At 53.3% G+C, this 57671-nt stretch carries 50 protein-coding genes (2 of these 50 only partly in view); 19 read left to right on the top strand and 31 right to left on the bottom strand.

Annotation, left to right across the window (positions count from 1 at the left end; genetic code table 11):
* The 4 genes from pglZ to DYU11_RS03350 form a co-directional block, all read right to left on the bottom strand.
* Positions 1 to 976 carry the 5' end (the start) of a BREX-1 system phosphatase PglZ type B gene (pglZ, locus tag DYU11_RS03365; protein ID WP_119666216.1) on the bottom strand. It extends 1340 nt beyond the left edge of the window, so 976 of the gene's 2316 nt are visible here — the first part of the coding sequence; its start codon is at positions 974 to 976; the stop codon falls past the left edge of the window.
* A 105-nt stretch (positions 977 to 1081) separates the two neighbouring features.
* Entirely contained in the window at positions 1082 to 1354 is a 273-nt protein-coding gene (locus DYU11_RS03360; protein WP_119666215.1) for a hypothetical protein, read from the bottom strand.
* Positions 1355 to 1369: 15 nt separating this feature from the next.
* On the bottom strand, positions 1370 to 2767 hold the full coding sequence (locus DYU11_RS03355) for a hypothetical protein (protein ID WP_119666214.1): 1398 nt from the start codon (positions 2765 to 2767) through the stop codon (positions 1370 to 1372).
* Between the two features lie 234 nt (positions 2768 to 3001).
* Positions 3002 to 5236, bottom strand: coding sequence for a hypothetical protein (locus DYU11_RS03350; protein WP_119666213.1), 2235 nt, complete (start codon positions 5234 to 5236; stop codon positions 3002 to 3004).
* Between the two features lie 236 nt (positions 5237 to 5472).
* Between DYU11_RS03350 and DYU11_RS03345 the strand changes: the two genes are divergently transcribed.
* Positions 5473 to 5982: a hypothetical protein gene (locus DYU11_RS03345; protein ID WP_119666212.1), complete on the top strand. Its 510-nt coding sequence runs from the start codon at positions 5473 to 5475 to the stop codon at positions 5980 to 5982.
* Between the two features lie 58 nt (positions 5983 to 6040).
* Here the strand turns inward: DYU11_RS03345 and DYU11_RS03340 are convergent, their stop codons facing one another.
* Together DYU11_RS03340 and DYU11_RS03335 are read right to left on the bottom strand one after the other, a co-directional pair.
* On the bottom strand, positions 6041 to 9331 hold the full coding sequence (locus tag DYU11_RS03340; RefSeq protein ID WP_119666211.1) for an Eco57I restriction-modification methylase domain-containing protein: 3291 nt from the start codon (positions 9329 to 9331) through the stop codon (positions 6041 to 6043).
* A gap of 282 nt (positions 9332 to 9613) precedes the next feature.
* Positions 9614 to 9982, bottom strand: coding sequence for an endonuclease domain-containing protein (locus tag DYU11_RS03335; RefSeq protein WP_119666210.1), 369 nt, complete (start codon positions 9980 to 9982; stop codon positions 9614 to 9616).
* Positions 9983 to 10166: 184 nt separating this feature from the next.
* On the opposite strand from DYU11_RS03335, the gene DYU11_RS03330 reads away from it, so the two are divergent.
* Together DYU11_RS03330 and DYU11_RS03325 are read left to right on the top strand one after the other, a co-directional pair.
* Entirely contained in the window at positions 10167 to 10814 is a 648-nt protein-coding gene (locus DYU11_RS03330) for a type IV toxin-antitoxin system AbiEi family antitoxin domain-containing protein (protein ID WP_119666209.1), read from the top strand.
* Positions 10807 to 11586, top strand: coding sequence for a nucleotidyl transferase AbiEii/AbiGii toxin family protein (locus tag DYU11_RS03325; protein WP_119666208.1), 780 nt, complete (start codon positions 10807 to 10809; stop codon positions 11584 to 11586). Before DYU11_RS03330 ends, DYU11_RS03325 begins: the two co-directional genes overlap by 8 nt.
* 82 nt (positions 11587 to 11668) lie before the next feature.
* Here the strand turns inward: DYU11_RS03325 and brxC are convergent, their stop codons facing one another.
* The 5 genes from brxC to rsmH all read right to left on the bottom strand — a co-directional run bounded on the left by brxC (position 11669) and on the right by rsmH (position 19042).
* Positions 11669 to 15100 carry a BREX system P-loop protein BrxC gene (gene brxC, locus DYU11_RS03320; protein WP_119666207.1) on the bottom strand — a complete coding sequence of 1144 codons (3432 nt, stop codon included), beginning with the start codon at positions 15098 to 15100 and terminating at the stop codon, positions 11669 to 11671.
* A 32-nt stretch (positions 15101 to 15132) separates the two neighbouring features.
* Complete coding sequence (locus tag DYU11_RS03315) at positions 15133 to 15675, bottom strand: BREX protein BrxB domain-containing protein (RefSeq protein ID WP_119666206.1); 543 nt, start codon at positions 15673 to 15675, stop codon at positions 15133 to 15135.
* Positions 15659 to 16357, bottom strand: a complete 699-nt coding sequence (locus DYU11_RS03310; protein WP_119666205.1) for a hypothetical protein — start codon at positions 16355 to 16357, stop codon at positions 15659 to 15661. Before DYU11_RS03310 ends, DYU11_RS03315 begins: the two co-directional genes overlap by 17 nt.
* 136 nt (positions 16358 to 16493) lie before the next feature.
* The gene (locus DYU11_RS03305; protein WP_119666204.1) at positions 16494 to 18035 is read right to left on the bottom strand and encodes a YifB family Mg chelatase-like AAA ATPase; all 1542 of its coding nucleotides are present in this window, start codon (positions 18033 to 18035) and stop codon (positions 16494 to 16496) included.
* Positions 18036 to 18136: 101 nt separating this feature from the next.
* Positions 18137 to 19042, bottom strand: coding sequence for a 16S rRNA (cytosine(1402)-N(4))-methyltransferase RsmH (rsmH, locus tag DYU11_RS03300; protein WP_119666203.1), 906 nt, complete (start codon positions 19040 to 19042; stop codon positions 18137 to 18139).
* Between the two features lie 53 nt (positions 19043 to 19095).
* Between rsmH and DYU11_RS03295 the strand changes: the two genes are divergently transcribed.
* From DYU11_RS03295 to DYU11_RS03275, 5 genes are all read left to right on the top strand, one after another.
* A complete protein-coding gene (locus tag DYU11_RS03295) occupies positions 19096 to 20340 on the top strand; it encodes a TlpA family protein disulfide reductase (RefSeq protein WP_119666202.1) in 1245 nt (414 codons plus the stop codon).
* Between the two features lie 146 nt (positions 20341 to 20486).
* Entirely contained in the window at positions 20487 to 20957 is a 471-nt protein-coding gene (locus DYU11_RS03290) for a MarR family winged helix-turn-helix transcriptional regulator (RefSeq protein WP_119666201.1), read from the top strand.
* Between the two features lie 12 nt (positions 20958 to 20969).
* On the top strand, positions 20970 to 21581 hold the full coding sequence (locus tag DYU11_RS03285; protein ID WP_229365679.1) for a DUF6036 family nucleotidyltransferase: 612 nt from the start codon (positions 20970 to 20972) through the stop codon (positions 21579 to 21581).
* Between the two features lie 69 nt (positions 21582 to 21650).
* On the top strand, positions 21651 to 24086 hold the full coding sequence (locus DYU11_RS03280) for a 3-hydroxyacyl-CoA dehydrogenase/enoyl-CoA hydratase family protein (RefSeq protein ID WP_119666200.1): 2436 nt from the start codon (positions 21651 to 21653) through the stop codon (positions 24084 to 24086).
* Positions 24087 to 24821: 735 nt separating this feature from the next.
* Positions 24822 to 25559, top strand: coding sequence for a T9SS type B sorting domain-containing protein (locus DYU11_RS03275; protein WP_158600208.1), 738 nt, complete (start codon positions 24822 to 24824; stop codon positions 25557 to 25559).
* 92 nt (positions 25560 to 25651) lie between these two features.
* Here DYU11_RS03275 and DYU11_RS03270 read toward each other — a convergent pair whose 3' ends face one another.
* The 6 genes from DYU11_RS03270 to DYU11_RS03245 all read right to left on the bottom strand — a co-directional run bounded on the left by DYU11_RS03270 (position 25652) and on the right by DYU11_RS03245 (position 32460).
* Complete coding sequence (locus DYU11_RS03270) at positions 25652 to 26305, bottom strand: DedA family protein (RefSeq protein WP_119666198.1); 654 nt, start codon at positions 26303 to 26305, stop codon at positions 25652 to 25654.
* An 87-nt stretch (positions 26306 to 26392) separates the two neighbouring features.
* Positions 26393 to 28276 (bottom strand): ABC-F family ATP-binding cassette domain-containing protein, encoded by a 1884-nt coding sequence (locus DYU11_RS03265; protein ID WP_119666197.1) that lies wholly within the window; start codon positions 28274 to 28276, stop codon positions 26393 to 26395.
* A 55-nt stretch (positions 28277 to 28331) separates the two neighbouring features.
* Positions 28332 to 29255, bottom strand: coding sequence for a hypothetical protein (locus DYU11_RS03260; protein ID WP_119666196.1), 924 nt, complete (start codon positions 29253 to 29255; stop codon positions 28332 to 28334).
* A gap of 83 nt (positions 29256 to 29338) precedes the next feature.
* Entirely contained in the window at positions 29339 to 30778 is a 1440-nt protein-coding gene (locus tag DYU11_RS03255) for a S41 family peptidase (protein WP_119666195.1), read from the bottom strand.
* Positions 30779 to 30910: 132 nt separating this feature from the next.
* Positions 30911 to 31726, bottom strand: coding sequence for a PepSY-like domain-containing protein (locus tag DYU11_RS03250; protein WP_119666194.1), 816 nt, complete (start codon positions 31724 to 31726; stop codon positions 30911 to 30913).
* Positions 31727 to 31764: 38 nt separating this feature from the next.
* A complete protein-coding gene (locus tag DYU11_RS03245; protein ID WP_119666193.1) occupies positions 31765 to 32460 on the bottom strand; it encodes a hypothetical protein in 696 nt (231 codons plus the stop codon).
* Positions 32461 to 32656: 196 nt separating this feature from the next.
* Between DYU11_RS03245 and DYU11_RS03240 the strand changes: the two genes are divergently transcribed.
* The 5 genes from DYU11_RS03240 to DYU11_RS03220 all read left to right on the top strand — a co-directional run bounded on the left by DYU11_RS03240 (position 32657) and on the right by DYU11_RS03220 (position 38048).
* Positions 32657 to 33253 carry an RNA polymerase sigma factor gene (locus DYU11_RS03240; RefSeq protein ID WP_119666192.1) on the top strand — a complete coding sequence of 199 codons (597 nt, stop codon included), beginning with the start codon at positions 32657 to 32659 and terminating at the stop codon, positions 33251 to 33253.
* Complete coding sequence (locus tag DYU11_RS03235; RefSeq protein ID WP_119666191.1) at positions 33243 to 35099, top strand: hypothetical protein; 1857 nt, start codon at positions 33243 to 33245, stop codon at positions 35097 to 35099. Before DYU11_RS03240 ends, DYU11_RS03235 begins: the two co-directional genes overlap by 11 nt.
* 65 nt (positions 35100 to 35164) lie before the next feature.
* Positions 35165 to 36160: a formylglycine-generating enzyme family protein gene (locus DYU11_RS03230; RefSeq protein ID WP_119666190.1), complete on the top strand. Its 996-nt coding sequence runs from the start codon at positions 35165 to 35167 to the stop codon at positions 36158 to 36160.
* Between the two features lie 61 nt (positions 36161 to 36221).
* Positions 36222 to 36719 carry a 2-amino-4-hydroxy-6-hydroxymethyldihydropteridine diphosphokinase gene (gene folK / locus DYU11_RS03225; RefSeq protein ID WP_119666189.1) on the top strand — a complete coding sequence of 166 codons (498 nt, stop codon included), beginning with the start codon at positions 36222 to 36224 and terminating at the stop codon, positions 36717 to 36719.
* Between the two features lie 111 nt (positions 36720 to 36830).
* Positions 36831 to 38048: a pyridoxal phosphate-dependent aminotransferase gene (locus DYU11_RS03220; RefSeq protein WP_119666188.1), complete on the top strand. Its 1218-nt coding sequence runs from the start codon at positions 36831 to 36833 to the stop codon at positions 38046 to 38048.
* Positions 38049 to 38131: 83 nt separating this feature from the next.
* Here DYU11_RS03220 and DYU11_RS03215 read toward each other — a convergent pair whose 3' ends face one another.
* From DYU11_RS03215 to DYU11_RS33150, 11 genes are all read right to left on the bottom strand, one after another.
* Entirely contained in the window at positions 38132 to 40549 is a 2418-nt protein-coding gene (locus DYU11_RS03215; protein ID WP_119666187.1) for a TonB-dependent receptor, read from the bottom strand.
* A 129-nt stretch (positions 40550 to 40678) separates the two neighbouring features.
* Entirely contained in the window at positions 40679 to 41023 is a 345-nt protein-coding gene (locus tag DYU11_RS03210) for a DUF8478 family putative metalloprotein (protein ID WP_119666186.1), read from the bottom strand.
* Positions 41024 to 41654: 631 nt separating this feature from the next.
* Complete coding sequence (locus DYU11_RS03205) at positions 41655 to 42386, bottom strand: RluA family pseudouridine synthase (protein ID WP_119666185.1); 732 nt, start codon at positions 42384 to 42386, stop codon at positions 41655 to 41657.
* Positions 42387 to 42423: 37 nt separating this feature from the next.
* A complete protein-coding gene (gene panB / locus DYU11_RS03200) occupies positions 42424 to 43242 on the bottom strand; it encodes a 3-methyl-2-oxobutanoate hydroxymethyltransferase (RefSeq protein WP_119666184.1) in 819 nt (272 codons plus the stop codon).
* A 96-nt stretch (positions 43243 to 43338) separates the two neighbouring features.
* A complete protein-coding gene (locus tag DYU11_RS03195; RefSeq protein WP_119666183.1) occupies positions 43339 to 44760 on the bottom strand; it encodes a murein hydrolase activator EnvC family protein in 1422 nt (473 codons plus the stop codon).
* 24 nt (positions 44761 to 44784) lie between these two features.
* Positions 44785 to 45642 (bottom strand): lipoprotein insertase outer membrane protein LolB1, encoded by an 858-nt coding sequence (gene lolB1, locus DYU11_RS03190; RefSeq protein ID WP_119666182.1) that lies wholly within the window; start codon positions 45640 to 45642, stop codon positions 44785 to 44787.
* Between the two features lie 79 nt (positions 45643 to 45721).
* Complete coding sequence (locus DYU11_RS03185; RefSeq protein WP_119666181.1) at positions 45722 to 47506, bottom strand: tetratricopeptide repeat protein; 1785 nt, start codon at positions 47504 to 47506, stop codon at positions 45722 to 45724.
* A gap of 168 nt (positions 47507 to 47674) precedes the next feature.
* On the bottom strand, positions 47675 to 47974 hold the full coding sequence (locus tag DYU11_RS03180) for a Dabb family protein (RefSeq protein ID WP_119666180.1): 300 nt from the start codon (positions 47972 to 47974) through the stop codon (positions 47675 to 47677).
* A 94-nt stretch (positions 47975 to 48068) separates the two neighbouring features.
* Positions 48069 to 48788 (bottom strand): RluA family pseudouridine synthase, encoded by a 720-nt coding sequence (locus DYU11_RS03175; protein WP_119666693.1) that lies wholly within the window; start codon positions 48786 to 48788, stop codon positions 48069 to 48071.
* A gap of 162 nt (positions 48789 to 48950) precedes the next feature.
* Positions 48951 to 49190 carry a 50S ribosomal protein L28 gene (gene rpmB, locus DYU11_RS03170; RefSeq protein WP_119666179.1) on the bottom strand — a complete coding sequence of 80 codons (240 nt, stop codon included), beginning with the start codon at positions 49188 to 49190 and terminating at the stop codon, positions 48951 to 48953.
* A 60-nt stretch (positions 49191 to 49250) separates the two neighbouring features.
* Positions 49251 to 49421 (bottom strand): C1orf53 family protein, encoded by a 171-nt coding sequence (locus DYU11_RS33150; protein WP_158600207.1) that lies wholly within the window; start codon positions 49419 to 49421, stop codon positions 49251 to 49253.
* Between the two features lie 156 nt (positions 49422 to 49577).
* Between DYU11_RS33150 and rocD the strand changes: the two genes are divergently transcribed.
* Positions 49578 to 50825, top strand: coding sequence for an ornithine--oxo-acid transaminase (gene rocD, locus DYU11_RS03165; protein WP_119666178.1), 1248 nt, complete (start codon positions 49578 to 49580; stop codon positions 50823 to 50825).
* 75 nt (positions 50826 to 50900) lie between these two features.
* On the opposite strand, the gene DYU11_RS03160 is transcribed toward rocD, so the two are convergent.
* A complete protein-coding gene (locus DYU11_RS03160) occupies positions 50901 to 52028 on the bottom strand; it encodes a M48 family metalloprotease (RefSeq protein ID WP_119666177.1) in 1128 nt (375 codons plus the stop codon).
* A gap of 328 nt (positions 52029 to 52356) precedes the next feature.
* On the opposite strand from DYU11_RS03160, the gene DYU11_RS03155 reads away from it, so the two are divergent.
* The 3 genes from DYU11_RS03155 (at position 52357) to DYU11_RS03145 (ending at position 53938) form a co-directional block, all read left to right on the top strand.
* Complete coding sequence (locus DYU11_RS03155) at positions 52357 to 52707, top strand: nuclear transport factor 2 family protein (protein ID WP_119666176.1); 351 nt, start codon at positions 52357 to 52359, stop codon at positions 52705 to 52707.
* A 39-nt stretch (positions 52708 to 52746) separates the two neighbouring features.
* Positions 52747 to 53226: a DoxX family protein gene (locus DYU11_RS03150; RefSeq protein WP_119666175.1), complete on the top strand. Its 480-nt coding sequence runs from the start codon at positions 52747 to 52749 to the stop codon at positions 53224 to 53226.
* Positions 53227 to 53332: 106 nt separating this feature from the next.
* A complete protein-coding gene (locus DYU11_RS03145) occupies positions 53333 to 53938 on the top strand; it encodes a Crp/Fnr family transcriptional regulator (protein ID WP_119666174.1) in 606 nt (201 codons plus the stop codon).
* Here the strand turns inward: DYU11_RS03145 and DYU11_RS03140 are convergent, their stop codons facing one another.
* Both DYU11_RS03140 and DYU11_RS03135 read right to left on the bottom strand, forming a co-directional pair.
* Positions 53939 to 55000, bottom strand: a complete 1062-nt coding sequence (locus DYU11_RS03140; RefSeq protein WP_229365678.1) for a WD40/YVTN/BNR-like repeat-containing protein — start codon at positions 54998 to 55000, stop codon at positions 53939 to 53941.
* Between the two features lie 4 nt (positions 55001 to 55004).
* Positions 55005 to 55808 (bottom strand): Rossmann-like and DUF2520 domain-containing protein, encoded by an 804-nt coding sequence (locus DYU11_RS03135; protein ID WP_119666173.1) that lies wholly within the window; start codon positions 55806 to 55808, stop codon positions 55005 to 55007.
* A 150-nt stretch (positions 55809 to 55958) separates the two neighbouring features.
* On the opposite strand from DYU11_RS03135, the gene DYU11_RS03130 reads away from it, so the two are divergent.
* On the top strand, positions 55959 to 56642 hold the full coding sequence (locus DYU11_RS03130; RefSeq protein WP_119666172.1) for a glycosyltransferase family 2 protein: 684 nt from the start codon (positions 55959 to 55961) through the stop codon (positions 56640 to 56642).
* Between the two features lie 42 nt (positions 56643 to 56684).
* Positions 56685 to 57671 carry the 5' portion of a cellulose synthase family protein gene (locus DYU11_RS03125; protein ID WP_119666171.1) on the top strand. It continues 519 nt past the right edge of the window, so 987 of the gene's 1506 nt are visible here — the first part of the coding sequence; it begins with the start codon at positions 56685 to 56687; its stop codon lies off the right edge, out of view.

Raw genomic sequence — 57671 nt, 5'->3', positions numbered from 1 at the left:
CATGGTCGCGGGCGAGGGTGGCTAATTGATCAACCGCTGCCATGACAGGCTGACTGGGTAGGGTGAGGAGTTGAACACGAAGCTCGTCCTCGGCCAGTTTATTGACCACCGGCCAGCTTTCAGCGGTGCCGTTGGTGGGTTTGCCGTCGGGAAGAGCTTGTTGCAGGAGAAGAGCAATAGCCGGAAACTTACGGGGGGCGTTGGCATAGTACTGCCAGACTGCCGACCAGTTGCCCCGTTGTTCGCCTAACTGCCGGGCGACCTCGACCATCTGACCGTTCACCGGCTCGACTCCGTAGCGGCTTCGGCAGACTTTAGCGAACAAAATACGTTTGTCGGGCGGAAGTTGATTTAAATACGGCTCGCCTTCATTCAACCACGACAGTATGCCCGGCACAACATCGGGGAGAAGCCGGTCATATAGAAAATCAGCATCAATAATGGTTCGGTCGTAAGCCGAACGATCTTCCAGGAAGAGAGAAGGTAAGGCACTGGTGAGTGTTTCGCGCGTGGCATGGTCGGTAGCGACGCGCAGGCCCAGGCCGTTTTGAGCGTTGGTTAGCAGGGCCAGTACAGTCCACTCTTTACCGTTTTCCTGTAACCAGACAGTACCGGTGTACAGGTACTCAACCAGCGGACGCAGTTCAGGTGAAACTGGCTTTTGAGGCCGGAGCATCTGTCGTGATACGCCGGGTAAGTAAATCACTGGTATTTGCTCGGCTGGCCAATCAGCTTCAGGTAAGGTACGGCCGACTAAGCACTTGAGGTAGATGGCCGGGCCTTGTAGTTGCTGGGGGACGTAATGGCCCAGCCGTATCAGCCCGGGCCGGTGTTGCTGCACCTGGTCAATAACGGGCTCCCACTGCCGATCGGGGTCGGGCCAGAGAATGACCTCCGGCCGAACCATTACATTTACATTATGCTGTTCGGCCAGCCGAAGGCCGTTCAGAATACGTTGCAGTAGGGAATCGGGCATCAATCTATACGGTGTTGACAGATGCCAAAAATACGGAAAGGTGTTCAAACGAACCCCGAAGGCGTGGACATCACCGGCAAAAAAAAGTTTTTATGGGAAAGCGAATCAGGGTTTTGGTTTGGGCTTAATCGGGCAAACCGGACGTCCAAACTCATCTTTACTGCATTTCGCTTCCAGCAGTAAAAGTTCTGTACCTTCAAGTTCAGCTGTCATGGCAAAACTGCCGTCATTGAATTCTGCCATTGTTTTGGTTGTTATGGGGTACAACTCAAAGTCGATGTTGTGTACAACTACCTTATAGTCATCAATCGTCAAATCGCTGTATTTGGACAATATTTCTTTAGCGATTCCTTCCAATGCTTGTTGCAATTTATCCATACTTAAAACATGTGTTTAAAGTGTTTTTATTACCAGAGTTTTGTAGATAGCTAAATCGATTGGTAGACTATTTAGGGTGAAGTTCGGAATAGTTGTAGCACCAGCCGCGAAAAGGGCGCCTAAATAGTGAAAAAAAGCAAGAGCTTCTTGGGCAGTTTCAAATTGTAATTCCTCTGTATTAGCAACTATGTAATGCGTATTATCTCCAATTTTGTATTTCTTAGGTACGATATCTGACTTCCGAACCAAAATTTCCTGTGCTGGATGAGCTGAATCCGGTTTTACAATGCCATAAATATACCTCGCTTTATGACGTGCTTCGGGTAGGTGTTTGCTCCCTTTTTCTACTTGACGGTAAATAAAATTATAGGTTAAAGTCCCGGTGATATCTGCCTGAATATTAGGGTAAATTACTGTAAAATAGTCTATTTTGAGGTCTGCAATGGCCAATGGCTTACCTGTGTCGTCGAACAGAGACTTATATTTTGTGAATCGAACTGGCTGCGCCCAATCGTCACTCAAAGCATAATCAACTGATACTACAACGTTTCCGCTTAAATCAAAACCCTGTCCGCTTTCCTGACGTAATATTAGCTTATTTTCGGCGAGTGTACCTGACAGTTTAATAACCCGACTCGATAGATCTAAAGCCGTTTCTAGTTTATCTGTGAAGCCAACACTGCCACCTGCCCCTAGTTGAAGGTTACTTCCTGTAACTCTTGAATTGTTTGTTGTGCTTTTATCTAATGTTGACTGCTCGTTTGTGGCTGTAACTGTTTGAGTTTGTGGTGCAGTACCTTCCACCAGGTTAGCTACTCTAACGTCTTTACCAGTATCCGAGTCCTCGGTAGTGCCACCACCCGTTAAGGAAATAGTACTGCCTCCTCCTGCATTTACATTGAGGGTGGCATTCCATTGTTGGGACGACGTTACTTTACCTAAATTTAGGGTTAGGTAATCAGTTACAAATTTATCCCAAGAATCAAACGAAGCTTTGCTGTTTTGTGCCAAATCAACTTCCAATTCCAGGTAATCAACTCGATCACCTTTCTTGTTAAGGGTGACACTTAGCCCATTACTTGACGGAGTCGCATGCTGCCGATTGACGGTAAAAACAAGAGCCTTTTTTATTGTTTTAGGAATGATTTTAACATTTGGTTTGATCACATCTTTGGTAAAAGAAAAATTCTTATTCAATTGAGCTGTTAACGCTGTCAGGCTGGATGACTTGGTTTCTAGTGATTTGATGAGTTGGGCCTGCCCTTCCGGTGATAGGCTCAGAAGATTGTAAACCGTAGTTGGAGTGGAGGCTGGAATTTCACGGATAGTTGAACTGTTTAGTTCAGTTTCCACGAAGCTTCTGCTTTTTTGGGATACCTCATCAGTGTTAGCACCTTGAATAGCCTTGTACATTTTAATGTTGTCAGTATTCCGATAGCGTTTTGCCAGATTACGGCTACCGAAAAGGCCACAGGATGAAACAGTGGCTGACATTAAGATTAATAGAGCGAAGACTATCGGATTTTTCATCACTATGTAGCAATTTCGACAGGACCATCTAACACCCCCAAACCTACGCATCATATCTCAACTCGCGCACCGGGAAAAATCCCGTTTTTTTATCCTATAAGTACTGTTTTAGACATTTTACGCTCCATCGATAAGCCGGATGTATATCATCAATTCATCGGCTTTACGTTTGGTTATTTTGTTCCACCGGGCATAGTACGCACTATGTGATTCCAGGAAGGCTTTCTTCAGCTTAGCAAACAGGCCCTTGTCTTCCTCTACTTCGCCAAAACTGTGCAAGGCGGCCTGATGGAAGTAATCTACGAACTCTTTGTGGTTGCTGCCGTCCTGATGCGCTAAAGCGGCATACGCATATAGCTGGCGGAACGGCTTCTGCCGATTTTCAGGTAATTTCCGCCCCTCGTCATGAGGGACCAAAATCCTATTTATCCGACCAGCAAAATAGCGCGTAACATAACCCTCGTCGCTGCCGTGTAACGTGACCCAATCGGGCGAAAAAGATCGGTACGCCTTGTATTGAAGCGCTTCGCCGTTGTCATGCCTAACCATAATGACTGTGCGGGCTTCGGGCATAGTGCTGACGAAGCGGACCATGGTGCCAATGGAGTGCCCAATCTGTTGCCCATCATTAGTGTTTAGGCGCAGGCAATAGCACATAAATGTTGATTCCTGTTCGTCACTACCATCAAACAGTCGTTTGGTAAACTGTAATACCAACCGTTCGCCCTCCCGCTTCATCTGGCCGAAGTACTTTTTCTGATCACCCACCATTTCAAGTGTACTATTGGCGTAAATGGTCAAAGGCATCTGGACTATCTCGAACCATTCATCTTTTCCATCGGGAGTCGTTTCGCGGGCCAGTGAATACAGTAAGTAATTACCCTTAAGCAACCGAACATCATGTTGACCAGCTAAACCCACAACCGTTTCTTCGGGCCGGACTTCAGGAAGCAATCCAGCTTTCTGAAGGATAAAAGGCGTCTCGGAGAGCAGTTCGTTGTTCGTAATGTTGGCTGTATGTTCGCCCGAAAGATATTCCCGGAGCAGCGGATATTTACTGAAGAGCGCATTTAAATCGGTCGTATAGGCTGTATTTAGTGGGATAGGATTGTCGGCCGACACTGATTTGTGATCCCATGTATCCTGGGTCTCATACATGGCAACGCGGTTCATAAAGATTTGCATACCGGCTTTCTCAGAACCACTACCGACGCCCAGATACCAGTCAGACTGCGTTGGGTGTTTCCAGAAGATCATCCGATAGCGGTGGATGCCCCACTTTATATCGTAGTCGAAAGCAAGCCACATAAGCCGTTCGTGGTAAGACCTGAACTGCCCCAGGTGACTAATACCATTGTGGTAGACGATTACTACATGCCCATCCGGGAAGATTTTTAACCTGAAATGCTCCAGTGCTTTCTCTTGTGTATGGATGAAATATCCCGCAAAGGTTTTCTGGGATAATCGATGAATAAGGGTTTTATAAGCTCCTTTGACAAACTCAGGTAGCGTATGTTTATCTTTCAGTACATATGTCTGTTGAAACAAAGCCTGACGAATCATAAGGTCCGTTTCATCATGAGCAGACGGTTGGCTAGTAGACGAACTGGTAAGCGTAGCTTTTTCAGCAGTCTCTACCTGACGCAGATATAAGGTGCCATGCATAGGGCTATGCTGTTCGGCATCAGCCGTTGTAAACGCACCTACCAAAAGTGACAAGTCTCGATCGTCACGAATGTGAAGCGTCAGGAACAGGTCGGGTGCGCCGTCCCGCCTAAATCGGGCACTAAGGTCGTACTTTCCAGGCTGGTGTTCACGTACCCAAAGTTCTCCTTCTGTTTCGACGCCATCGTGCAGCACCAGCATCACTTCCTGAGTGAACTCCTTCTTTTTGCTTGGCCTTAACTGCTTTGTGCTATTTTGCCAATTTTTGGGCAGATAGAATAGGCCTGTCACCACCGAACCGTTGAAGTTGGAAGGAGCATCCGGCACGGCTATGTTCCAATCCCAATAGTATAGCTTAAATTCGAGGAAGCGATCATTGGGTGTTGCCAGTTTAGATTGGGCTGATGCCTGGTCGGGCAGGGGGAATGAAGGAGGCACAGACAATTGCAATAACTCTTTAAAACGCTGAATCAGGGCTTCTAAAAGAACTCGGTGTGTTTCGGGCAACTGGTCTTTGCCATGGGTCTCTGGGTAAAAGGCCCGATAGAGGGTTTGTCGGGAAAAACCTTTGCCTAATCTAGCGGACAATTGAGCCCAACTTAAGGGTTTGGGCTGCTGCTCCTGGTACGTTTTAAGAAGATCCTGTACTCGTTGATACTGTCCAGCGTTTTCTTCGGCTAATGCCATGGTTGTGGGTGGATTAAGTCATAATTTCATAAATGTATATAGTCCATTTGGACAGTCCAATTGATTTATTTCATGTTGGTTGGACAGAGAAGAGTATCCCATCTGGACAGATCTACTGCATGATATTTAGATAGTTACTTAATATTCTGCTAATATGGACTAATTCAAAATAATATTTGCCTAAATGGCGTTAAAGCCGTAATATTGTTTAGTTTTTCACCTAAACAAAGTGGGCAATGCAAGCCGATCCCAAGCGTGTGATTTTTGCAGTCTGCCTGTTCATTCAGGCCCTGCATGCCTACCTGGCTTTGAAAGCGGGTGGGTTGATTTTTGGCCCATTAACTGACGATACGTATGAGATGGCCACTCTACAGTTGATACCGGGAACATTGATGGATCTGTTTCATCGGAAGTCAATGGTGCCAGCGGGCAAACTACGGAGACTATTCCACGTGTCGTCGAAGTACATCATGGGGTACTTCTTCCTGCTGATCGTAGCGCAGGTTGCCTTAGTAGTGTACGGGTCGCCGTTTACGGCCGATACAACTGAGTTCATCGCTCGTATGAGTATGGTAATCAATAGTTTCATCGCTGTCTTTTTGCTACTTAACCTGAACTGGCGCAAGCCGACACCTCCCCGTTCTACACGGGGTGTGCGTCAACCGCGTCGACCCAAAACCCCGCTCAAGCCTCGCTCAAGCCGTCCTAAGCGTGGTACAGGTTCGGGGAGTCCAATGGGTGTTTGAACTGTAGTCTGATAGCCTGGCCAGCCGCGCATATGGTTATGACCGTATGCGCGGTTTTTTACCGCTTCTCGGCCAGCGTTAGGTGCCGGTCGTTGTCGCGGATTTCGCCCCAGGGAGCGCCGGGGGCGTTGCGGCCGCGGTCGATGCCCCACTTGATGTTGGGCTTTTTGCGCAATACGTCGGCCAGCATGAACGGGCGGATGTTCAGGCGGACGCCGTCGTTGAGGTCGGGGTTCCAGCCAACGGGTTGCTCGCTGAGCTTCTTCCAGCGAACGAAGATGTCGTAGGGGGCGTCGCCTTCCAGTATGAGCATAAGCTTCTGTTGCAACTGCTGAGCAGCCAGCAGTTGACCGTCGGCTCCGCTTTCGCCGGCTTGTCGGCGGGATTCGCACTGGCGTATGTAGTCGCCGAGGTAGGTGTAGATGAGCTTTTGCAGGTTGGCGCGGGTCAGGCGGTGGTAGTTGACCAATGCGCCGAAGCCATCGCGCCGACCGTCCCAGATGTGCCAGATGAAGGGCCGGTGACCAAACAGCTTGTTGTGGCTCTCCATGAACTCGTCGCGGAGCCATTCGCCCAGCGTGGCTTTTTTGCTACCGGCCTGTTTGAGTAGCTCGCCGATGGTGTGGGCGTCGTACTCGGGGCCCCATACGGCCCGCAGGTACTCGCGCAGGCGCTCTTCGGCGGCCAGTTCGCCGTTGACGGGCGGCAGACACAGGATGCCGTCTTCGTCGGTAAGGTGGTCGTGGGGGCGGATGGCCGCGATGTGCCGATGGGCCTCGCCCGATAGCTCCATGTCGGGGTCCGACTCGGCGGGCCAGCGGTAGCCCAGCAACCGGGCCACGGCCACCTGAAGCGGGGCCGTTGACGGTATGGGGTGACCGTGGAAAAGCCACTGCGTCGGGTCGTCGGAGTAGGGTTGGGGCAGGCCGCGCGGGTACTGCTCGGCGGCCACTTTCTGCCAGTGTTCGAGGTCGAAGGGAACTTTGACCAGCGTTGCGTTGGTGACGTTCAGTTTCTGGTCAATCTTGCGGACTTCGCGGTTAAAATCGGGCGAGGAGCAGAACGCCCAAATGGCGGGCAGATGGTCAGGGTCTTTGGGAACGATAGGTGAACAGCTAATATCAAATAGTTCACCTGTGTAACGTGTGCAAGGCAAATCACGCATCATCGAAATCGTGACTCCTTGCTTATTCCAAGCGTTATCTCCCTGGATACGAGCATTGGGATTCTCGTGATGAATTTTACCATTATCAGGCCAGTAAAAGATGTTTTCTCTGCCCGAAAAGTGATCAATAGTATCAGTAGTATTTTGCAAAAAGCGCCAGTTCTTATTGCCGCTATCAACTTCCCAAAAGAAGAATCGGAAGCGTTGCGAATCGCCCCCGTGCAAACCATTAGGGGATTCGGCATACTTCTCCAACAATTCGGTTCCCTCACTATTTTCCAGCACTACCCGTATATCCGGATTCTTCAACTGACCGGTCTGATTCAGCGTTTTAACCTCGGCGGTGAGCAGGGCCGCATCTTTTTCGGCGGGGTTAGGTTGTTCGGATACGTCGATACCCCAGAACTGGCTTTGCTCGTCGGGTTTCTGGTTCGAGAGGGAAACCAAAATGGCTTTTACAACTTCGCCTGAAATCTCTTTGAACGCACCCGGCCCCAGCCGCGCTACCCAATCCCACTGCTTCAGGAGCAGCAGGCGTTTCCGAAAGTCTTTGTAGGAGGTCAGGAATAGCCAGTTCTGCGGGATGACAGTAGCCACAGTGCCGCCCCGTTCGGCCATGCGCAGCATTCGCTCCAGAAACACCGTAGCGAGGTCGTTTTTAGCGTCGGCAAAGTGGCGGGCGCAGTAGTCGGCCAGTTCGGGGGCCTGCTTGCCCCGAGCCAGGTACGGCACGTTGGTTAGTTGGAGCGTGTACTTACGGGCCAGCAGCCGCCCGGCCTCCGCAATACCCAGCGCCATAACGCCCCGCTGCCGTTGTTCGTCGGCCGTTTCATGAGCCAGAGCCGCCTGCAGCGAGGGCAGCAGTTCGCTGAACGGAGCCGTAATGGCGTTCTCGACCAGCGTAGTGGGGTCGAGCAGGCTACCCAGCGTGGGGGCTTTCTGGAACAGGTCGTACAGGTCGGCCATACCGTTGCGCAGGTGATCGCGCCGGGTTTTGTCGGCTTCGTCTACGAGCCGTATCCAGTCGTCTTTTTTGCCTACGGGCGCCAGTCCGGCGCAGGCCAGGTTGAGCCGGGGCAGGGGCCGGTAGCGCCCGCCGAGCCGCCAGGCCGCCAGGGCGAGGTTGAAGGCCGCAATCTGCGTACATCGTGGGTCCAGTTCCAGCCCGTGGATGTTGTCGGTAAGCACGGCGTCAATGGCGGCTTCGGTGGGCAGGCCCTCTTCGTGGCTGCGCAGGGCCACCAGCACCCGAAACACCTCTACCACAATATGACCCGAACCCATCGATGGGTCGAGGAACGTAATATCGGCGGCACCACCCGCCGACCCGTTTTTACCCCCCGCCCTAAAGGGGGCCTGCTGGCGCTCATATAGCTGTGCACTCGGCTGTTCATGCGCCAGCAGGCCCCCTTTAGGGCGGGGGGTATCGGGGGTAAAACGCAAATAGCGGAACGGCACGGGGCTCGGCTCATCAGGGTGGCTTGCCGTCCACCAGGCACCGATGGTGTTGTCGATAAGAAACCGCACCATATACGGTTCGGTGAAAAGCTGCGTCACGGCGGGTAGGCGGCTCCCGTCAATCTTGTCGCCCGATGCGTTGATGCGGTCCTTGGCTTCGCTTTGCCAGAACTGATACACCCAGCCCAGGGCATCGTCGGCGGTAAAGTAAGCATTGTCGAGATTATCGAGCAGCGTTTCGAGCCGGATGCGGTCTTCGGTCGCAAAGTCAACCTGCATCAGCGGATCGTCGGGCCGAAAGATAGCGGGCAGCATCAGGCTGGCGTAGTGCGCGGCCGCGGCCCATTTATCGGCATGGCCTTCTTCGGGAGCCAGTTCGTCGCAGTCTTCGAGGGTCACGGCCACACCATCGGGGTGCATCAGCAGGTCGGAGCCAATCAGGAACCGGGCAAAGAGCATCCGGTGCCAGAACTCGTAGGCCAGTTCGGCCGCGAGGTGGTCAATGCTGTGCCGGCCATCGGGCATACGTTCGTCGCCGAGGAGCCGGGCGCGGTGGCGCAGGCGGTTGCGAAGGTTGCGGTCATCGGGAGTAAGGTGGGCGTAGGGTTCGGCTTCATCGACGGCCAGGGTGTGGAGGGCGTTGCGGGCACCCGTTTCGGCCCATTGGCGGGCTTTGATACACGTTTTTTCGAGTTGGCTACGCTGAGCAGCGGACAGGTATGGCATGAACAGACTGATAGGAAAATAAGATAGTTTGCAAGATAGCGAATGTTGGTTTACCCCCTGCCGACGCGTCGGACCGCCTAAAGGGAGCCAAAGTACCCCCCGCCCTGAAGGGAGCCTGCTGGCGCCCGAGTTGGGCCGACGCATCGTTGCCATCGTCATGGCACTATCTGCATCTATGTCGCTGGTAAGCTGTCCGTGCGCCAGCAGGCTCCCTTTAGGGCGGGGGGCCTTTGACCCCCTTCAGGCGGTCCGACGCGTCGGCGGGGTGGGCAGGTTATCGCGTTACAGTGGTAAATAATTGGTTATTGTGGCCAGTGCGGCTTCCATATTGTCAAATACATCTTCATTGCGAAAACGGATGACCCGGATACCCAATTCTTCGATGATAAAGGTTCGATTGGCGTCATACTCTTGCTGGTCGGGCGAGTCGTGCACACTGCCGTCCAGTTCAATCACCAACCGGGCTGCGTGGCAATAGAAGTCAGCCACAAAATTGCTGATTGGATGTTGAGCTTTGAAGCGAAAGCCGTGGAGCCGATTCAGCCGTAGCCGTTCCCACAGAGTAAGTTCGGCGGGTGTCATGGCTTCCCGTAGTTGCTTAGCGTAGACAAAGAGTTGGGGCGACGCACCATAAAACATATCGCTGGCCATAGGGGAGGAGATTGTAGGTTTTATGACGAAGCTAATTGGTTAACGTTACGAATCAATTCATGGGTTACCCCCCTTTAGGGCGGGGGGAGCGACGGGGAATTAAAAATACGCATTAAGCATCGGGGTGAATACCAGGCAAACATTATTCATTTCTTAGAATTGTTATTTTTAATTATTTTTAGAAATGAATTATGTATTATTTCAACAAAACGTAGGGCAGCAAGGGTTGTTTTCGGTGCAGGACGTGCGAAAACGGTTTCCCCGGTTTGACACCCGGCGGCTAGTTGAGTGGCAACAGAAAGGCTACATACAGCGCATAGTGAACCAATGGTATATGTTTCGAACGACTACTCTGGCGGAGGAAACACTGTGGTGGACGGCCAATCGAATCTATCAACCCTCTTATCTTTCGCTTGAGACAGCCTTATCGTTTTACGGCCTCATTCCCGAAGGCGTCTACGTATTCACGTCTATCAGTTCGCGCAAAACGCAGACCTTCACCACGCCGGTAGGTACTTTTCTGTACCGGCACGTAAAGCCAGCCTTTTTCTTTGGCTATCAGGTTATGCGAACAGCAGCAACCGCAGCAGCGGGTAGCCTGCCCGATCGGCCGGTGCTGATGGCCAACGTAGAGAAAACTATTCTTGACTACTGTTACCTGAATCCTCACCTGAGGACGGTCGATGATTTCGCGGCCACCCGGTTAAATACCAGTCAATTACGCCATCAGCTTAACCGCCAGCGCTTGCAGACATACACAGATCTGGTTGGAGGAAAGCAATTGTCGCACCGCATTGCTGTTTTTCGTCAGTACATTGACCACTATGCTTGACTTCAGCCAGATCATAACGCAATATCCGTTGTCGCTGCAACCGTTTAGCCGGTTTATCCTCCGCGAATACCTGCAGTACAAACTTCTGCAACTGATTTACGACAGTGACTATGCCGACCGGCTCGTATTTTTGGGCGGGACCTGCCTGCGGATTGTACACGGCAACCAGCGCTTTTCGGAAGACCTGGATTTTGACAATACGGGCATCAACGAAACTGATTTTACCGGACTGGCCAGCGTTATCGAAAATGGGCTGCGGCTGGAGGGGTACGAGGTAGAAATGCGCCTGGTAATGAAGGGGGCTTACCACTGCCACGTCAAATTTCCGGCTTTGCTGTTTCAGCAGGGACTAAGCGGCTACCGCGAGGAGAAGATTTTGATCCAGTTAGATACTGAACCACAGTACTTTGCGTTTACACCTGAGCCGTACCTGCTTAACCGTTTTGACGTGTTCACGCAAATCAATACGACACCGGTTGATCTGTTACTGGCGCAAAAATTTTACGCCATTCTGAACCGGGTTCGTAACAAAGGGCGGGACTTTTACGATGCTGTTTTCTTGCTGGGTAAGGGTATCAAGCCGAACTACGATTATCTGCAACAGAAACTCCAGATTGATAACGCTGAAGCCCTGCGTAGCCGGTTGCTCGATCACTGTCGAACGATTGACATGCAGGCTATGGCCGCCGATGTGCGCCCGTTCCTGTTCAACGCAGCCGACGAGCGCCGGGTAGCCTTGTTTGAACAGTACATACGGCAGGTTCGGTTGTGAACGTGTACAATCCAGCGTCCTCCGCCGAAGCCTCAGAGGGAAAGCCTACTGGTGCTTCAACGGAGGACGCTGAATGAAAATCTTACCGCAGAATGACGGCTGAGCTACCCGCCAGGGCGGCTTCCAGGTCAGCTTTCAGTTCTGTAAGATAGGCATCAATGTCGGCCTGGCTGCTAAGCGTCCGCTTGGGGAGCGTGTACGACCGAGCCTTGGGAGCTGCCAGTGCCACGGCGTCATCAACGGCTGACTGAAACTGATTAGGTAAAGCGGTTAGTTTAGTTTGCCACGCATCGAGCGACACTTTCTGCAACTGTCCTAACAAACTGGCCGTATCCAGCAGCTTGATCTCAGGCTTCGCCACAATGTTGTGCTTCACCAGAATCTGATGCTTTTGTTCGGGTGTAAGTCCTTTGAAATAGGAATTGTTTTGCAACGTATCCATCTCGGCGTCGAAGCGGTCGTTGAAGCGCTGCTTGGCGTTGTTGAGTGCTGTTTTAAGTATATCGCAGAGCCGGTTTAGTAGGGGGGTAACTAAATCGGGTTCGGCCAACAATAGCCGGTCGGTACGAATGGCATCAGCCTCCTGCCGAATGGGAGCATAGTCTGCCGACTGCGGAGCCACAGCCAGCAGATTGGTGAGCATCTGCCAGTGGGGGAGCCGATCGGCCACCATGGCAGCCTGCTTGGTCCAGGTGGTGAAGTTGGCCCTAAGTGTATCGGCTTGCTCCACCAGTTGAAGGAGCCGCTCATTGCCATCGAGGTTTTCAAGGGCTTTGAGGTCGTTCAGCGACAACGGTTCAGGCTGGGGCGAGTCACCGCCCACGCGGTCGGCCAACTGACGTAGCGCCTGGAAAAGCGCATTCGATCCGGCAAACTCCTCATTTGGCTTTATGGTCAAGCCGGCCTCCTGATAAAGCTTACGCAGTTTGATTTTCTGAGTCGCCGTGAGCGTATGCACTTCGCGCTTGAATACAGCTGCACCAAGTTTAGCTTGTGTGAGCGACTGTTCAGGGGTTGAAATCAGGTCAGCGTTTTCGAGGATCACCGTCATGGCATCAATGGCGTCGCGGCTCCAGCCGTAGGGAGCTTTTTCAAACTGATTCCGAATGTCGCGACCCGTTTGCGAACCGGTGCCTATGAAGTTCAGTAAATCCTTGGCCACGGGGTGATCTTTGGGGTCTTTATCGTAGCCGGTTTGCTTAAGCGCATCTGGGTCGCCACCTAGTGCTTTAGTGAGAGCCTTTCCCCAGTCTTTATAATCAGCTTTGGCTTTAAAGTCCGGAAACTGACGGTCTGCGAGCGCATTCAAGGCTTCTTCCACATTGTCACGTAGATTGCCCCGGTTTATTTCATTGCCCCCGGCCAGATAAACCAACGCGTCTCGTCCGATGGTGTTAACTAGTTCGGCTATAGCCTGGCTGGCCGTGGCTTTACGAGTCTCCATACTATGGCGAGCCTGTTCTCCCTCGGGCGTTGTTGGGATACCCTTGCTGTCAATGGTATCTTGTGCTGCTAAAAATTTTATGATTTCCGTACGGAGATCGGTATCACGCTGCTTCCGCACATAGACGTAAGCCAGTGGAGCCTCAGAACCCTCGGCTCGGATTTCATTCAGCACGGTTGCTTCATTCTCAAACCAGCCATCACGTACCCATACGTTCAGCTGAGTTGTGGTGGCAGGTCGGTCTGAGCCGGTGTGGATAGTGAAATCGCGTTTTTCCCGCGAAATACCCTGGAGAATGTTGATAGCTTTGGTACCTTCTTTGAAGAATTGGGTAAAGCGGTCGCGTCGGAACTGTTGAATACGATCGTCGCCAGAGTTGCCCAGCTTAGTGGCTTGCTTCGTAAACTCCTGTTCCCATTCGGCTCCAATCTTTGTCTGTAGTTTAAACTCTGACCCGATGGGCATCAGCACTTTCTCATCCACTAATTTGGCGATCAGTGCTTTTACCTGTTGGCGAAACTGGGCTGAAGGCTGTGTAATATCGGTCAGTAGCAGATCGGCAATGGTATTCTCGTCGGAGCGTACCCGCCCCCCTGTGCTATCCTGGGGTAGGCGATCAATTAGAAAGACGGTACTTAAAATGCGTCCCTCCAATAACGCATCGCCCCCTTTAGCCTTTCGTTCAAGAATGAGGTTATTGGTTTCGTTGAGGAGTAAGGCATTTTGGAGCAACTGCTGTTGTTTCTGTTCGAACACAAAGTCAGCAGGCACTACGCAACCCAGCGGCTGGTTAGCTACAGTCTTGACGCTCTCATCAATAATGCGAAGTTGCGAACGCAGTTGACCCGACGTACCGGCCGTATCAATCACCTGTAACACCCGTTTCCAAAACTTACGGGTTGACGGCAGAATTGGATAGTCGGCAGCCAGCGTAATTTGATCCTCCGTACGATACCCAAAGTCTGTACCTGATAGGTTTTGAGCAATCTCGCCAGAGGCTCCGTCGAGTACCTGATTCAATTCGGATAGTACTGATGGTTTCTTTTGTAAGACTGTTTTACGGGTTACCGTTTCAACGTCCTGGTCCGACAGGGACACCTTCACCGAAAAGCGATCCTGAAGGGGTTGTAGAAAAGGCGTTTCGGAAAGAGCATTCTGCCCGGTGCCGATCAATAGGAAACGCCCATCGAACTGGCTGCAAAGGTCCTGGGCGAGATTCTGCACGTCGATGGCTTTGCCGCCGTCGCGGTCAATAAACTGCTGCACTTCATCGAGTACAAGTATTGTACAGGGAATTTTATTGCCAAATTTTAGCGGTAATGCTTCGTCACGAATTGTTCGAAGTAATTCATCCCGGTTTACACTTTCGACCCTTTTGAAATTGAGCTTAAAGTATTCTTTTACCTGCGCTTCACTGGTTGCAAAGTCTGATTTGATCTCCAGAATAGCTTTAGCTAACACTGTTGAGACAAACAGGTTTTCGTACTCGCGCTGAAAGTTTTTCCCTTCAGCTTCCACTCGCGCTTTCAACGCATCATAAATTCCTTCCTGTTTGGCCCAATAAACAAATTTAAAAAGGTGGTATTGCGTAGGTAAGCCCAGGGCTCCAAGAAACAATTGTAGAAACGAGTAGCGGATGTCGGGTGACGGAAAATCCTTTAGCGTACCCGATACTGCCAGCCGACCATAGAGGGTTTGCTTTCGATCAAGTTCGGTGAGCAAATCGTTGATGTCGGTCGGTAAAGCTTTAATAGTACGGGCCGTATCCCCGTTATCGAAGCGGAAGTTTTCCCATAAAAACCCCAACATCTTCACTAGATGCGATTTACCACTACCGAAGAAACCACTTACCCATACAGCGGGTTGCTTGGGTTGGTCAAGGTATTTAAGGTACGTATCCAAAATGCGGTGGATACCCCGCTGGTATTCACCTTCACAGACAAACGTATGAAGTTCATGTCGGATCACGCGTTGACCGGCAGTATCACGACTGCTGCCAATTTCGACAACACCGTCATTTAATAAGTTATTGGTGGTGGGGTTCAGAACAAAAAGGTCCTGGTTTTGCATGAAAATGTGGTTTTGTAAAAAAGTAGTGTGGACTAAAGAATCGGTCTGGCCAGATAATTCCAGCCATCACGGGCGTCTAAGAGCCTATATTGATTGTGTTGATACTCGCCGGGAAAGAAGACGAGCATTCGTCCCTGTATCCCCGTTGTTACACTCCTCAGTACGTCAGATAACGGTATCAAACCAAACAGAGCCGACACATCCTGTAGGACTATGAGTGTATGATTGTCTGGCTGCGCTTGCTGAATAGCTTCAGTCAATCGTTGAACAACATAGGGTTTGAAATCGGCCTCTAATTGATCAATCAGATCCTCTGGTGATTCAAAATAGCCTTCACGGTATTCATGAGCGGTCATCCATTCCGGAAAAAAGGGCTTAAGTGATACAGGTATCCAACGGCGGTTAGCTCTACGAGCAGCCGCTTCAAAATCCCCCATACGTAACTCAACCCGTCTCAGTTCGGCTGGGTCAAACACCAAAAACCAGATTCGTTCGCTACCTGATAATAAGGTAGGCCATGGTTCGCAAAGCGCATTCTCAAATGTAGCCAACAATGCATCAATCTTGGTGGCCATTACCTGCTGTAATTTCTTGTATTAGTGACTCGAAAGATATAGACATAACGCTTCCTGCTCGCTGATAAGTTAACCATCCTTTATGACTAGCCTGAACTAAAAAATGGTGCAACGTATCAGCGTCCTGCTCCAGAGCTTTTACCCAAATACTGCCTAGCAAATACTCACCACGATCTCCGTTTATGTAAGCCATTAAGAAAGCAAATGTCACTACTGGCAAAGTTGACTGAAATGGGATTCGCATGGCCTTAACTTTTCCAACAAGGTAACCTACCTGCTTATATGAACTGGCTAAGTTTTTAGCGATGGAATATTGAGTAACTTCAGAAAATTGATTTGGGTGATGGTTGGCTAAACTACTTTGGAATTGAGTCACTGACAGACTAGCTCCCAGAGGGGTGTTAGTTATAACAGAGAAGCTTTCGCTCAACAGATAATCATGTCCCAGTGCATATAGGAAGGCTAACTTAGGCCGGAATTGTGGCTCAGTTAATTTCCAAAAATAAAATAGTGCAGCGAAGGGCAAATAAGCCGTGTCAAATCGATAAAGCTTCCTAAGGGCTATATATGAACGCTGTCTATTTGCCTGCGTACGTTTGCCGGCTACGTTATGTTCAATAGCAAGCGCAAAGTTTTTATTGCTATCAGTATGGTCCATAACCTGTGCCAGTTCGGCAGTCATTAACGTTCGGGCCGTATGGATGGTAGTAGGCTTAGTAGATATAATCATTCCACAAAAAAGCAAAATTGAATCTCTTTCTAAGGTAATGCAACATTCCACCCAGCAAAAAGTGTAAGAATTATAGTAAGGGCCATTTTCATCCGGCCCAGTTCTCCCGATCCAGGCTCCGGTACTGAATCGCTTCGGCGAGGTGCTCGATGCGAATCTCCTCCGTGCCGGCCAGGTCGGCGATGGTACGCGACACTTTAAGGATACGGTCATAAGCCCGGGCCGATAAGCCAAGCCGTTCCATGGCCGTTTTAAGCAGCATCCGTCCGGCATCGCTGATGGTGCAAAGTTCTTTCACCATTTGCGACGGCATCATGGCGTTGGAGTAAATGCCGGTATGACCCTCGAACCGCTTGGTCTGTACGTCGCGTGCCCGCATCACCCGCTCACGGATGGCCTGGCTGCTTTCGGCGGGGCGGTTGGCGGTCATCTGGTCGAACGATACCGGCGTTACCTCGACGTGCAGATCGATGCGATCGAGCAGGGGACCGCTGATTTTATTCAGGTAGCGCTGGACAACCCCCGGTCCACACACGCATTCTTTTTCGGGGTGGTTGTAGTAGCCGCAGGGACAGGGATTCATGCTGGCGATGAGCATGAAGTTAGCCGGAAACTCAACCGCCCACTTGGCCCGGGAAATGCTGACCCGGCGGTCTTCCAGCGGCTGGCGCATGACTTCGAGGGCCGTTCGTTTAAACTCCGGTAATTCGTCCAGAAACAGTACGCCGTTGTGCGCCAGTGAGATTTCGCCCGGTTGCGGGAAGCTGCCCCCACCGACCAGGGCCGTATCGCTGATGGTATGGTGCGGAGCCCGGTAGGGTCGCGTTGAAATCAGTGTAGCGCGGGTGCCGAGTTTCCCGGCTACGGAATGGATCTTGGTTGTTTCGAGGGCCTCCTGCAGGGTCAGCGGTGGCAGAATACTCGGCAACCGCTTCGCCAGCATGGTTTTGCCGGCACCCGGCGGGCCAATCATGATGACATTGTGTCCGCCGGCAGCCGCAATTTCCATAGCCCGCTTGATGTTTTCCTGGCCCTGCACATGCGAAAAGTCGGCTTCGTAGCTGTTGAGCTGACTCATGAAAATATCCCGCGTATCGCTGACCAGAGGCTCAATGTTTTTCTTGCCTTCAAAGAACTCGACGGCGTCCTGCATGGTTTCGACCCCGATGATGTCCAGTTGATTGACAATGGCCGCTTCCTGGGCGTTTTCGATCGGCAGCACGAATCCTTTAAATCCCTGTTTCCGCGCTTCAATGGCAATAGGCAATACGCCTTTGATAGGCCGCAGCCGCCCGTCGAGCGAAAGTTCGCCCATGATGACGTATTCTTCGAGACTGCGTTCGGGATTCATCTGCTCCGACGATTGCAGCACGCAGAGCGCGATGGGCAAATCATAGGCGGTACCTTCTTTACGGATATCGGCCGGGGCGAGGTTGACCACGACTTTCTGCCGGGGCATTCGATAGCCAAAAAACTTGAGCGACGCTTCAACGCGCTGCTCACTTTCCTTAACGGCACTATCGGGGAGGCCTACCATGAAAAACCGCAGGCCCTGCCCAACGGCTACTTCAATGGTAATAATCGTCGCGTTGACGCCATAAACGGCCGCGCCGAATGTTTTGGCTAGCATACTAAAACGGGATAAAATAGACGGTGGTAGGTGTCAAAACTACGGAAAGGGTGACCAATAAAAAAGCCGACGAACTCGCTCCGGTCGGCTTTTAAACGAAATTAAATCTTTTCGGCAATACGAAGTTTGGCGCTCCGTGCCCGTGGATTCCGGCTGATTTCGTCGGGCGAGGCTTCGATTGGTTTACGCGTCACCGACTGCAGCGGTTTGATCTCATTGCCGAACAGGTCTTTTTCAACGTCACCCTGAAACTTGCCTTTGTTGATAAAATTTTTGACCAGCCGGTCCTCCAGCGAGTGGTACGACAGCACGACCAGCCGGCCGCCCGGCTTCAGGACGTCCGGCACCTGTTCCAGAAACTCTTCGAGCGCTTTTAACTCATCGTTTACCTCAATGCGTAACGCCTGAAACACCTGCGCAAAGTACTTATTTTCTTTACCCCGCGGGGCGTAGCGCTGCAGGGCCGCTTTCAGTTCATTTACTGTATTGATACTGCGGTTTGATCGGGCCGAAACGAGGGCCGACGCGGCCGTGCGGGCGTTCGTAATCTCGCCATACATGCCCAGAATGCGGTGCAGTTCTGCCTCCGAATACTCATTCACGACCTCGCGTGCCGTGCGGTCGGCCTGCTGGTTCATACGCATGTCGAGGTCGGCGTCGAAGCGGGTCGAAAAGCCACGTTCGGGCGTATCGATCTGGTGCGACGAAATGCCCAGATCGGCCAGAATGCCGTCGATGCCATCGGCTTTGTAGAGCCGTAGATACCGTTTAAGATTTCGGAAATTCGAGGCAATGAACGTGAGTCGTGAGTCATTGAGCGCCTGGGCGTTTGCTTTGGCGTCGGCGTCCTGATCGAAGGCAAAGAGCCGCCCCCCTTCCAGTCGTCGTAAAATTTCGCGGCTGTGGCCACCGCCACCGAAAGTTACGTCGACATACGTACCGCCGGGCTGCAGGGCCAGGCCGTCAATGCATTCGTGTAATAAAACAGGTTGGTGATAATCAGTCATGAAGAAACTAACCGTTCGTTGCGGTCGTTACAAACATATCTTTTCTTTACCGTATGAAAAAGCGCTTCGCTCTAACGGCTTCACTACTGTTTTCATGCTCTTTGCTGTTTGGCCAACCAACTACCCCTATTAAACCAGGCGTTTACCGCGCCGTATTAAAAACCCGGGGTGGAGACTTACCGTTTGGTCTTGATATCCAATCGGCCGGCCAGACGTACACGGTTTTCGCCCTGAACGGTACCGAACGGCTCAAAATGGACCCCGCTACGGTCGAAGGCGATTCGCTGCATATTCCCATGGCGCTGTTCGAGTCGGAACTGGTGGCAAAACCCGACGGCGATGTGCTGCGTGGTGTCTGGCGTCGTCGCCGGACAGCCAAACAGTATCAGACGATGCCGTTCGAAGCCCGCTACGGAGTTACGTACCGATTCTCGGCCGAGAACGGGAAACCAGCCGGTACTACCTCGTTAACCGGCAAATGGGCCACGGAGTTTGGGAAGGCTAAAGGGACCGTGGATACGGTCAACGCCGTTGGTGTGTTCGGGCAGCAGGGGAGCCGCGTGACGGGTACGTTCCTGACCCCCACCGGCGACTATCGCTACCTGGCCGGCGACGTCGTGGGCGATAGCCTGTTTCTGTCCTGCTTTGATGGTACGCACGCGTTTCTGTTCAAAGCGAAACACAACCCCGCCAACAACACGCTGGCCGGCGGGTTCTGGTCCGGCTTCACCGGCTACGAGCCGTGGGTTGCCCGGTTCGATCCCAAAGCCGAACTGCCCGATCCGGCTGGACTGACATACGTCCGGCCCGGACAGACGTTTGCGTTTTCGTTTCCGGAGCCTAACGGCAAGCCCGTGTCGCTGAACGACCTCCGCTTTAAGGATAAAGTAACGGTGATCCAGATTTTGGGAACGTGGTGCCCGAACTGCATGGACGAAACCCTGTTTCTGAGTCCGTGGTACAAGCGGAATCGGTCGAGGGGCGTCGAAGTGGTAGGGCTGGCGTTTGAAAAAACGGCCGACATGAATGAGTCAGGCCCGAAAATCGAGCGGATGAAGCAGCGATTCAGCATCGAGTACCCCGTTGTGCTGGCCGGAACAAACGATAAAGCCGAAGCCTCAAAAGCTTTACCGGCACTAAACCGGGTGGTCGCTTTCCCAACGACCCTGTTCGTGGACAAGAAAGGGCAGGTTCGGCATATCCATACGGGCTTTTCCGGCCCCGGAACGGGGAAATATTATGATCAGTACGTTGAGGAATTCAACCGGCTGATCGATAAACTGCTGTCGGAATCCTGACGCATACTTCAGTTATCAGTTATTTTTTCCTGACGAACGCCTGGGTTATTTATTGGTCCGGGCGCTCATTGTTTATAATAGTATGCTTGCATAATATCTCCAAAAAATTGTAGATTTACACATTGGAAGGGGAGTGCGACATCACTATGAAAAAAGAGAAAACCGTTGATTTTCACATAAAATGGAGCTGGCATGCCATTTCGCGTATGTACAATGCCTACGCAGCCCGCTACGACATGACGATGGCGATTGGCTACGTGCTGCTCAATATCGATCTGGAAGATGGTACGCCCGCTACTAAAATCGGACCGCTGCTGGGTATGGAGCCCCGCAGTCTGGTACGGATGCTGAAAAGCCTGGAGGAGCGGGGCTGGATCCGGCGCGAAATCGATGAGAGTGACAAGCGGTTCGTCCGAATTTATCTGACCGACGAGGGCAAGACGAAGCGAGAAATCGCCCGGGAAGGCGTTATTCAGTTTAATAACCTGATCCGGGAGAAAATTCCCCTTGAAAAGCTGGTCTTGTTTTTTGACGTTATCAAAGACATAAACCGGCTGGTCGAGGAAGAAAACGCCAAACTGAAAGCCAACGAAACTGAAGAGCTGACACTGGAGTAAGCCACTACACGTATGCTTATCACCGAAGACCAGAGTACAGAACGGCTAAAAAGTTTCTTTCATCTGATGGTGATAGCGGCCAAGCTTTACCGAGCCAACCCTAACAACCCGCCGAAACTGATGGATATTAACGGGGAAGACGTTCAGCAGTTGTTAGGTAGCCTTTACAAGCATAACGTAAGGTATTTGCTCGTGGGTGGTATGGCGGGGATAGTGCATGGTCATAACCGAACGACGCACGATATGGATGTGTGGGTTCAGATCGGTCAGCAAAATAAAGACAACCTGATTACCGCATTGCTTGAAAACGAAGTAGCCGGAGCCACTTATTTAAAAGATGTACCACTTTTATTTGGCTGGACTTCGGTACAGGTTGGCCGTTATGGCTTTACCCTCGACATGGGTTATGCTATGAAAGCATTCAGTGAGGTGGACTTTGATGCCTGCTACAACCGTGCCCTTGACGCTTCGTTTGATGGTGTACCGTTTAAGGTTATTCATTTGAATGACCTTATTATTGAAAAAAAAGCAACCGGTCGGCCGAAAGATTTGGCCGATGTTGAAGAACTACTAAAAGTAGCAACTATTAATAGGAACGCACTTGATCCGGATAAGATGGATTGACACGGACCACCACTATCAGGTGTGTGCATCTTAGCCGCGGCATCTGTATTCCGTCCTTACTGTTAACGTATGGAAGCAACCTTAGAACAACCAAAAACCGCCTTAAAGAACCGCAGCATTCGGCGCGTGGCCGTGCTGGGATCAGGAATCATGGGCTCGCGGATTGCGGCTCATTTCGCCAACATTGGTCTTGAAGTCCTGCTGCTGGACATTGTACCGCAGCAACTGACGCCCGCTGAAGAAGCCAAAGGGTTGACACTCGATAAACCCGCCGTGCGAAACCGGCTCGTCAATGATGCGTGGCAGAACACCCTCAAAGCTACGCCGGCTTCGTTATATAACGCCAAGTTTGCCGAGCGGGTGAAGCTGGGTAATTTCGACGATAATCTAAAAGACATTGCCACCTACGACTGGATTATTGAGGCCGTGGTGGAGCGGCTGGACGTCAAACGGTCGTTGTATGAACGGGTTGAACAGTTCCGCAAGGCTGGTACGCTTATTACGTCCAATACGTCCGGAATTCCCATGCATCTGCTGGCTGAAGGACGTAGCGACGACTTCCGGCGGCATTTCTGCGGTACGCACTTCTTTAACCCACCCCGTTACCTGCGCCTGCTCGAAATCATTCCGGGACCCGATACGGACCCGGCCGTGATCGATTTCCTGATGAAGTATGGCGATCTGTTTCTGGGAAAAACCACTGTATTGTGTAAAGACACGCCCGGTTTTATTGCCAACCGCCTGGGTATTCAGTCGCTGGTGCAGACGATCCGGGTAGCCGAAGACCTGGGCCTGACTGTTGAGGAAGTCGATAAACTGACCGGTCCGGTAGTGGGTCGGCCGAAATCAGGTACGTTCCGGCTGTCGGACGTAGTGGGCCTGGATACAACCGTCAACGTCGCCAATAACCTCGTCAAGATGGAGCACGACGAGTCGCGGGAGTCGTTCCAACTGACGGCATCCATGCAGAAGCTGATGGAGAACAAATGGCTCGGCGACAAAACGGGGCAGGGGTATTACAAGAAAACCAAGGACGAGAACGGGCAGACGGTCATTCTGGCACTCGATCTGAAAACGTATGAATACAAGCCGTCGCAGAAGGTCCGCTTCGCGACGCTGGAAAGCACGAAGGCCATCGAAAACCTGCGTAAACGGTTCCCGGTGCTGCTGGCCGGTCAGGATAAAGCTGGTGAGTTCTACCGCCGGACGTTTGCCGATGGTTTCCGGTACGCAACGAATCGCATCCCCGAGATTTCCGACGAACTGTACCGAATCGACGCGGCCATTACGACCGGCTTCGGCTGGCAGCTGGGCCTTTTCGAAACCTGGGATGCCATTGGCGTTCGCAAAGGCGTGGAGCTGATTGAGTCGCTGGGGCAGAAACCCGCTCAGTGGGTCTACGATATGCTGGATGCCGGCTATGAGGCCTTTTACAAGGTTGAAGGCGGCAAGCGGCTGTACTACGACATTCAAACGAAAAGCTACAAGCCGGTTCCGGGAACCGAAGAATTCATTATTCTCGAAAATATCCCGAATAACGTAGTCTGGAAGAACGCAGGCATCTACCTGTACGATCTGGGCGATGGGATTCTGAACATTGAGTTCCGCAGCAAAATGAACACCTTCGGTTTGGAGGTGATGGAAGGCATCAACAAAGCGATCAGCATTGCCGAGAAAGATTTCCGCGGGCTGGTTATGGGCAACGATTCGTCGGAAGCGTTCTCGGCGGGGGCAAACCTGGGTACGTTGTTCATGCTGGCGGTTGAGCAGGAGTTCGACGAGATCAACCTGATGATTGCCCAGTTCCAGCAGGTAATCCGGCGTATCCGGTACTCATCGATTCCCGTGGTTGTAGCTCCGCACACCCTGACGCTGGGTGGCGGCTGCGAAGCTGTCCTGCACGCCGATCGCGTTGTGGCACACGCCGAAACGTACATGGGACTGGTTGAGGTGGGCGTTGGTTTGATTCCGGCCGGTGGCGGCACGAAGGAAATGGCGGCCCGCGCGTCGGATCTGTACCAGACCGGCGACCCGGAGCTGAACATCCTTCAGAACATTTACATGAACATTGCTACGGCGAAGGTGTCGACCTCGGCGCAGGAAGCGCGTGATATGAACTACCTGCGTGCGGGCGATCAGATTGTCCTGAACCGCAGCCGGCTATTGGCCGAAGCCAAACAGGCCGCTATGGAACTGGCCGACAATGGCTACGTTCAGCCGAAGCCTCGTACGGATATTAAGGTGCAGGGTAAAACCGGTATTGCGTTGTTCAAAGCCGGGCTGACGGCCATGCGCATGGGACGCTACATTTCCGAGCATGATATGAAGATTGCCGATAAGCTGGCGTACGTCATTTGTGGCGGTGACCTGAGCGCCCCCCAGATGGTATCGGAACAGTATCTGCTGGACCTGGAGCGCGAAGCCTTCCTGTCATTGTCGGGCGAGAAGAAGACGCTGGAGCGGATTCAAAGCCTGCTCGCTGGCGGGAAACCCGTACGAAACTAGCATACGCCAGGACGATAATTTCAGAAGGCTACTGCCTGCATTAGTTTGAAAGCCCCGCTGAGTGTTCTCGGCGGGGCTTTCGGCTTTGTATGCGTGTCGGTTTGACGTAAATGCCTGTTGTTGAGAAAGTTGTTGGTAATGATAGATTAATCGCTTTGAAAAAATTTGTCTACTATTTTGGGTCAATGACTTATTTACAATTAGCGGCCAATACGTTAATATTACTATTAGTTAATGGACCTGTTCGGTCTGCACTAACCCACCTGCTTTCCTTTGAGACACTGTACACTCGTTCTGTTCGTATGCTGCTTATTATCTACCTGGAGTGCTCTGGGGCAGCGTATCATCCTGGGAGGCACAAGATCGCCGTTTAAAAGTATTGGTTGATTGTGAGGAACGTATCAATGTGTCAATTGACTTAGTCAATGACGTTTTTAAGGGAAGTTCTCAAGTTTGGTGGGGTTTACGGCATCTACGGGTTTGTACTTTTGCCGACAAACGGTTTGTTTAACTTTGAATATCGTTGAAAAGACGACCTATCAGGTGTGTCAGGGTGAATCTGTTCAGTTACTGAGCAGGCCGTCTGCCGATAACCGATACATCTGGTCTCCAGCGTCCGGAGTTGACAACCCGGGCGTACGTAATCCAGTTGCCCGGCCAGCCCGGAGCCAATGGTATACGGTACAAACGCGTGGCTACTGTACCCTAGTGACGAAGGACAGCTTTTACGTTGAGGTGAAACCTGCTTTAACGCTCGCACTGGGGAATGACCGGGCTGTCTGTCCTGACGTCAGGGAGGTGACCTTTACGTCAACCGTGAATCCAGACGGCAGCGGGTTGGACTATCGGTGGTCGACAGGAGCTACCACACCCCAAATAACCGTCAGCCAGCCCGGTCGCTATAGTCTTGAAATTACCAACGGGGTCTGTAGCGCCCGCGATACGGTACAGTTGAGCCGGCTGTCGTTGCCGAAAGTTCGGTTTCCGGCCGACAACCTGTATTGTCTGAATGAAGGCCCGATAACCCTGGCCGTTGAGCCTCAGCAAGCCGATCTCAACTTTTTATGGTTGCCCGGTGAGGGCAATCAGTCGGCCCAGATCATTAGCGTACCGGGTACGTATCAGGTGCTGATCACCAATCCGGACGGCTGTACGATTACGCAGCAGTTCACGGTGAATAAGTACCGCCAGCCTCGCATCGCTGTGCCCGACGCTTTTTCGCCCAATGGGGATGGTCAGAACGACGAACTGAAACTCTTTCACGAAGGGGTCAGTGACGTTGAATGGCTGACTTACAACCGCTGGGGCAGCGTTATTTTTTATACGACCGATCTGGCAAAGCGATGGGATGGTACCTACAAGGGCGCTCCCTGCGACTCGGGTGTTTATGCGTACCTGCTACGGTACAAATCCGCCATGGAGCCAACCCGTCCTGCCCTTCATAAGGCCGGTCAGGTTGTACTTATTCGGTAATGGGTAGTCAGTAGACACTGCCCTTTAAAAAAACAGGCAACCGATACCCTGGTGGGTCATCGGTTGCCTGTTTTGGTTTGACAAGTACCAGGTCAGACCTTCTCAGCCTTCTGTTCGGCTTCCAAATCCCGGCGGGCGTTCAGGTAGCCACGAACTACCGTGAACGTGGTAATGCCAAGAAAAAAGAAGATGATGTAGTGGACGTAGTCAACAATCCACGGAAACTTCTCGCCGAAATAATAGCCGCCACCAACTAACGAGAAAACCCAGATAGCACCACCTATTACGTTATAGAGCAGAAAATACCGGAAATTCATGTGAATCAGACCGGCCAGAAGCGGAGCAAATGTGCGTACGATCGGCAAAAACCGGGCTACGATCAGCGCCCAGTTACCGTAGCGGGCAAACGCCTGCCGTGTACTCTCGATGTACTTTTTCTTGAAAAATAAGCCATCCGGCCGGTTCTGAATGCGGCCACCGAAATAGTGCCCCGTCAGATAACCGGTCAATGAACCCAAAACGGCCGCACCGAAGATGCAGGTTAGCAGCAGCCACAGCGGTACGTTCAGCATTTTGGTGCCCGCAAACACCCCCGACAGGAACAGCAGATAATCGCCCGGCAGAAAAAAACCGAAGAAAAAGCCGTTCTCAATGAAGATGATCAGCGTCACCAACACCAGTCCACCCGTTCGGATAATTTCCTCGGAATTGAGCAGGTACTGAATAAAATCAATGATCTGGTCCATGGTAGAGGATTGAATGATTGAGTCACTGAATAACTGAATGGCTGAGTCGTAGGAAATCAATCATTCGATCATTCAAGCACTCGTCAATTAAATGTACTCAGCCAGCTCAAGCCACCGATCCGACTTCTGAGCAATGAGTTGATCAATTTCGTCAATCTCCCGTGCCCAGGCCGTCAGTTGCTCGTGGTGTCCACCCGCGTTGAGCTGATCCAATACGCCGGCTTTCCGTTGCTCGAGGGCTTCAATTTCTTTTTCGAGCGTTTCGTACTCGCGCTGTTCCTTGAACGACAGGCGTTTCCTGCTTTCCGTTGGTGCAGCGGCCGGCACCTTCGTAACTGATGGCTCCGGATTTTGGTTCTTTACAACTCCGGTATTCCTGTCCGGATGTTTGGGCTGGCTATCCCGCCATTCGCGGTAGTCGGTGTAGTTGCCCGGGTAGTCCCGCACCTGGCCTTCGCCTTCCAGCACAAACACGTGTTCGACCAGCCGGTCCATAAAGTACCGGTCGTGCGTTACGATCATCACACAGCCAGGGAAATTCAGCAAAAACTCTTCCAGTACGTTCAGCGTCGTAATATCAAGGTCGTTGGTCGGCTCGTCGAGAATCAGGAAATTAGGGTTCTGCACCAGGACGAGCAGCAACTGAAGCCGCCGTTTCTCTCCTCCGCTTAACTTCGATACGTAGTCGTACTGCTTCTGGCGGTTGAACAGGAAGTGATGCAGCAACTGGCTGGCCGTTACGGTCTCGCCGGTGGCGAGTTTCATCACCTCCGCTACGTCCTGCACAACATCGATCACGCGCTGATTTTCGGGGAGGTTCAGTTCACTCTGGGTGTAATAGCCGAACTTCACCGTGCCGCCGGTCGTGATCTTTCCCGAATCCGGACGCAGCTGACCGGTCAGCATGTTGAGCAGCGTGGTTTTGCCCATGCCGTTTTTGCCGATCAGACCAACCCGGTCGAGTCGCTTGAACGTGTAGGTGAAGTGATCCAGCAGCACTTTCTCGCCAAACCGCTTGCTGAGGTTCTCGACCTCCAGAATCTTGCTGCCCAGTCGCGACGTCCGCAGGTTCAGATCCAGCTCACCGTCGGAACGCCGACCAGTCGTTTTTTCCTGCAATTCGTGAAAAGCGTCGACTCGGTACTGCGCCTTCGTACCCCGGGCTTTGGGTTGCCGTCGCATCCATTCCAGTTCGCGCTGGAGCGTATTCCGGTTCTTGTCCAGTTCGGAGGCTGCAGCGGCTTCGCGTTCATCCTTCTTTTCGAGAAAATACGCGTAGTTACCCTTGTAGGTATAAAGCTGCCCGTTGTCCATTTCGGCGATCTGATTACAGACCCGGTCCAGGAAATAACGGTCGTGGGAGACCATCAGCAACGTACCGTTGTTAGTGTTCAGGAAGGTTTCGAGGTATTCAATGGCCTCCAGATCAAGGTGGTTGGTCGGCTCATCGAGAATGAGCAGATCAGGGTTCTGGATCAGCACCCGCGCCAGGGCTACCCGCTTGCGCTGGCCACCGGATAGCGTGGCCACGGGCTGCTCAACGTCCTGAATACCCAGTTCGCCCAGAATCTGCCGAATCTGCGCTTCGTAGTCCCAGGCTTCGAGCTTTTCCATTTCGCTCATGGCGCGTTCGAGCGCAGCCGGGTCGTCGTGGAGCAGGGCTTTTTCGTAGGCCCGCACCGCGTCAAGCTGGGCGCTTTCACCGGCCAGCACCACCTCCATAACCGTCAGGGCTTCGTTGAGGTCGGGTTGCTGGTCCAGATAGCCAATGGTAATGTCTTTGCGGTGACTGACGAGGCCGTCGTCGGGCGGGGTAGCGCCGGCCAGAATAGACAGTAGGGTTGTTTTGCCGGAGCCGTTAGCCCCAACAATGGCTACCTTATCGCCCCGGTTCAACCCGAAGGTCAGGTTACGGAACAGGACGCGGTCGCCGTATGCTTTGGAGAGGTTTTCTGCTGAAAGGTAATTCATAATCTTCTAACGCCGAAAATTACGAATTCCTTTCCGTTCGTGATGGGTAATTAGCTCAATTAAGGGAACGGACGTCGTTGCGCCCGCGTAGTTCGCCGTTGCCACGGAGGTTATAGATGCTCGGCATGCGTCGGAGGTCGTAGCGCATGGCGTAGCTGAACCGGAGGGCGATCCCGAACGTCCAGCCGTTGCCATTACCGCGCAGCGTAGCATTTTGCACGGCCCCGCCGTTGACGCGGTAGGCAACATCGGTCCGGATGGAATTGCCCAGCCCCCAGTTTTTGCGGCCAAACAGGCTGAGTTCAGTCCGACCGCCGAGCTGGAGCGTGTATTCGGCCGACGCTTCGGCGAGTCCGCTCAGGTTGGGGCTGATGCGGGTATTGCTGAGCAACCGGAGCGTATCGATCTGATCGCGGCCATACATCCGGTAACCACCCCGGTAGCCAACGAGGGATACTCGTTCGAGGGCATCGCCGGAGTTTGGTATGAGCCATAGTCCGGCGCCAAGCCAGAGTCCCGACCGGTTCATTGATTGTTTCCCGATCGGAAGTTTATATTTTGTTCGGAAGACGACCCCGTGTTTATCATTAGGATACCGGAAAACCAGCGGAGCGAGGCCGTTCTGGATTGACAGGCTGCTGTGTATTGGTGACCGTGCGTAACCTCCTTCAATGGCCCACCGTTCGCGGCTAATCCAGCCGAGCATGGCACCCCAGCCGGTTTTGACGGTCGTTTCCGTACCAATCAAGCCGTTGAATGTTCCGTCGAGCTGGTTGATGTCCGTACGAACGAATCCTTCGCCCGATACGTACCAGCGCTCCCGGGTGTACATACTGCCGTAGCGGGCCAGGGTCCGTTCGATGGTAGAGCGCCCCAGGTTAGTACGCTCGGCCGGCAGCCGATAATAGTCGGTGATGGATTGGGCCAGCCCCGAAACAACACCAACAGCAATAAAAAAGGTAGTTAGAAGTGTTTTCATACGTACGCACAGCGAATGAGATTCAATACCTAACTTCCCCGTTCTCTTACGGAATGCAACTTACATTTACTTTACAAATTTGCCTATAATTTGTTCATTTTAAATTGCTTAAACATTCCACTTCCGTTAATTTTCCGCTCGATGGACGAGCCAATTCCAGGCAACGGATTGTTTTCGGGGGCCGATCGACGGGCCAGACGGCTACCCGTTATCTGAAACAGCGCTTCGTTCAGCAGTGCCTCGCGGGTGTCGCCAAGCGGAAGCAGCGACAAAGGTTCTTCTACTTCAACATTCGGTTGGAATCCGCTGGCATAATCGGACTGGCCAAGGCTGTTGAACGATTTGAAGACGATGGGCTGCATACCCCACTTGATTTTGCCTGATTCGTCGGTCACCGTAATAGACCCCACATTCTTGCCATAGGTTGCAGTGCCAATGGTCGTAACGGTCATAAAAGGTCGCAAACCGTTAATAATCAGCTCGCTGGCTGAAGCCGTATGGTCCGTTGTGAGTACAAATACCCGCTGTAGATTAGCCCCGATGTTCTGCGACTTGTTGACGAAGTTCTGGACGAAGAATGAGTCGCCATACTCCTTTTGCAGATAAGGCGTCAGGGTTTTGTTCCATTCTTCGCGGAAATACACCTTGCTGGCGTCGATGCCGCGGCCAATCAGACTGGCCAGATTGACAGACGACGAGGTGTAACCTCCCGGATTGTAGCGCAGGTCGAGCACCAGTTCGGTAACGCCCTTCGCTTTAAATTCGCTGAAGATGGCGTCGACTTTCTGATCGTACTCGGTGCCGTTGCTGCCGTTTGGAGCCGGGTTGAACTGGTTATAGACCAGATAGCCAACGGTCTTGCCGCCAACCGTGTAGACGGAGTCCAGAAACACCGGGTCTTCCTGGAACGTAGTGGCCGTAACGGTCCGGGTCTGGTCCGAATCTACCAGCGATTGACTGCTCACTGTAGCCAGCCCGAACGTATAGGTAGTTAGGTTGCCGAACAGCAAGGATACGTAGTTGGTGGTAGTCAACGTCTGGCCATTCACTTTAGAAATGATGTCCCCGCGCTTCATGCCGGCGTTGGCCGCCGGCGAACCGGGCAGAACGTAAACCACCTGCGCAATCACGTCGTTGGAATTCTGAGCGCGTCGATACAGCGTAAATTCCATGCCGGTGGTCCTGGTTTCTCCGCTCAGGCTGGCGCTCAGGTCGTCGGCGCTTTCCTCAATCCAGGAAAACCGGTCGCCGTCGGGCCGCGCTACCGCATCGTAGCCGTACAGGATGGACTCGAAAAACGTGTCGGGCGACACTGTTTTGTCGGGATTGGCCGGAATTTTATCGTTCCAGTAATACAAATCCTGCATGTTCTCCAGAATCCAGTCGTTGACGACCCTGTTCTCGGCTGCAGTGGTGGTATCGTCCGGAACAACATCGGCTTCTTTGCGGCAGGCCGACACCCCCAGTACGGTAGTCAGCAGAGCCAGGCAGGTGGTTTGGCGGAAAAATGAATAGGTTCTCATCGTTGAGATTAGTTAGGCTGTATTCAGCGTTAAAGAATAAGTCGGACGAGTCATGTTTACCCCGTGGGTACAGACGGCTGAAGGGATTGAGGGGGACATGAACTCGTCCGGCTTTTGTTACGTACTGGTGAGTTAACGGTGGCGTCGAACAACCTCGATGAACTGGCCATCGGCCGCGAAGAGTAAGCTAACCATCCGGTTGTTTGAAGTCTGGACCCAGACAATGAACTGACCTTCGGTGCTCTTGGCCGCTTTCCTGACCGTACTGCCCGCGTAGGTAGTTGATATGTAGCTCGTTACGGCGGTCGGTAGCGTCGCTATATCGATGTCGGTGAATCGACCACGCAGCTGCTTTTCCAGCTCTTTGTTGAACGTACCGTCGGTGTTGAAGAGCAGGGTTTTCCGCTCGTCGTTCAGCGTAATCATGACGATGTAGCCGCGCGTGTTGTCTTTGGCCGCTACGTTCACCTGCGCTCCAGCGTAGTTGGTGGTGATGTAGCTGGTGATGGATGCGGGCAGATCCGTCAGCGCAATTTGCTGAAGGCTATCCCGCTTGCCACCCTGTCCGCGACCGGGTCCTGGGCGGCCGGGTTTCATCGCTATTTCCTGATTGAACGTGCCGTCGGCGTTGAACAGCAGCGCTTTAGGCTGGTTGTTCTGGACAATTCCGACGTAGAAACGGCCAGTGTCATCCTTGGCCGCATACTCAACGGTAGCGCCGGCGTAACTCGTGCTGATAAAACTCGTGATAGCGGCCGGCAGATCGGCCGTAGCTACTTTCGTCAGCTTTTGTTTGCAGAAAAATCCGGCACTGTCGGACGTAACGCGGGCACCAGACAGGGTCGTTTCTGCCTCATCGGCCGGATTAACCGATGTCTGATCCTGATTACAACCGTACAGGCTTAGGCCCATCAGGGCGATGCAACCGAGCAATAAATTGATTTTCATGGAGATGTATATAGGTAGATTAATTGGTAAGCAAGAGATCATTTTTCGGGACGGGCAACCGGGGTCGTCTCGATCACCGTGGGCAGGGCCTGGTAGAACGCGTGCAGATAACTGCCGATGATTTCGTGGCTCACGGCGCTTAACAGCCGCGGATCGTTATCAAGAAAGTATTCGCTCTGGCAGCGAATCAGCGGATGGGTGTCAAAAACGCTGATACCGTGCTGTTCGCCTAATGCCTGAAACAGGGGGCGGCTGCGTTCGCAGAGCCATTGGGCCACCGGCTCCCGATGTGGAATGGGCGTGAGCAGAATCACCTTATGGCGGAATGGCCGCAGCTGTGTCAGCAGCGTAGTAAGCTGGGTTTCCAGTTGTTTCAGAAGCGCTACCCGGCCAAACATGTGAAACAGCCGAAACCGGTTAATCCGCAGGCTGGTGGCCAGATTGGCTGATACCCGAACCAACGAACTGACTGATCCGACAAGTACCGACGGCCGGGGCAGCAGGCTATGGCCCAGCTCCAGCAGGATGAGGTCGTACCGGCTACCGTAGAGCCAGGGAAGAACCAGATTGGCCGAGCTGATGTCGAGCGGTGTGTGATACTCCACCTGCACCCGCTGACCGGATTGAATCAGTCGCCGGACAAACTGTTCGACAAAGCCCTGGCCAGGCTTCACACCAAAGCCTCCGGCCGCCGGGCCACCGATTACGAGAATACGTTGTGTTTTTGCTGCCATCTAAGCGAGACCATCCCTTAGGTGAGTGGTCATCTAACCGCCATTACGCGGTGCTATAAGGCTCCGTTGCAGCCAGAACTCAAAATTTTAGAAATAAAAAATAATCGAAAAAAAGTGGTCCGGCGCTGCAACGATCGGTAGCGTTTCTGCGTACAGACTAGGATAAAGACATCTATTGACTTAATCGTCAACGCCGTTGCTGTTCCGGAAACGCTCCTCTTTTTCCGAAAATGACCTGTTGAGTGTCATTGAGGCCTGCCGTGCTCAAAATGCGCAGGCACAACGGGTTCTGTTCAAACAGTTTTTTGGATACGCCAAAAGTGTCTGCCTGCGCTACTCGGCTACGGTCGAGGAAGCAGAGGAGGTGCTCAATGAAAGCTTTCTGAAGGTGTTTCAGCACCTGCATCAGTACGATACAAATCAGCCCTTCAAGGCGTGGCTGCGGGCAATTCTGGTCAATACGGCCATCAGTTACTACCGCCGGTATCACAAAAACGAACCGGATTCGTCGCTGGAAGATAGTCCTGAGCCGGGGATTGACGACGACGTACTGGATCGCATCACAGCGGAAGAGATTCTGGCTCTGGTGCAGGAACTACCTCCGTTGTGGCGAACGGTGTTTAACCTGCACGTTGTTGATGGCTATAGCCTGCGCGAAATTGCCGATTTGTTACCCAGCAACGAAGCGACTGTCCGCTCGCATTTCCTGCGGGCTCGTCAGCGGCTTCAGCAACTTATAAAGCGACACTATCCTCATTTTTTTTTGACTGACATTCGACCGTATGAACGATAAGTTTAATGATCGTATCCGCCAAAAGCTGGAGGACCTGCAGCCTACCTATCGCGAAAAGGATTGGGTACGGATGCAGTCGTATCTGCACCAGCATGGCTTCCCGCCGGCCTGGTCTGGGGCCAGCCGGTGGCTGCAGCCGGTGGCTACCGGTCTGACGGCCGCCAGCCTGCTGGTTGCCATTGTCTGGCAATACCAGACGAACCGGGAGCTTCAGACCAAACTCGATTCGCTTACCCAGACGGTGACTCGTCTGGAGCAGTCTCAGACTGCCCTTCAGCAAACGCCGTTGCGTGCTGATACGGTATATATTGCCCGCGTAAATCCCGTCCAACCCCAACAGACTCCTTCACTATCGACCAATACCTCTACGCTCACAGAAGGTAGTACAACCAACGCCGGATTGCCTCGCCCCCGGTCAAATCGGACTGCGGCTGACGTACCACAACCTATTCCTTCGACTGACGGTACGTCTGACGCTTTAACGAGCCGGGTCACGCCGGACCGGGTCACGCTAAGGCAATCTTCTCCGGCTAGTGGCGCGTCTGACGGTACGTCAGACGCGAATCAGACCGAGTCACGCCAGACTCGTTCGGTTCCAGCGTCTGACGCGGTAACGCGCAGCCCGAATGCGCCCGGAGCGCTTCCGAACCAGAAAACGATAGCGTCAGGACGGGTGCCGAACCAATCAGACCCGGCCCGCACCGAGCCGACCGGACTGACTACACCCGATGCATCCGTCGATAAGTTGGCGAATGCTGACAAACCCACGAACGCGACCCAGCCAGCCGAAACGCCCGGAGCAACAACCGGGGCAACATCAGCTGGTGGAAAACCGCCCGGATCCCCTGCGTCAGATCAGCGGACAGCTCGCAACCGTATGCCGGGTGGGACATCGCCCGGGCGTGAACGTCGGACTACGGAGCGAATACAAACCGGACGTGAATCGGATGCGTTGCCGACAAACCCGCCTGCTACCGACGTATTGGGTACCAGCGAAACGGCTACCGGCCGTCCCGACACTCAACTGGCCGTAGCACCACTGCAACCGCTGACCATACAACCCAACACCGACGCCCTGATAACCCGGTTTAATCGACGAGCCCGCCGAATTAAGCCGACGGCGCCCTCCGCTCCCGTTACGTTGGTTGCTGTACAGACGCCAAAACAAAAGGCAGCGGACGTAACAAATGCCGAACCGGTGAGCGTCCGCCCGACGCCTTCAGGGCAAATACGTATTGGCGGGGCCGCTGAGGTGGGTACCAATCAGCAGAGTGTAGGGGCTTATGGGGAAGTGCTGCTGGGGCGCCACTGGTCGGTAGGCGTTGGTCTAAACAGGATATGGCTGCCGAGTGAGCGATTTGTTACTGAAGTTCAGTTCCGTACCGAGAAACGTCATGATTTTCGCCGGGACTTTGGCCGGGGGGTCACATACATCCACGATATTCTGGATATAACCCTGCAGGGTTATAGTTGGCAGGTACCCATTTCGGCGAATTACCGGCTTCCTATGAAACGGGGCTTCGTGCTGACCTCCTCGGTGGGGGCCAATCTGAGTGTGTACACCCAGGAGCAGGCAACGTACCTGCTCCGGCTGCGGTATATTCCGATACCGCAACCGGGTCCTGGCCCGAAACCAGGCTATGATAAGGACCGGATCGTTGAGTTCCGGCAGCAGCAATCGAACAATTTCTACCACTCCTGGATGGTGTCGGCGGGGGTTGAGAAGCAGGTGAACCGGTTCGTTTTTCAGGCCAGTCCATACATTACCATTCCGTTCTGGATAGCGCCAAGTTCGCTCAATAATACGTCGGTCGGCGTGCGGGCGCGGGTCTTGTTTCAATTTTAGGTGAGGAGAAGGTTCGTATTTTTACCTTTCGTTGGTAAATCGATTTCTCTTACAACAATCTGAATATGCGCTTACCCCACCTGGTGCCGGCGGTTTTGCTGGCGATGAGTTCGCTGGCAGCGTTTGCCCAAGCCCCCGACAAGTTTACCTCCTACACGCAGGTTATTCCCGGCAGCAGCCAGACGTACGAGATGGCGGCTGTCCCCGGCGGAGAATTTATGATGGGCAGTCCGGCTACCGAAAAGGGCCGGAAACCTGATGAAGGACCTCAGCACAAGGTAAAAATTGAGCCGTTCTGGATGGGAAAGTACGAGGTGACGTGGGACCTGTACGATCTCTACGCATTCAAGAATATGGAAACGGAGATGGCGGCCAAATACCCCGGTGGCGACCTGAGTAAAACGGATGCCAGCACCCGGCCAAGTCCGCCTTATGTGGATATGTCGTTTGGGATGGGACGGGCCGGCTATCCGGCCATCAACATGACCCAGTACGCAGCTATCAAGTTCTGCGCCTGGCTGTACGATAAAACGGGCATTTTTTACCGTCTGCCCACAGAAGCCGAATGGGAATACGCCTGCCGTGCCAAAACGACGACACCCTATTCGTTCGGAGCCGACGTGAAAAAGCTGGGTGAGTACGCCGTTTTTAAAGGAAACAGCGATGGCGCTTACAAGAAAGTAGGAACGAAAAAGCCGAATCCGTTTGGTTTATACGATATGCACGGCAACGTAATGGAGTGGACCAAAGATCAGTACATTCCGACCTATTACGCTTCGGTGGCCAAAGGAGCCGTGAAAGAACCCTTCGCCCCGACGACGACACTCTACCCTAATTCAGTTCGTGGCGGCTCGTGGGACGATGACCCGGACGTGTTGCGGTCGGCGGCCCGCACACCCTCCGATCCGTCGTGGAAAGTACTTGATCCGCAAAGCCCCAAGAGTGATTGGTGGTTAACGAGTGCATCCTTCGTTGGCTTCCGCATTGTCCGCCCGGCCACCAAGCCGAGCGACGAAGACATCAAGGCGTATTACAACATCGAGCCGATCAAGGATTATTAATCTGATACGTGAATCGCTTCTGTTCCTGTAGCAGGCGAATGAATCCGCCTGCCGTGAAAGTATGGCAGTAACCTACCTCCTCCTCGGTGCTAACCTCGGCGACCGCGTGGCTACGTTACGTCGGGCGGTCGATCTGATTGCCGAACGGGTAGGAACCGTAGTACGGCAGTCGGCGGTGTACGAAACCGCCCCCTGGGGAGTTACGGATCAGCCCACGTTTCTGAACCAGGTGATAGCCGTGCAGACCGACCTATCGCCGGAGGAAACGCTGACCCGAACCCAGGCCATCGAGCAGGCAATGGGCCGGGTGAGACACGAAAAGTGGGGTGCCCGCCTGATTGATATTGATATCCTCTATTACGATCAGCTGGTGCTGCATACCGACACGCTGACGGTGCCGCATCCGTACCTGCATCAACGGCGGTTTACGCTCGTGCCCCTCGCCGAAATCGCTCCGGAATTCGTGCACCCGGTTCTTCTCAAAACCACTACTGAATTGACAGACGGGCTGGACGACAATAGTCAGGTCAGCCGCTACGTGCCCGGACAATCCGCGTAAATCGTTACAGAGAGCATCAGTTTTTAATTTCTAAAAAATCAAAGCTTAGCGCTGAAAAGGTAGTACCTTTGTGGTCAGTTTGTTGTCAGTTTATCAATATAACCACCGATTATGTCTGCCACGCTCGACACCACGAGTCTATTAGCCGACCGCATCAATGCGTTGGAGGAGTCCTCGACGCTGGCGATGGCCAAAAATGCCCGCGAACTGGCTGCGCAAGGGCACAAAGTTATTAATCTGAGTATCGGCGAACCTGATTTCAAAACGCCTGCTCATATCTGCGAAGCGGCCAAGAAAGCCATTGATGAAGGCTACCACGGCTACACGCCTGTGGCCGGCTACCCGGATCTGCGCAAAGCCATTGCCGATAAGTTTAAACGTGACAACAATCTGAACTGGAAACCAGAAAACATCGTCGTCTCAACCGGGGCCAAACACTCGCTGGCCAACGTGCTGCAGGTGCTGGTTAACCCGGGCGATGAAGTCATCATTTTCTCGCCGTACTGGGTGAGCTACTCCGAGATGGTGAAGCTGGCCGAGGGCGTATCGGTTGTGCTGGACGGGCCGTTTGAGAATGACTTTAAAGTGACGCCGGAGCAGTTTGAAGCCGCCATCACCGACCGGACGAAGGTGGTTATGTACGCATCGCCGAACAACCCAACCGGCTCGGTGTATACCGAACAGGAACTGCGTGGGATCGCTGAGGTTGTAGCCCGTCATGAACACATTTTCGTGCTGGCCGACGAGATTTACGAATACATCAATTTCACGCCCGAAGGGCACTTCAGTATCGGGTCCGTTCCGGAGATTGCCGACCGCGTAATCACCGTAAACGGCATGGCCAAGGGCTTTGCCATGACCGGCTGGCGGATTGGCTACATTGGCGCGGCCAAGTGGATTGCCGATGGCGTGGAGAAACTGCAGGGACAGGTAACGTCGGGAACCAGCTCGATCGCGCAGAAAGCGGCCGTAGAAGCCCTGCTCGGTACGATGGAGCCGACGTATGAAATGGCGAAGGCATACGAACGTCGTCGCGATCTGGTCGTGAAACTACTGAAAGAAGTACCTGGCTTCCGGACGAACGTACCGCAGGGCGCCTTCTACGCATTTCCCGACATCAGCTATTACTACGGTAAGTCAGACGGGCAAACGATGATCAACAACTCCGATGATTTTGCTATGTGGCTCCTTCGGACGACTTTCGTATCGACGGTAGCGGGCTCCGGCTTTGGCGCTCCCAACTGCCTGCGTATCTCAACGGCGGCCTCGGATGAAGCCCTGACCGAAGCCATCCAGCGCATCAAAGATGCCGTGGCTACACTGAAGTAAAAGGAGAAACGGAGAAGGGAGGCAGGGAGAAAGGAAGCAACAACTTCCCTTTCTCCCTGCCTCCCTTCTCCGTTTATTTTATCTTATCTTCTCCCAATCGGGACAACCACCTTTACACTCACGTTCCGGCCTATGTTGAAGACCCCCAATCGTCCGGTGGCCGGATTCTCGCCGAAATACTTCAACCGGTTCTGGTGGCTCTGATACGCTACGTCGAAGAGGTTCTGAGCAGCTACGTACACCGAGAACAAGGTTTGTCCATTGCTCAGTACGTCGCCACCGGCTCCTAAATTAATCAGGGTATAGGCCGGGGTTTCGGTTTCGGTACCATAAGCCAGCAACGCCTGGTTTTGCCGCCAGTTGTGCTCTACCTCCACCTGAGCGTATAGGTTCCGCCACAGGGTTCCGCTTTCCGCTTTGGTAAACTTCAACTGGCTAAGCAGCCGCGGAGGAGGCAGAAACGGCAGATAGCGGGCCGAATCCGACGTGGCTGTCAGATTACGCGAGCGTACCAACGAGTACGATGTCGTAAAATGAAACCAGCGGGCTGAACTTGGATTCAGCGTAACCTGAGCTTCTCCGCCGTACAGAACGGCATTTCCCTGAACGTACCGGTACGTCAGGATCGGGCGGGCCGGGTCAACAATCGAATCGCGGCCAAACCGGTCAAGTACCTTTTCGGAGTAGGTGTAGTTGGCAATCCGGTTCTGGAATAGGTTGGCGATAACCGACACAGACGGTGTTTCGTACTGCACGCCAATGTCGTACTGCCACGATGTTTCTGAACGCAGGTTGGGGTTCCCGATCTCGTATCGGAACGTACCGGCGTGTTCGCCATTGGCCGAGAGTTCGGGGGTGGCCGGAGCCCGGAAACCACGGGCCAGGTTACTTTTCACCGTCCAGCGATCCGAAAGTTTGTACGAAGCCCCGATACTGGCCGTCGGGTTGGAATACGTCTTGTCAAGTCCTTCGAACCGGACCGTGCCCCCGCGAATCGGTGTTTCGCTGAACGTGCCCTCGCTGTCGGCAAAGAGTTGATTAATCCGCATCTGGCGCACATCCATCCGCACCCCACCGTTCACCGTCAGCCGGTCGGTCTTCTTTTGGGCAAAAGCAAACACCCCGTTATCCCACGACTTATACCCCGGATATAGTACTTCAAGTCCCTGGTTCTGGTTGTACTGCCACATACCGTTTCCGCCAACCGTAAAATCCCAGCCGTTCTTGCCACCGAAATAGTATTTCAGGTCGTAAAAAACGTTTTGCAGGAAGAAGTACAGGGCCGGCTGCCCGGGGGTGAGGGTACTGGCAAACTCCTGCCGGCGGTTCTGACTGTAGCTGACAATGGCCGACAGATTACCTCCTCCAACTTTCGTGAATGTATTCCACGAAACTTTCATGTGGTTCAGGTTCTGGTAGTTGGCAGGATTGATAGCCCGGCTACGTAGTTCGCTGTCCGACACGGGGGCGAGGGCTTCCGAGTCGCTGTCCATCCGGACCAGCTTTTGGAACCGACCGGTCTGGTCGCGTTCGCCCGTTACGATGTTGATGTCCTGATGCCAGTTGGAAAAATAAATCTGCGAATATCCCCACCGGCGGTTGATGCCAATGGTACCGTTCACGTTGAACTCGCGGAAGGCTGAGCCATAGACCCGTCCATCGTACCGATTGCGGTAATTACCGGCGTTTTTGTGGCTCAGACGAAGCCGGCCAAAAACGCCGTTGTGGTTGCCCTCAACCACGCCCGACAAGCCGATCAGACCGTTGTTGCTCTGGTAATTGGTCAGAATTTGCCCGCGATAAACGCCCGGATCGGGTGGACGAGCCGAAATCAGACTCATAACGCCCCCCAGGCCGTCGGAGCCATAGAGCATACTACCCGAGCCTTTGATAATCTCGTAGCGATCAATCGAATATTCATCGATTTGCAGGGCATGTTCTTCGCCCCATTGGTTGTCTTCCTGCCGCACGCCGTCGTGTACGGTGATCACCCGGTTAAAGCCAAGCCCGCGGATAACCGGCTTGGATAGCCCGACGCCGGTCGTGATCTGCGACATGCCCGGCAGTCGGCTGACGGCGTCTGTCAGGTTGGTCGAACTCGTCTGAAGCCACTGAACTTTCGAGTACGTCATGATTGGTACCGGGCTTTCCTTAACCGTCGAACCGGTCGTAAGGCCCGTAACGACTACTTCCTGAAGCTGGGAGGCTTCGGGTTCGAGAATCACGTCGAGCGTTGCCGGCCCACCCGTAAGCCGAATGGTACGGGTTTGGGTCCGGTAACTCAAAAAACGAATCTCTACCTTGTGAGAGCCGGCTGGAAGGTCCGCAACCCGGAAATTTCCGAGCGTATCGGTTGCCCCTCCTTTTTGCAGGCCGGGCAGGTAAATGGTTACCCCAGCGAGTGGGTCGCGGGTGGTTCGGTCTGTAACACGGCCGCTGAGTACAGATTGTGCCGATACGGCGGCAGGCAGTAAAAGAATGAATGTGAGAAGTCGAAGCATTGGGGCCTGAGGTATGGTTTGGCAAACTGGACGATTACGAGCCAATGTGCGCACATACGCGATCTGATAGCTTCTCAGCAATTCTCAGAAAGAGTACACAACGCCATTGTCGATGTAAAAAGCAAGCAACTAAGCCAAAACCACGGGTGGGCCCCGGTGCTGAAATCCGATGAGTGGTGAAGCGAAGGAGAATGTAAAACGGCTGAAAACCGGCATCAACAGAGCCAGGATCAGCACAAGGGGCTGCCAGAAAAAAGAATCTGGATTGGTAAAGAGGGCATTGCTGATGCCATCGAGCCAGATCAGTTCCTGCTGCGTATGGGAGTGATTCGGAAACTGGCTGGAAGGAGAGGGTTTGTAGGGGTGTGCGTGTGTGATGATTGTTCCATCAGCCAGGCGGTGTGCATGGCGAAAAACAACCCCGTTGGTCAGTATGGCAACGTACAGACCAAGCAGAAAGCGAGCAATTCTCAACTGGTAATGCCTGGATCGCAACACACTAGTAAATTTTAACCCAATTTTTATGTAAATGTATTAAATTCGTATTACTTCAAAGTGAATTAGTTTTTAACAGGTAGGCGGCTGTTCAAACCACACTGAAAAACTGGCTTTGTTGCTTTGGCCTAAAACTTGCTAATGTTTTATATGAAGTTACAATAATAACAAAAGATTTGCTGAAAAGGGTATACTTATTGTACTAAACTTTTCAATAAATTTCTTGTTTTTGTATTAACACAAGGTTAATTTTGAATATTAAAGGGGTTTCATACGATGGCGTTGACAGTGCATTGAATCAGATCGAACCCAAACTACAATACCGTAAACTTAACTTAGCTTAATTTAACCGCTGCATGAGATGAAAAATGTTCGTTTGTACATGATTTTACAATGGATTTTCTTCCTCCCCGTCATCCTGCCGTTGTGTATGTTGTTCGGCGCGTTGCGAGGGGCAATCCAGATGGCTGATCGGGTAATGGACCAACTGTGGACAGACGTTATGCCACACCGTAAAACCGAGGCTACTATGGATTGATATTTACATTTAGGACAATCATTTGCTTATATACTTTAAACCCGGTGACTGAATAGCCGCCGGGTTTTTCATTTACTCAAATATGAAATTGAGGTTTTTGTCCTTGTAGTCCTCTTTATCCAGTTCCAGAAACTCTTCCCAGAATGGGTCATTCGGTACGCCCGCCTTGCAGATAATGGGCTCCTTTTTGACGGGATGAACAAAGTAAAGCCGCCGGGCATGCAGGTATATTTTTTTATCGGGAACGGCCCGGTCGTAGCCGTATTTAATATCGCCCCGAATCGGGCAGCCAATCGCCGATAACTGCGCCCGAATCTGGTGCGGTCGACCGGTAACCGGGTTTACTTCGAGCAGGTAGTGTTCATTAATCCGGCCCAGCACCCGGTACGTCAGCTCAGCGCGCTGGGAGCCCGGTACTTCGTATTCGTGGGCGGTAGTCTGGTTCTTCTGTTCGTCCTTAACCAGCCAATGGACCAGTTTATCGCTATCTCTGGGTGGTTTCTGCCGGACAACCGCCCAGTACGTTTTCTGCACCTGCCGCTTCCTGAAAATCTCGCTCATCCGCTCCAGGGCTTTTGACGTCCGGGCAAACACAACCAGGCCACTGACGGGGCGGTCGAGCCGGTGAACCAGCCCCAGAAAAACATCACCCGGTTTGTTGTATTTCTCCTTAACGTACTCTTTCAATACGTCGAGGAGCGTAACGTCGCCGGTACGGTCGCCCTGCACTAAAATGCCCGGTTCTTTATTGACAATCAACAGGTGGTTGTCTTCATACACCACCTGGTACGGTTTCTTCTTCATAGCCCACGGACCAGTTTGCCTGCCCAGTTTACATAACTCAATACGCTTCGTTCTCGTTCGGAAAGTCCCGGGCTTTTACGTCATCGACGTAGTGCGCAATGGCCTCGGTAATGATTGTGCTCAGATCGGCATACCGGCGCAGAAAGCGCGGTTTAAAATCCTTCGTAATGCCCAGGAGGTCGTGCAGAACCAGGATTTGACCGTCGGCGTCGGGGCCGGCACCAATGCCAATGGTTGGGATGTGCAGGCTCTGAGACACCTGCCTGGTCAACGATGCCGGAATTTTTTCGAGAACCAGACTAAAACAGCCGATGTCTTCGAGCATGCGGGCGTCGTCCATCAGTTTCTGGGCTTCGGCTTCTTCTTTGGCGCGAACAGCGTACGTACCAAATTTGTAGATCGACTGGGGAGTCAGTCCAAGGTGGCCCATAACCGGAACGCCCGCGCTCAGTATCCGGACGATGGATTCCTTTACTTCCAGCCCACCTTCCAGCTTCACGGCATGGGCTCCCGATTCTTTCATGATCCGGATGGCCGACCGTAGTGCCTCCGATGAGTTGCCCTGGTAGGAGCCAAACGGCAGATCGACAACGACCAGCGCCCGCTTCACAGCCCTGACAACCGAACTGGCGTGGTAAATCATCTGATCGAGCGTAATGGGGAGCGTAGTTTCGTGCCCGGCCATGACGTTGGAGGCCGAGTCGCCGACAAGGATCAACTCAACACCGGCCGCATCGACTACCCGCGCCATGGAATAGTCGTAGGCAGTGAGGGCCGATATTTTTTCGCCTTTATTCTTAAGTTCCTGTATGGTGTGCGTCGTAACGCGCTTGATATCGGGGTTATGAACGGACATAGACAATGGTGAGTAAGGTGAAGTGCCGGCTAATCAGCCGGGGCCGCGCAAAATTACGCGAAACGAACGTACCACTGCCTTTACCGCCTGATTAACTCAGCGAGGGATAAGCCAGGACTCCGGATTGAGCTTGGTAAATTCTTTCCAGATCTGAAACTGCAGCTCTGAAACGCCGTTTTTGTCGGTAGCTACCGTACCGATTGGCTCCCGGGCTTTCACCCGCTGTCCGGTTCGGACCGATACGCTCCGGAGCTTGGCGTATACGGTGAAATAATCGCCGTGCTGGATTGCCACTACGTTGTTCATGCCGGGCATACTCGTTACGTCCTGCACGATACCGTCGTATACGGTACGTACGGTTTCACCGGCGTTTGTCTGGATATCGACGCCCTGGTTTTCGACGTAAATTCCTTTTAGAACGGGGTGAGGCTTACGACCAAAGTGGTCCGAAATAAAGCCGCGCGATACGGGCCATGGCAACCGGGCACGCGATGACGTAAACGACGACGCCAGGGCGGTTTCTTCGCTGTTCAGGTTAGTATTACGCCGTTCGTCGGTGCGGGCCGCGTTTGCCTTACGGGCAGCCGCTTCAGCAGCTTCCTCCCGTTCAGCCGCGGCCACCTCCGCATCGGTCTTAGCTGGTTTTTCGCCGGCGGCCGCGGCTTCTTCGGCGCGTTTCCGCTCGGCCGCTTTCCGGGCCGCTTCCAGCCGGGCCAGCCGCTCCCGTTCAGCGCGTTCGCGGGCTTCGCGTTCGGCCCGTTCCCGCGCAATGATCCGCGTTATCATGGCTTCGAGCCGATTTACGGCCCGGCGACTCTCAGCCAGTTCGGTGCGTAATTCCACTTCTTTCTGGCTAAGTTCTTTGACCACCTTGCTTTGTTCTTCCTTCAGAGAGGTGAGTTTTTCGCTCTCCTGTACTTTGGCAACCAGGGCTCCACGCTGTTCTTTCCGTTTTCGTTCCGTAACCTGCTGCTTGGTCTGCAACATGGCCTGGATGTTGTTCATCTGCCGAACCTGGCTCTGGCGGGCGTCGGAGTACTGACGGAGGTATTTGTAGCGGGCGACGAGTTGGTTGAAGCTTTCGGATGCGAACAGAAAACTGATTGGATTGACTTGTTGCCGGCGCTTATCGGCCGCGTAGATCATAGCGCCGTATTCAGCCTTCAGTTTCTCCAGGTCTCGTTTCAGTGCCTGGCTGGCCTGACGTAATTCGGCAATTTCGGTGTCTGTCAGGCGGAGGTCTTTGTTAATCAGATTGATCTGTTGGGTTTGCGCCTGAATCTGCTGATTCAGGGCTTTCAACTGACCCATGCCTACCTGCTTTTCCGACGCGGTTTGCTTCAGGATGGTCCGGATCTGATTCATTTTCTCCAGATTCTGCTTCTTTTCTTTTTCCAGCGTCTGGCGATTCCGCTGGGTTTGCTGCCCCCATACCGACACGGGCACAAGCAAACCGATTGTTACGGCACCGATACTCCAAACTCGAAAAAGTAATTGAAAAAAAGCTGTAATCTGCATAGTTATGTCAATCGACTGGTTTGCTTACGGCCGGCGCTCATATTTTGCCGGGATGGTAAACGGAAACCCGGGATTTTTATCCACCAGTTCAACTTTGTTGTGCTGAACGCGAAGCAGCGATTGGTAGTACTGCCCGTCGGTTTTGGATTGGTAGTCCAGTGTAATCAGGCTCGTAAACGGAAACAGAAAATTGTTCAGGGCTGCAAAGTTCTCGTAATCCAGCCGCAGTGTATTCCGGGTTGGCTGTTCGACCACCATCAGTTTTTTCAGCTTACGATCTTCCTCGCCAATGTAATTCTCGACCAGCACTTTGCCTTCCGTTTGCCGAAGGAGCAGGTAGTCCCGGTCCCGTTTTACCTTCTGGGCTGGTTTCTGAGGTAAGGGCAGATTACCCACAATGAGCGCCTGGAGCAGATCGAACGTCAGGTTGAAGTTAAACTGACGGCTTAAGGTTGGAAAATCGTAGGCTGCATATTCCTTGTGAATTTTATCCAGAATATGGATTGAGTCGCGGGTAATCATTCCCCGGGCTACTTCGAGCCCCAGCCCCGTCACGGCGAACCAGATCACGCTGTCTTTGCGAACACGGAGATTTACGTTGGCGTTGCTAATGTCCTGGTCTTTGCTTTTGAAGGATACTTTCGACTTGGCGACGAGGTACTTGAAATCAATCTCGGCAACAATAGCGCGGGCTTCGTCGATGCCGGGCCGGGTCAGAACCGGCGCTTTGGCAGTATCAGCAGGGGGCGTAGGGCGGGTGGCAACAACAGTATCGGCGGGAATAGAGCGGGGAGGAGCCGAACGCGACAACCGCCTACGACGGCAGCCTTCCGAATTTAATAAAACCCCTACTAGTAGGGCAAACAGAAGGTATTTGTTCATGTAACTGGTTCGTAGTTTGTCGTTCGTAGTTCAGCGTTTGAGTTGAATACTCACCATGAACGTCAAACGACAAACTTCTTTATAACTTCCCCGTAGCGATTTTTTTATCCAGCGCATCGCTGGTCTCGCCTTTGGCTTTTGCTTTTTTCCATTGATCCAGCGCTTTCTCCCGCTCGCCAAGCTGGAACAAGACATCGCCGTAGTGCTCGAGTATGGTTCCGCTGATACCGGCTGGATCAGCCTGAATCGCTTTTTCCAGCACTTGCCGGGCCTTGGCGTAGTCTTTCATGGTGTAAAGCACCCAAGCGTGCGTGTCGAGGAAGGTGGCATTGGTCGGGTTACGCTCTACCAGCTTCTTCGACATCTGAAGTGCCTTCGGCAGGTTTTCTTTCCGTAGCGACAGAAAGTAACTGTAGTTATTCAGTACGGGATCGTTCTGCGGATCTTCTTTCAACACCAGTTCGTAGGCTTCGTCGGACTTGGCGTGGTCACCGAGACCGTTATAGGCGTCGCCAAGCTGGGCGTTAATGCCCTTCAGCACTTCTGCGTTGTTAGTAACGCCCAGCAGCTTCCGGCTTTCTTCCAGCGCGTCGACGGCCTCTTGGAAATGGCGTTTGTAGAGGTGTGCAGAGCCGTTTGAGTACCAGAATAACCCCTGCGTGGGGAACACTTCGAGGGCTTGCTGCGAATGCACCAGCAGACTGTCCACCTGATTCAGTTCGCCGTCCAGTTGCAGCAGGGCACCCCAGACTTCATAGGTAGATCCATCGAGCCGGGCAGCTTTGGCGTAGGCATCACGCGCTTCGACTTTCTTACCCTGTTGGGTGAGCAGGTCGCCCAGCATAATCTGGGTTTTCGGATCGTTGGGGCTTGTTTTAGCGAGGTCCTGCGCCATTTTGAGCGCATCCTGCTGGGCTGCGGTGCTTTCGCCCGTCACTCCGGCGTAGCTCGACAGGATCCGGGCTTTGAGTCCGGCTTCAAGATTCGGATTGGAAAAGACCTGATTCAGTTCTTTGGTCACCCGGGCCATATCGCCTTTCTTGCGGTACACGTCTGCGAGCAGCACGTGCGCCTGAGGCAGGTCCGGATTCAGCTTAAGGGCCTTGTCGAGCCAGCTGATAGCCTGATCGTCGCGGTCATGGGCAATCAGCAGTTCGGCGCCTTCGAGCAGGTATTCCGGTTCGCCGGGCTCAGAAGCCACCAGCTTTTCGGCTTCTTCGATGGCCTTGTCGATTTTGTTCTGCTTGAGGTAGATGCGTTGTTTCTGGCGAGTAATCTCCTCGTTCATTCCTAACGCCCGTTCAACGCGGTTATAGGCGTCCAGGGCTTTGTCAGGCTTATCATCGAAGAGGTAAATAGCGGCCAGTTCAACCCCGTACTCAGCGTTCTCGGTGCCTTTGCTCAATAATTGCTCATACAAATCTTCGGCCTCCCCATAGCGCTTCTGTTTAACAAGCAGTTCGGCCAGGAGCAGCGTATAGAATTTGTTCTCGGCGTCGAGGGAATGGGCTTTCGAGGCAAAGGGAATGGCATCGGCTGTCTTGCCGGTTTTCAGCAGGGCATTGGCCGTGGCATACTGGGCAGCCGCGTTGTTCGGGTTTTTCTGCAGCAGTTTTTCAAACTGGGTAATGGCTCTGGCCGGTTCGTCGGTCATCAGATGCCGCATACCCTCCGCAAAAAGCAATTCTTCTTCGGCCTTGGCTAGTGTTGTAGTCCCGGGAGCTGCCTTTACGGCTTCAGGGCCCGGTTTCGTTTCTCTGCGCTGAGCCACAGCGGGGGTTCCGCCGAGCCAGATAAGCAGTCCCAGCCCGCCGACCATCCCCAGCAGTCGCCGGTTTCGGCAAAACGTATATGGTTTGTACATTGTGGTCAGCGCATTGATAAAGTACGTGCTTACAAAAAACGAGTCAGTAACCGTTACTATTGCAGGCCGGTTGTGTTTTGATATATAAACAAAGGTAGTTCAAAATAGCAAATACTTAGTACGTTCGCTAGTCGGAGAGAACTACCTTTTCCGGAAGCCGATGAAATGCTAGGAAACAGCGTCGTACACCTGCACTCGTTCCCACAAATGACTGCATTCGGCTACGAACTCGAGGTGAACCGGGTGAACCTGGTAGCGGTCCTGAGCGGCTTTGTCGGCGAAGACGAATGTAAGCGAAAAATCGTAGCTGTGGTCAATCACGGGCCGGCGCGTATCGGCCGGAACGCCAACGTAAGCCGCTGTGATGTCGTTAATGCCTTTGAGGGATTCCAGACCAGCGCGAAGCGCGTCGCGGTCAGCCTGATTTTCGGGGTGCTTGAGCCAGAAAAATACTGTGTGAACGAACATGGTATCAGGTAATAAGTTAGCAGACCGGTAGTTTGATAAGTCAGTTTTCCAGAACGACTGACCCCGTTTACCGACTTGCTAACTTACTACGTGTTTACGAAAACTTCTCCAACTGCCTGACCAAAACGCCAAAATCTTTCGGATAGGGCGCTTCGAACTGCTGTCGCTCACCGTCCAGCAGGTCAAACGTCAGCGAATGAGCGTGCAGCGCTACCCGCTGGATCAGCGGCTGTTCTTCCGTATCTTTCTTGAGGTTGAAATGCCGCTTCAGCTCCGACAGAAACAGCGGCTCGCCACCGTACGTCGGGTCGTTGACAATCGGCGCTTTCAGGCACATCAGGTGAACCCGGATCTGGTGCATACGGCCCGTGATAGGAATGCACTCCACGAGGGTGTTCTGCCGGTAAGCCTGCAGCGTATTGAAGATCGTTTCGGCCAGTTTTCCCTTTTCGCGGTCAATCCGAACGGCCGTTCCGTCTTTGATGGGGGCAATCGGGAGGTATACCGAAACCCCATCGAAATCGTGAACCCCGTTCGTCACGGCGTGGTACCGTTTGGTCACCTCGCGGTGTTCGAACTGCATGGCCAGGTGCCGGTAGGCTTCGGGGTGTTTGGCGATGGCCATAATGCCCGACGTTTCTTTATCCAGCCGGTGCCCTAACTGCGCGTCGGGATGATACGCTTTGGCCAGGCGAATGATGCTCAGCGCCCGGTCGTTGGTGCGCTCGTCGAGCGACGCGATGTGGGGGGGCTTGTTAATCAGTATATAGTCGTCGTTTTCAAAAACGATCAAATCCTCAAATTGTACTTTCATGAGCGAATTGTTCGATGTTCGCAGTTTGTCGTTTACCGCTGACTCCCGAGCCGTATAGACTGGGCTGCCTGCGCCGGCCAACAACCTGTACCCTGTAAACTAAATGCAAAAAGCCTCCTCCAGACTGGAAGAGGCTATGGTAATGCGATAACCCCAAAAACGTTAGATCGACAGCGTACCGCGCTCGTGTGCCTTGCGCAGGGTCGCTTCGAGACCGTTTTTGTTGATGGTTTTGATGGCAGACGTAGCAACTTTCAGCGTGATCCATTCGCCCGTCGACTCCACGAAGAAACGCTTCTTCTGGAGGTTCGGGTAGAACTTACGCTTTGTTTTATTGTTGGCGTGAGAAACGTTATTTCCCGTCCGCGTCCGCTTTCCTGTGATTTGACAAACTCTGGCCATGACCGTACTCGTTTTCCGTATGAGGGCGCAAAATTAGCTAAAAGGCTGATACTACGCAAACTATTCTTTGGCTTTTTTGAAGCCGTACGGGCAATGCCGACAACCGTTTTTACAACAATAACCGCGTTTCAAATGATAGGCGGCTGTAAAAACCACAAAACCTTCGGGGGTGTAGTAGTAATCTTCATCAGCCAGACCATCTAACTTCTTGTTTTTCCGGCGGGATGCCATGTGTTTTCTCTGTATTAACCCTTGGTGGTGAAGCAGGTTGGGTTTTGCCTTCTGCTTAATTCAGGCTATTTTTGAAAGGAACGAACTGTTTAACCGGTTGGTTCTATAAATTAATACCCCTTCATCAACTGTTCACCAACATTAATTCGTACTGTTATGGAAACCGCACTGCCTATCTCGGCCACTGAACAGGCCATGCAACTCGAGTGGAACTACGGCGCTCATAATTATCATCCGGTTCCGGTTGTTCTGACCCGGGGCGAGGGCGTATTTGTCTGGGACGTTGAGAACAAACGGTATTTTGACTTCCTCTCCGCCTACAGCGCCGTGAGCCAGGGCCATTGCCACCCGCGCATTATCAACGCGTTCATCCAGCAGGCCCAGCGACTGACTCTTACCTCGCGGGCGTTCTACAACGATAAGACGGGCATCTGCGAAAAATTCCTGTGTGACTATTTCGGCTATGACAAAGCCCTGTTAATGAACTCGGGAGCCGAGGGGGGCGAAACGGCCCTGAAACTGACCCGGAAATGGGCGTACCTGGTGAAGGGTATTCCGCAGGACCAGGCCAAAACAGTGTACGCAGCCGGTAATTTCTGGGGCCGTACGCTGGCCGCTATCTCCTCGTCGACCGACCCGAGCAGTACGCGCGATTTCGGGCCGCTGCTGCCGGGATACATCATCATTCCCTACAACGACCTGACTGCGCTGGAGGAAACGTTCAAGCGTGACCCGAACATTGCGGGCTTCATGGTTGAGCCAATTCAGGGCGAGGCCGGGGTTGTGGTGCCGGACGAGGGCTACCTCCGGGGGGTGCGTGAGTTGTGTACTCGATACAACGTACTGTTCATTGCCGACGAAGTACAGACCGGTATCGGCCGGACAGGTAAACGCCTGGCTTGTGATTACGAGGATGTGAAACCTGACCTGCTCGTACTGGGAAAAGCCCTGTCAGGTGGTACGATGCCGGTATCGGCCGTACTGACTTCAGACGAGGTGATGCTGACGATCAAGCCTGGCGAACACGGCAGTACGTACGGCGGCAATCCGCTGGCCTGCGTCGTGACGATGGAAGCGCTTCAGGTGGTAAACGATGAAAACCTGGCCGACAACGCGATGGCGATGGGTGAGGTTTTCCGGAGCCGGATGACGGCGCTGAGCCAGAAAACAGAACTGGTGAAGTCCGTACGGGGCCGGGGGCTGCTGAACGCGATCGTGATAACCGAACGCCCCGAATATGGAAAAGAAACCGCCTGGGAAATCTGCCTGAAGCTGCGGGACAACGGCCTGCTAACCAAGCCGACCCACGGCGACAAGATTCGGTTCGCGCCCCCGCTGGTCATCAACGAAGACCAGATGCACGAAGCCTGCGATATTATCGAAAAGACGATTCTTAATTTTTAAAGGAGAAAAGCAGGAAGGGGAGGAAGGGAAACCGTACTGGTCTGCCTTTCCTCCCCTTCCTGCTTTTCTCTGGTTTTACCTCACTTTCTGGTCCTGTTCATAGACCCCTTCTTCCTCCTTGCTGCCGTCGGCGTTGTAGAGGATGCCCGGGCCGTGGCGCTGGCCATTTTTGAAGTAGCCAACAAACCGGTCGCCGTCGGCGAAGTGATACACGCCTTTGCCGTTTGGTACGTTCTTCTGGAACCAGCCGGCGTAGCGGTCGCCGTTGCGGTAGTAATACACACCGTAGTCGGAACGGACGTTGTCGCGGAAATTGCCTTTGTACTTGATTTTACCATCGGCGTAATACTCCGTGCCTTCGCCGTGTTTGTCACCTTCTTCAAACGCGCCGGCGTACCGTTCGCGGGTGGGATACACAAAAACACCACGGCCATCTGCACAGTCGCCCGAAACGCAACCGACCGTACGGGCGGGCGTGGTGGTGCGGGTAGGTGTGGTCGGTCGGGCGGAGGCCGTTGCCTCATCGGTGGCGATGGGTTTGGGGGCGGTGGCTACGGCCGGTTTGTTGGCTGTTTTCCACTTCGGATACAGCTCTTCGGCTTCGAGCCAGCCTTTACGAATGGCGTCGATACGGGCCGGCTTAGCCGGGTGCGTCGACGTAGCGTGTTCGTTCCCAAGCAGTCTGATGGCTACCAGCGATTCTTCGAGCGATGCGCCAAGCTGATGGAGCACAAAGCCTGAAAACTTATCGGCTTCAATTTCTTTCTGCGGTTGACCGCCCTTGCCGTCGATGGTGTGACCCTGGAGGTGGTGGCCAATTTCGTGCGCCATCACGCTGATAGCCGACCAGTCGGTTTCGGTAGCATCTTCGATTCGCTGCATGAACGCACCGTCGTAGATGATAAACCGCTGCCCCTTCACGACCGTAGCAAAGCAGTTCTGGGTATTGGCGCACTCCATAATCTTGAAATTACGCAGCAAACCAATGGGCTTTAAAATCCGGTCAACTACGCGTTCGGCGTGGCCATTGGCGGTGTAGGCCATGTAGTTGCAAAGAACCTGCGGATCGACGGCCGCACCGGTAAAATTGCAGGTAAAAGGTTCAGAAACCAGCATAGGCTGGCGGGCGGGGGATTGAGCTAACAGGGAGCCGGATGCCCCTAAAACGAGCGTCGTTACGTATAAAACCGCTTTCACGTTCATAACCGGGTGGGGTTAATCGTTCATCACGGCAAAATAACGAACGGAAGCGGGCAGGCATTGTAAATCGACGCCGACGACGCGCCAACTTTATCGAAAACGGTCAGAAAATGCATCTCGGCCTGGTTTTCTTCCAACCCGCTTCTGTCTCAGAAGGAAACACCGCTTGTGCCACGCAAGACAACCGGTGTTCAGACGGCCGCCTGGCTAATTCCCTATTGCCGCTCAGTTTTCTTAAACTAGTTCAACCGTTTTTCTTAAGCTACTTCATCGTTCCGGGGGCGGGTGGGGCGGTAGTTTTGCATCCGTTAAGCAACAAAAAACACAAGCCATGCAAACTACCCTCGAAAAGCTAATGGACCTGAACCGTCTGGTTCAGCAGGGACACATCCTGCACGCCTTCGATACGTACTACCACGACGACGTTGTGATGCAGGAGAATGAGCAGGAGCCCATGATCGGCAAGCAAGCCAACTATCAGCGCGAAGCCAACTTCAAAGCGAATGTGTTAAATTTTACAGCCGTACCACTGAAAACGTCGGCCAGCGAAAACCACTCGTTTGTCGAATGGCAGTATGACTACACCCATCGCGAATGGGGGCATAAGCAGTACAAACAGGTGTCGGTGCAGGAGTGGCAGGATGGGCGGATTATCCGCGAGAAGTTTTACTACGCCGGATAACGTATCGTGAACCAGATTGAAGATCTAATAAAAGCACGGATGAAAACGCTGACCGTACCGGACGAAACGCCGGTCTTCCCCTTACGCTGGGTGGTAGCCACAAATGATGAAGCTGCACCACTCGTGATCCGCCTGATGCTGGCGCTGGTTTTGTTTCCCCACGGTGCCCAGAAACTATTGGGTTGGTTTGGCGGGTATGGCTTTGATGGGACAATGCAGTATTTTACGGAAACCGTAAACCTGCCGTATCTGCTGTCGATTGGCATTATACTCATTGAATTTGTCACGCCCTTTCTGCTCATTGCCGGTTTGTTCACCCGCGTTGTGGGCGTACTGGTAAGTCTGCTGTTCACGGGTATTATCCTGACAGCGCACGTAAAGGTTGGCTTCTTTATGAACTGGGACGGCAACCAGCCCGGCGAAGGCTTTGAATATCACCTGCTGATCGTAGCGATGGCCGTTTCGCTGCTCCTGTCGGGCGGGGGTAAACTGTCGCTGGATAATCGACTGGCTAAATAAACGCCCCGTGGTTATCGGCAACCTGGCATAAGCAGACGTAAATTGCCATATTTACCGGCAAACTAATGAGCAGCCCGGCCCCGCCGGGTTGCTTTTGTCTGTGGTTATGCAAGTGTTCGACACCGCGGCTGCTCACAAGCAGATTCTGGATCATGTGCAGCAGTTGATCCGTCTCACCGAGGAGGAAGAAACGTATTTTCTGAGCATACTGAAACCCCGTGTACTACGTCGCAGACAGTATCTGGTGCAGCAGGGCGAAGTGTGCCGATTTGAGAATTTTGTCGTGAAGGGTACGTTGCGGGCCTTTGCCATCGACCCAAAAGGGCAGGAGCATAATGTCCACTTCGCGCTGGAAGACTGGTGGATTTCGGATTTTCAGAGCCTGCTGACCGAACAACCCGCTACGTTATACATAGAAGCCATCGAAGAAACGCACCTCCTGCAGATTGAGAAGAAAGATATCGACCAACTTTTCATCAACGTACCGCCCTTTGAACGATTCTTCCGGGTCAAGCTGCAAAACGCCTTCATCGCCTTTCAGAACCGGATCTTCTCAACCATCAGTCAGACGGCCGAAGAACGTTACCTCGAATTGCGCCGGCGGTACCCACTCATCGAACAGCGGGTACCGCAATATATGCTGGCGTCGTACCTGGGAATCACCCCCGAATTCTTAAGCAAAATCCGTCGCGAACTGGCTACGCGTCACTAATCATTTGAACCGCTGCACGGCCACTTTGCCGTTGGCACCAACGGCGTAGCAGGTACCTTTTACGCAGGCCAGCGCGTGAAAACCTTCGGTATCCAGCCGCTGCCAGGTTTGACCCTGATCGGCGGAGATACTGCTTCCCGACGGGCCGATGGCCAACAGGCGGTCGCCGGGTAAGAGCGCAACGGCCTCTTTCAGACCCGGTGGGTCGGTAGGGGAGACAAGCTGCCAGGTTCGGCCACCGTCGCGGCTGATGGCTGCGTTTGGGCCGGCCTGGGCCGTTTGCTGGTAATTGCCGCCTACAACCATACCGTTCTTCTCGTTAAAGAAGCGAAGGCCGAACAGCCCGGTTGCGCTACCCGCGGGCAGCGGTGTATTGCTCACGGTCCAGGTTCGGCCGCGATCGGTGGATCGGAAAACCCGGCCGACCGTACCGCCACCAGAGGCAATCCATACGTTTCGTTTGCCCTGAACCACCAGACTGGTGCCGCTGGCGGCAAAGGCCGCTTCGTTCGGCTGCATGGCGGGCAAGGCGTCGGGCGGAACAGGTTGCCAGGTTTTTCCGGCGTCGTCGGTCGTCAGGATAAACCACTTGCCGGCAGCGGCACCATCCGCCGGGGGATCACTGAACACAATGCCGTGCTGTTTGTCCCAGAAGTCCATGCCGTCGAAGAAGACCCCCGGTTGTTTCGTGTCGTACACCTGTGTCCAGTTTCGGCCGCCGTCGGTGGTTTTATAGATACGTGCCTGTCCCTTTTCGGCCGGACCGGCGCTCATCAGATAAGCCGTCTGGTCGTCGACGGCGTGAACGTCGCGGAAGTCGCAGCTGTCGGCACCGGCAACCTGCCCCTGCTCCCACGACTGACCACCGTTGCTGGTGTGAACGAACGTACCGCGCGTACCGCCAATCCAGACTACTTTTTCGTTGGCGGCACTAACGGCCCGGAAACTGGCACCGGTACCAACGTTTTGCGGCTGCCACTGGGCCTTGGCCGATGAGGCCAGTACGAGACCCAAAAGACACAACTTGATAAAAGAGATGGTACGTCGAACTAGACAAGTCATACCGTTATAACGAATTATACCGCCGTTGAATACTTTCGGTCAGCACCTGGTAGATTTCGTAGTACTGCGGGCGGGTTGATAAAAAGTCCAGATGGCGGTTGATAGTCGTCTGATCGCCCCGGCGGGCCGGACCCGTCTGAACGTCGGCCGGATTGTCGGCAGCCAGACCCTTACGAAACGTTTCGCGGATAATCGGGCGTAAGAGGTCAAACTCCAGCCCTTCGGCCGTGGTCAGGTCGCGGGCCAGGGCCATCAAATGATTAGTAAAATTACAGGCCAGAACAGCCGCTACGTGCAGCATCTTTCGCTCTTCTGAATTTATCAGGTATACAATGTCGCTGAGCTCCTGACCCAGATATACCAGCAGGTCTTCGGTTGCTTTGTCGCCGGATTCGATGCAGAGTGGAATCTCGTCAAATGCCATGGGGGGCTGGCTTTTCGTAAACGTCTGCAAGGGATAGAAAACCCCCGTTCGGACCGGTACGTCGCTGTAGACAGCCATCCATTGTTCCAGTGCACCAAGCGGCTGGCTCCCCGACGTATGCACAAGGATAGCGCCTTCGGGCAGTACAAGCCGGGCGCAGACGGCTTCAAGGGCATCGTCAGGAACAGCCAGCACAAACAGTTTGGAAGGACTATCGGCAAAGTTCAGTTCCGAATGCGTGCGGGCATCGTACAGATTGCTGACCAGTTGCCGGGCACTCTGCAACTGCCGGCTGAACACCTCATTGATGTGATGGCCAGCGTTTTCCAGAGCGGGAGCGAGGTGCCAGGCCAGATTTCCGGCACCGATAAACGATATTTCCATTGTCAAGTATATGACTTTTGATTGTATGGCGTACGTTACCTTTGCGAAAAAGCGTGGGGCTGGGGGCGTGGAGCAAGGGGCATAGAGCTTTTACATACCCTTCGCCCCTTGCCCTATGCCCCCAGCCCCACGCCCAAACCCACTTCGCTCTTGTCCATTCTCGTCATAATTCCCGCCTTCAACGAAGAAAACTCGGTTGGTAATGTAGTGCGGGAAATCCCTACCAGCTTAGTAGATGAAATTGTGGTTGTTAACAACAACTCCAACGACCAGACGGCCATAGAAGCCGCCCGCGCCGGGGCTACCGTCCTGAACGAACCGATTCAAGGCTACGGACGGGCGTGTCTGCGCGGAATCACCTACGCTCAGAATCGGCAACAAAAACCGGATGTCGTTGTTTTTCTCGATGCTGATTACTCGGACTATCCCGGCGAAATGAGGACCCTGGTGGCTCCGATTCTGGCGGGGGAGGTCGATCTGGTGATTGGGTCGCGGGCGCTGGGCAACCGGCAGCGGGGCTCCATGACACCCCAGCAGGTGTTCGGCAACTGGCTGGCCACAACGCTGTTGCGCTGGCTGTACGGGGTGCGCTACACGGACCTGGGACCGTTCCGGGCGATTCGGTTTGATAGCCTGCTGGCCCTGAACATGCAGGATTTAACCTACGGCTGGACCGTTGAGATGCAGTTAAAGGCCGCTAAGCAGGGTTTGCGGATCACTGAAGTGCCCGTCAGCTATCGGAAGCGGATCGGGTTTTCGAAAATTTCGGGGACCGTGAAGGGAACGATTCTGGCTGGTTATAAGATTATTACGACAATATTCAAGTACCTGTAAGGTAGTAAAAACTCAACGTTGTGAATTGTTGCCTGGTCAACTATGGAAATCATTGTGTTAGTCCTGTACGGCCTGGCCCTGCTGTTGCTGTTCCTATACAACTGCGGCCAACTGAGCCTGATTATTATTTACCTGCGGAGTGAGCGAAAACGGAAGGCAGCCGTGCTGTCTGCCGATGCCATTGACTGGAACGCGCTCCCCGTAGTGACGCTGCAACTACCCGTTTACAACGAACTGTACGTAGTAGAACGCCTGATTGACTCAGTTGTCAAACTGCGTTACCCGAAGGATAAACTTCAGATTCAGGTGCTGGACGATTCGACCGACGAGACGGTGGGCATCATCGCGGCAAAAGTCAGTGAGTACAGGCAACAGGGATTTGACATCGAACACGTCCGTCGGCCGGAGCGCAAAGGGTTCAAGGCGGGGGCGCTGGCGTATGGGCTGGAATTTGCCAAAGGTGAGTATGTCAGCATTTTCGACGCTGACTTCGTACCTGATCCTGACTTCCTGCTGAAAACTGTCCCTCACTTTGCCGACCCGAAAGTGGCCATTGTGCAGACCCGCTGGGAGCACCTGAACGAGAATTTCTCCCTGATGACGCAACTCCAGGCGTTTGGACTCAACGCGCACTTTACCATCGAACAGAGCGGGCGGTACGCAGCCGGCTTCCTGGCGAACTTCAACGGAACGGGGGGCGTCTGGCGGAAAGCTGCCATCTATGACGCCGGTGGCTGGCAAAGTGATACGCTGACCGAAGACCTTGATCTGAGCTACCGGGCTCAGCTGCGCGGCTGGAAGTTCGTTTACCGCGAGGATATCGGCTCGCCCGCCGAATTGCCCGTAGCGATGAACGCGCTCAAATCGCAGCAATACCGCTGGATGAAAGGCGCGGCCGAATGTGCCCGCAAGCTGTTTGTGAAGGTGTTGAAGACGCCGGGGGTGTCGCTGCCCATGAAGCTGCACGCGGCCATCCATCTGTTCAGCAGCGCTACGTTCATTCTGGTGCTGGTGCTGGGCATTATGAGT

This window comes from Fibrisoma montanum (assembly GCF_003583365.1).
In the GTDB taxonomy this organism is placed as follows: Bacteria; Bacteroidota; Bacteroidia; order Cytophagales; family Spirosomataceae; genus Fibrisoma; species Fibrisoma montanum.
This window is presented reverse-complemented; position numbering and strand designations above follow the sequence as displayed.

What these genes read in the sequence shown, in the direction of transcription:
- folK (WP_119666189.1), top strand. Translation starts at nt 36,222, where the DNA reads ATGGCAGTAACCTACCTCCTCCTCGGTGCTAACCTCGGCGACCGCGTG.
- DYU11_RS03345 (WP_119666212.1), top strand. Translation starts at nt 5,473, where the DNA reads ATGCAAGCCGATCCCAAGCGTGTGATTTTTGCAGTCTGCCTGTTCATT.
- DYU11_RS03145 (WP_119666174.1), top strand. Translation starts at nt 53,333, where the DNA reads ATGCAAGTGTTCGACACCGCGGCTGCTCACAAGCAGATTCTGGATCAT.
- DYU11_RS03335 (WP_119666210.1), bottom strand. Translation starts at nt 9,982, where the DNA reads ATGGCCAGCGATATGTTTTATGGTGCGTCGCCCCAACTCTTTGTCTAC.
- DYU11_RS03160 (WP_119666177.1), bottom strand. Translation starts at nt 52,028, where the DNA reads ATGAACGTGAAAGCGGTTTTATACGTAACGACGCTCGTTTTAGGGGCA.
- DYU11_RS03355 (WP_119666214.1), bottom strand. Translation starts at nt 2,767, where the DNA reads ATGTACAAGGCTATTCAAGGTGCTAACACTGATGAGGTATCCCAAAAA.
- DYU11_RS03290 (WP_119666201.1), top strand. Translation starts at nt 20,487, where the DNA reads ATGAAAAAAGAGAAAACCGTTGATTTTCACATAAAATGGAGCTGGCAT.
- brxC (WP_119666207.1), bottom strand. Translation starts at nt 15,100, where the DNA reads ATGCAAAACCAGGACCTTTTTGTTCTGAACCCCACCACCAATAACTTA.
- rocD (WP_119666178.1), top strand. Translation starts at nt 49,578, where the DNA reads ATGGAAACCGCACTGCCTATCTCGGCCACTGAACAGGCCATGCAACTC.
- DYU11_RS03235 (WP_119666191.1), top strand. Translation starts at nt 33,243, where the DNA reads ATGAACGATAAGTTTAATGATCGTATCCGCCAAAAGCTGGAGGACCTG.
- DYU11_RS03215 (WP_119666187.1), bottom strand. Translation starts at nt 40,549, where the DNA reads ATGCTTCGACTTCTCACATTCATTCTTTTACTGCCTGCCGCCGTATCG.
- DYU11_RS03305 (WP_119666204.1), bottom strand. Translation starts at nt 18,035, where the DNA reads ATGCTAGCCAAAACATTCGGCGCGGCCGTTTATGGCGTCAACGCGACG.
- rsmH (WP_119666203.1), bottom strand. Translation starts at nt 19,042, where the DNA reads ATGACTGATTATCACCAACCTGTTTTATTACACGAATGCATTGACGGC.
- DYU11_RS03245 (WP_119666193.1), bottom strand. Translation starts at nt 32,460, where the DNA reads ATGGCAGCAAAAACACAACGTATTCTCGTAATCGGTGGCCCGGCGGCC.
- DYU11_RS03220 (WP_119666188.1), top strand. Translation starts at nt 36,831, where the DNA reads ATGTCTGCCACGCTCGACACCACGAGTCTATTAGCCGACCGCATCAAT.
- DYU11_RS03195 (WP_119666183.1), bottom strand. Translation starts at nt 44,760, where the DNA reads ATGCAGATTACAGCTTTTTTTCAATTACTTTTTCGAGTTTGGAGTATC.
- rpmB (WP_119666179.1), bottom strand. Translation starts at nt 49,190, where the DNA reads ATGGCCAGAGTTTGTCAAATCACAGGAAAGCGGACGCGGACGGGAAAT.
- DYU11_RS03175 (WP_119666693.1), bottom strand. Translation starts at nt 48,788, where the DNA reads ATGAAAGTACAATTTGAGGATTTGATCGTTTTTGAAAACGACGACTAT.
- DYU11_RS03250 (WP_119666194.1), bottom strand. Translation starts at nt 31,726, where the DNA reads ATGAAAATCAATTTATTGCTCGGTTGCATCGCCCTGATGGGCCTAAGC.
- DYU11_RS03180 (WP_119666180.1), bottom strand. Translation starts at nt 47,974, where the DNA reads ATGTTCGTTCACACAGTATTTTTCTGGCTCAAGCACCCCGAAAATCAG.
- DYU11_RS03270 (WP_119666198.1), bottom strand. Translation starts at nt 26,305, where the DNA reads ATGGACCAGATCATTGATTTTATTCAGTACCTGCTCAATTCCGAGGAA.
- DYU11_RS03340 (WP_119666211.1), bottom strand. Translation starts at nt 9,331, where the DNA reads ATGCCATACCTGTCCGCTGCTCAGCGTAGCCAACTCGAAAAAACGTGT.
- DYU11_RS03295 (WP_119666202.1), top strand. Translation starts at nt 19,096, where the DNA reads ATGAAAAAGCGCTTCGCTCTAACGGCTTCACTACTGTTTTCATGCTCT.
- DYU11_RS03330 (WP_119666209.1), top strand. Translation starts at nt 10,167, where the DNA reads ATGAATTATGTATTATTTCAACAAAACGTAGGGCAGCAAGGGTTGTTT.
- DYU11_RS03135 (WP_119666173.1), bottom strand. Translation starts at nt 55,808, where the DNA reads ATGGAAATATCGTTTATCGGTGCCGGAAATCTGGCCTGGCACCTCGCT.
- DYU11_RS33150 (WP_158600207.1), bottom strand. Translation starts at nt 49,421, where the DNA reads ATGGCATCCCGCCGGAAAAACAAGAAGTTAGATGGTCTGGCTGATGAA.
- DYU11_RS03255 (WP_119666195.1), bottom strand. Translation starts at nt 30,778, where the DNA reads ATGAGAACCTATTCATTTTTCCGCCAAACCACCTGCCTGGCTCTGCTG.
- lolB1 (WP_119666182.1), bottom strand. Translation starts at nt 45,642, where the DNA reads ATGAACAAATACCTTCTGTTTGCCCTACTAGTAGGGGTTTTATTAAAT.
- DYU11_RS03285 (WP_229365679.1), top strand. Translation starts at nt 20,970, where the DNA reads ATGCTTATCACCGAAGACCAGAGTACAGAACGGCTAAAAAGTTTCTTT.
- panB (WP_119666184.1), bottom strand. Translation starts at nt 43,242, where the DNA reads ATGTCCGTTCATAACCCCGATATCAAGCGCGTTACGACGCACACCATA.
- DYU11_RS03280 (WP_119666200.1), top strand. Translation starts at nt 21,651, where the DNA reads ATGGAAGCAACCTTAGAACAACCAAAAACCGCCTTAAAGAACCGCAGC.
- DYU11_RS03265 (WP_119666197.1), bottom strand. Translation starts at nt 28,276, where the DNA reads ATGAATTACCTTTCAGCAGAAAACCTCTCCAAAGCATACGGCGACCGC.
- DYU11_RS03315 (WP_119666206.1), bottom strand. Translation starts at nt 15,675, where the DNA reads ATGGCCACCAAGATTGATGCATTGTTGGCTACATTTGAGAATGCGCTT.
- DYU11_RS03185 (WP_119666181.1), bottom strand. Translation starts at nt 47,506, where the DNA reads ATGTACAAACCATATACGTTTTGCCGAAACCGGCGACTGCTGGGGATG.
- DYU11_RS03360 (WP_119666215.1), bottom strand. Translation starts at nt 1,354, where the DNA reads ATGGATAAATTGCAACAAGCATTGGAAGGAATCGCTAAAGAAATATTG.
- DYU11_RS03140 (WP_229365678.1), bottom strand. Translation starts at nt 55,000, where the DNA reads ATGACTTGTCTAGTTCGACGTACCATCTCTTTTATCAAGTTGTGTCTT.
- DYU11_RS03325 (WP_119666208.1), top strand. Translation starts at nt 10,807, where the DNA reads ATGCTTGACTTCAGCCAGATCATAACGCAATATCCGTTGTCGCTGCAA.
- DYU11_RS03350 (WP_119666213.1), bottom strand. Translation starts at nt 5,236, where the DNA reads ATGGCATTAGCCGAAGAAAACGCTGGACAGTATCAACGAGTACAGGAT.
- DYU11_RS03230 (WP_119666190.1), top strand. Translation starts at nt 35,165, where the DNA reads ATGCGCTTACCCCACCTGGTGCCGGCGGTTTTGCTGGCGATGAGTTCG.
- DYU11_RS03310 (WP_119666205.1), bottom strand. Translation starts at nt 16,357, where the DNA reads ATGACTGCCGAACTGGCACAGGTTATGGACCATACTGATAGCAATAAA.
- DYU11_RS03155 (WP_119666176.1), top strand. Translation starts at nt 52,357, where the DNA reads ATGCAAACTACCCTCGAAAAGCTAATGGACCTGAACCGTCTGGTTCAG.
- DYU11_RS03260 (WP_119666196.1), bottom strand. Translation starts at nt 29,255, where the DNA reads ATGAAAACACTTCTAACTACCTTTTTTATTGCTGTTGGTGTTGTTTCG.
- DYU11_RS03205 (WP_119666185.1), bottom strand. Translation starts at nt 42,386, where the DNA reads ATGAAGAAGAAACCGTACCAGGTGGTGTATGAAGACAACCACCTGTTG.
- DYU11_RS03150 (WP_119666175.1), top strand. Translation starts at nt 52,747, where the DNA reads ATGAAAACGCTGACCGTACCGGACGAAACGCCGGTCTTCCCCTTACGC.